This is a genomic window from Aeromonas sp. 600886, from assembly GCF_049174935.1.
In the GTDB taxonomy this organism is placed as follows: domain Bacteria; phylum Pseudomonadota; class Gammaproteobacteria; order Enterobacterales; family Aeromonadaceae; genus Aeromonas; species Aeromonas veronii_A.
The window spans coordinates 112,012-157,490 of record NZ_JAAKUB010000009.1; the positions used below are offsets into that span (position 1 = coordinate 112,012).

Annotated in this window: 39 protein-coding genes, 1 tRNA gene and 1 riboswitch (1 of these 41 running past the window's edge); of the genes, 18 read left to right on the forward strand and 22 right to left on the reverse strand. The window is 60.6% G+C overall.

All coding sequences use genetic code 11. From position 1 onward, the window contains the following. The 4 genes from G5179_RS09415 to G5179_RS09430 all read right to left on the reverse strand — a co-directional run. Nucleotides 1-230: the 5' portion of a DUF1820 family protein gene (locus G5179_RS09415; protein WP_216952118.1), read on the reverse strand. The gene continues 94 nt to the left of window position 1, outside the view; 230 of the gene's 324 nt are visible here — the first part of the coding sequence; its start codon is at nucleotides 228-230; its stop codon lies off the left edge, out of view. A 124-nt stretch (nucleotides 231-354) separates the two neighbouring features. Then, a complete protein-coding gene (locus G5179_RS09420; protein WP_376889284.1) occupies nucleotides 355-1,254 on the reverse strand; it encodes a YjjW family glycine radical enzyme activase in 900 nt (299 codons plus the stop codon). Between the two features lie 10 nt (nucleotides 1,255-1,264). Next, entirely contained in the window at nucleotides 1,265-2,791 is a 1,527-nt protein-coding gene (locus G5179_RS09425) for a YjjI family glycine radical enzyme (RefSeq protein WP_421258256.1), read from the reverse strand. Nucleotides 2,792-2,955: 164 nt separating this feature from the next. Beyond that, entirely contained in the window at nucleotides 2,956-3,435 is a 480-nt protein-coding gene (locus tag G5179_RS09430) for a L,D-transpeptidase family protein (RefSeq protein ID WP_227341454.1), read from the reverse strand. Nucleotides 3,436-3,716: 281 nt separating this feature from the next. Here G5179_RS09430 and G5179_RS09435 point away from each other — a divergent pair, with 281 nt between their 5' ends. Next, the gene (locus G5179_RS09435; protein WP_421258257.1) at nucleotides 3,717-6,896 is read left to right on the forward strand and encodes a S41 family peptidase; all 3,180 of its coding nucleotides are present in this window, start codon (nucleotides 3,717-3,719) and stop codon (nucleotides 6,894-6,896) included. Nucleotides 6,897-6,911: 15 nt separating this feature from the next. On the opposite strand, the gene G5179_RS09440 is transcribed toward G5179_RS09435, so the two are convergent. Next, the gene (locus G5179_RS09440) at nucleotides 6,912-8,204 is read right to left on the reverse strand and encodes a ferric reductase-like transmembrane domain-containing protein (RefSeq protein ID WP_421258258.1); all 1,293 of its coding nucleotides are present in this window, start codon (nucleotides 8,202-8,204) and stop codon (nucleotides 6,912-6,914) included. Between the two features lie 307 nt (nucleotides 8,205-8,511). Here G5179_RS09440 and G5179_RS09445 point away from each other — a divergent pair, with 307 nt between their 5' ends. Continuing rightward, nucleotides 8,512-8,745, forward strand: a complete 234-nt coding sequence (locus tag G5179_RS09445; RefSeq protein WP_319919530.1) for a hypothetical protein — start codon at nucleotides 8,512-8,514, stop codon at nucleotides 8,743-8,745. Between the two features lie 99 nt (nucleotides 8,746-8,844). On the opposite strand, the gene G5179_RS09450 is transcribed toward G5179_RS09445, so the two are convergent. The 4 genes from G5179_RS09450 to G5179_RS09465 all read right to left on the reverse strand — a co-directional run bounded on the left by G5179_RS09450 (nucleotide 8,845) and on the right by G5179_RS09465 (nucleotide 15,036). After that, complete coding sequence (locus tag G5179_RS09450) at nucleotides 8,845-9,894, reverse strand: HlyD family secretion protein (protein WP_216952122.1); 1,050 nt, start codon at nucleotides 9,892-9,894, stop codon at nucleotides 8,845-8,847. Next, nucleotides 9,894-11,234 (reverse strand): glycosyltransferase family 2 protein, encoded by a 1,341-nt coding sequence (locus G5179_RS09455; protein ID WP_323912496.1) that lies wholly within the window; start codon nucleotides 11,232-11,234, stop codon nucleotides 9,894-9,896. The genes G5179_RS09450 and G5179_RS09455 overlap by 1 nt, the downstream gene beginning before the upstream one ends. Beyond that, complete coding sequence (locus G5179_RS09460) at nucleotides 11,227-12,570, reverse strand: diguanylate cyclase domain-containing protein (protein WP_227341458.1); 1,344 nt, start codon at nucleotides 12,568-12,570, stop codon at nucleotides 11,227-11,229. The genes G5179_RS09455 and G5179_RS09460 overlap by 8 nt, the downstream gene beginning before the upstream one ends. Nucleotides 12,571-13,191: 621 nt before the next feature. Beyond that, a complete protein-coding gene (locus tag G5179_RS09465; protein WP_421258259.1) occupies nucleotides 13,192-15,036 on the reverse strand; it encodes a M3 family metallopeptidase in 1,845 nt (614 codons plus the stop codon). Nucleotides 15,037-15,309: 273 nt separating this feature from the next. Here G5179_RS09465 and G5179_RS09470 point away from each other — a divergent pair, with 273 nt between their 5' ends. Together G5179_RS09470 and gbpA are read left to right on the forward strand one after the other, a co-directional pair. Then, nucleotides 15,310-16,992 (forward strand): methyl-accepting chemotaxis protein, encoded by a 1,683-nt coding sequence (locus tag G5179_RS09470; RefSeq protein WP_216952126.1) that lies wholly within the window; start codon nucleotides 15,310-15,312, stop codon nucleotides 16,990-16,992. A gap of 265 nt (nucleotides 16,993-17,257) precedes the next feature. Further along, nucleotides 17,258-17,343: riboswitch (cyclic di-GMP riboswitch) on the forward strand. 65 nt (nucleotides 17,344-17,408) lie between these two features. After that, complete coding sequence (gene gbpA / locus G5179_RS09475) at nucleotides 17,409-18,830, forward strand: N-acetylglucosamine-binding protein GbpA (RefSeq protein ID WP_421258260.1); 1,422 nt, start codon at nucleotides 17,409-17,411, stop codon at nucleotides 18,828-18,830. Nucleotides 18,831-18,888: 58 nt separating this feature from the next. On the opposite strand, the gene cbl is transcribed toward gbpA, so the two are convergent. The 6 genes from cbl to G5179_RS09505 all read right to left on the reverse strand — a co-directional run bounded on the left by cbl (nucleotide 18,889) and on the right by G5179_RS09505 (nucleotide 24,682). Then, entirely contained in the window at nucleotides 18,889-19,836 is a 948-nt protein-coding gene (cbl, locus tag G5179_RS09480; RefSeq protein WP_120414722.1) for an HTH-type transcriptional regulator Cbl, read from the reverse strand. A gap of 123 nt (nucleotides 19,837-19,959) precedes the next feature. Beyond that, nucleotides 19,960-21,027, reverse strand: coding sequence for a sulfate/molybdate ABC transporter ATP-binding protein (locus G5179_RS09485; RefSeq protein ID WP_064338844.1), 1,068 nt, complete (start codon nucleotides 21,025-21,027; stop codon nucleotides 19,960-19,962). Nucleotides 21,028-21,050: 23 nt separating this feature from the next. Further along, nucleotides 21,051-21,941 carry a sulfate ABC transporter permease subunit CysW gene (gene cysW / locus G5179_RS09490; protein ID WP_064337393.1) on the reverse strand — a complete coding sequence of 297 codons (891 nt, stop codon included), beginning with the start codon at nucleotides 21,939-21,941 and terminating at the stop codon, nucleotides 21,051-21,053. Then, nucleotides 21,938-22,777, reverse strand: coding sequence for a sulfate ABC transporter permease subunit CysT (cysT, locus tag G5179_RS09495; protein ID WP_421236091.1), 840 nt, complete (start codon nucleotides 22,775-22,777; stop codon nucleotides 21,938-21,940). The genes cysW and cysT overlap by 4 nt, the downstream gene beginning before the upstream one ends. Before the next feature lie 271 nt (nucleotides 22,778-23,048). Then, on the reverse strand, nucleotides 23,049-23,624 hold the full coding sequence (locus G5179_RS09500; protein WP_058056497.1) for an RBBP9/YdeN family alpha/beta hydrolase: 576 nt from the start codon (nucleotides 23,622-23,624) through the stop codon (nucleotides 23,049-23,051). A 56-nt stretch (nucleotides 23,625-23,680) separates the two neighbouring features. After that, nucleotides 23,681-24,682: a sulfate ABC transporter substrate-binding protein gene (locus tag G5179_RS09505; RefSeq protein ID WP_421258261.1), complete on the reverse strand. Its 1,002-nt coding sequence runs from the start codon at nucleotides 24,680-24,682 to the stop codon at nucleotides 23,681-23,683. Nucleotides 24,683-24,899: 217 nt separating this feature from the next. Here G5179_RS09505 and G5179_RS09510 point away from each other — a divergent pair, with 217 nt between their 5' ends. The 4 genes from G5179_RS09510 (at nucleotide 24,900) to G5179_RS09525 (ending at nucleotide 27,501) form a co-directional block, all read left to right on the forward strand. Beyond that, nucleotides 24,900-26,162, forward strand: a complete 1,263-nt coding sequence (locus G5179_RS09510; RefSeq protein WP_421258262.1) for an MgtC/SapB family protein — start codon at nucleotides 24,900-24,902, stop codon at nucleotides 26,160-26,162. Nucleotides 26,163-26,248: 86 nt separating this feature from the next. Continuing rightward, nucleotides 26,249-26,839 (forward strand): sugar O-acetyltransferase, encoded by a 591-nt coding sequence (locus tag G5179_RS09515; RefSeq protein ID WP_421258263.1) that lies wholly within the window; start codon nucleotides 26,249-26,251, stop codon nucleotides 26,837-26,839. Further along, complete coding sequence (locus G5179_RS09520; RefSeq protein ID WP_111901039.1) at nucleotides 26,836-27,174, forward strand: DUF1294 domain-containing protein; 339 nt, start codon at nucleotides 26,836-26,838, stop codon at nucleotides 27,172-27,174. Before G5179_RS09515 ends, G5179_RS09520 begins: the two co-directional genes overlap by 4 nt. Nucleotides 27,175-27,288: 114 nt before the next feature. Further along, on the forward strand, nucleotides 27,289-27,501 hold the full coding sequence (locus G5179_RS09525) for a hypothetical protein (protein WP_041209029.1): 213 nt from the start codon (nucleotides 27,289-27,291) through the stop codon (nucleotides 27,499-27,501). A gap of 83 nt (nucleotides 27,502-27,584) precedes the next feature. Here the strand turns inward: G5179_RS09525 and yrfG are convergent, their stop codons facing one another. Next, nucleotides 27,585-28,265 carry a GMP/IMP nucleotidase gene (yrfG, locus tag G5179_RS09530; protein ID WP_421258264.1) on the reverse strand — a complete coding sequence of 227 codons (681 nt, stop codon included), beginning with the start codon at nucleotides 28,263-28,265 and terminating at the stop codon, nucleotides 27,585-27,587. Nucleotides 28,266-28,409: 144 nt separating this feature from the next. Between yrfG and nudE the strand changes: the two genes are divergently transcribed. The 3 genes from nudE (at nucleotide 28,410) to G5179_RS09545 (ending at nucleotide 31,577) form a co-directional block, all read left to right on the forward strand. Continuing rightward, nucleotides 28,410-29,018, forward strand: a complete 609-nt coding sequence (gene nudE, locus G5179_RS09535; protein WP_005340262.1) for an ADP compounds hydrolase NudE — start codon at nucleotides 28,410-28,412, stop codon at nucleotides 29,016-29,018. Nucleotides 29,019-29,055: 37 nt separating this feature from the next. Next, entirely contained in the window at nucleotides 29,056-29,868 is an 813-nt protein-coding gene (cysQ, locus tag G5179_RS09540; protein WP_421255268.1) for a 3'(2'),5'-bisphosphate nucleotidase CysQ, read from the forward strand. Between the two features lie 437 nt (nucleotides 29,869-30,305). Further along, on the forward strand, nucleotides 30,306-31,577 hold the full coding sequence (locus tag G5179_RS09545; protein WP_041209026.1) for an aromatic amino acid transport family protein: 1,272 nt from the start codon (nucleotides 30,306-30,308) through the stop codon (nucleotides 31,575-31,577). Nucleotides 31,578-31,649: 72 nt separating this feature from the next. Here the strand turns inward: G5179_RS09545 and G5179_RS09550 are convergent, their stop codons facing one another. The 3 genes from G5179_RS09550 to metJ form a co-directional block, all read right to left on the reverse strand. Beyond that, entirely contained in the window at nucleotides 31,650-31,988 is a 339-nt protein-coding gene (locus G5179_RS09550; RefSeq protein WP_108541080.1) for a tRNA-binding protein, read from the reverse strand. 72 nt (nucleotides 31,989-32,060) lie between these two features. After that, a complete protein-coding gene (locus G5179_RS09555) occupies nucleotides 32,061-32,795 on the reverse strand; it encodes a helix-turn-helix domain-containing protein (protein WP_421258265.1) in 735 nt (244 codons plus the stop codon). Nucleotides 32,796-32,836: 41 nt separating this feature from the next. Then, nucleotides 32,837-33,160: a met regulon transcriptional regulator MetJ gene (gene metJ, locus G5179_RS09560; RefSeq protein WP_005340251.1), complete on the reverse strand. Its 324-nt coding sequence runs from the start codon at nucleotides 33,158-33,160 to the stop codon at nucleotides 32,837-32,839. A gap of 205 nt (nucleotides 33,161-33,365) precedes the next feature. Here metJ and metB point away from each other — a divergent pair, with 205 nt between their 5' ends. Both metB and G5179_RS09570 read left to right on the forward strand, forming a co-directional pair. Continuing rightward, a complete protein-coding gene (gene metB, locus G5179_RS09565; RefSeq protein WP_421258266.1) occupies nucleotides 33,366-34,526 on the forward strand; it encodes a cystathionine gamma-synthase in 1,161 nt (386 codons plus the stop codon). Between the two features lie 11 nt (nucleotides 34,527-34,537). Further along, nucleotides 34,538-36,994, forward strand: a complete 2,457-nt coding sequence (locus G5179_RS09570) for a bifunctional aspartate kinase/homoserine dehydrogenase II (RefSeq protein WP_139461914.1) — start codon at nucleotides 34,538-34,540, stop codon at nucleotides 36,992-36,994. A 93-nt stretch (nucleotides 36,995-37,087) separates the two neighbouring features. Here the strand turns inward: G5179_RS09570 and G5179_RS09575 are convergent, their stop codons facing one another. Both G5179_RS09575 and G5179_RS09580 read right to left on the reverse strand, forming a co-directional pair. Beyond that, nucleotides 37,088-38,353 (reverse strand): inorganic phosphate transporter, encoded by a 1,266-nt coding sequence (locus G5179_RS09575; protein WP_005343043.1) that lies wholly within the window; start codon nucleotides 38,351-38,353, stop codon nucleotides 37,088-37,090. A gap of 25 nt (nucleotides 38,354-38,378) precedes the next feature. Next, entirely contained in the window at nucleotides 38,379-39,059 is a 681-nt protein-coding gene (locus G5179_RS09580; RefSeq protein ID WP_005340244.1) for a TIGR00153 family protein, read from the reverse strand. Between the two features lie 169 nt (nucleotides 39,060-39,228). Between G5179_RS09580 and G5179_RS09585 the strand changes: the two genes are divergently transcribed. After that, the gene (locus G5179_RS09585; RefSeq protein ID WP_421258267.1) at nucleotides 39,229-40,197 is read left to right on the forward strand and encodes an inorganic triphosphatase; all 969 of its coding nucleotides are present in this window, start codon (nucleotides 39,229-39,231) and stop codon (nucleotides 40,195-40,197) included. A 67-nt stretch (nucleotides 40,198-40,264) separates the two neighbouring features. Here G5179_RS09585 and dapA read toward each other — a convergent pair whose 3' ends face one another. Beyond that, entirely contained in the window at nucleotides 40,265-41,137 is an 873-nt protein-coding gene (gene dapA / locus G5179_RS09590; protein ID WP_043820620.1) for a 4-hydroxy-tetrahydrodipicolinate synthase, read from the reverse strand. Between the two features lie 280 nt (nucleotides 41,138-41,417). On the opposite strand from dapA, the gene rsmC reads away from it, so the two are divergent. The 4 genes from rsmC (at nucleotide 41,418) to G5179_RS09610 (ending at nucleotide 45,479) form a co-directional block, all read left to right on the forward strand. Further along, a complete protein-coding gene (rsmC, locus tag G5179_RS09595) occupies nucleotides 41,418-42,446 on the forward strand; it encodes a 16S rRNA (guanine(1207)-N(2))-methyltransferase RsmC (protein WP_421258268.1) in 1,029 nt (342 codons plus the stop codon). A gap of 151 nt (nucleotides 42,447-42,597) precedes the next feature. Further along, on the forward strand, nucleotides 42,598-43,815 hold the full coding sequence (gene glgC, locus G5179_RS09600; RefSeq protein ID WP_216952148.1) for a glucose-1-phosphate adenylyltransferase: 1,218 nt from the start codon (nucleotides 42,598-42,600) through the stop codon (nucleotides 43,813-43,815). Then, the gene (gene glgA, locus G5179_RS09605; protein WP_058058561.1) at nucleotides 43,805-45,265 is read left to right on the forward strand and encodes a glycogen synthase GlgA; all 1,461 of its coding nucleotides are present in this window, start codon (nucleotides 43,805-43,807) and stop codon (nucleotides 45,263-45,265) included. The genes glgC and glgA overlap by 11 nt, the downstream gene beginning before the upstream one ends. Before the next feature lie 128 nt (nucleotides 45,266-45,393). Then, nucleotides 45,394-45,479: transfer RNA gene (locus tag G5179_RS09610), tRNA-Leu, on the forward strand.

Below are 45,479 nucleotides of genomic sequence, written 5' to 3' on the forward strand. Positions count from 1 at the left end.
ATGCGTAACACCTGATGCATGGGGATAAGGGTGTGACGCACATCGGCAAATTCGCTCTTGAGCTTTTCATGGCTGGGATCGACGATAAGCGCCGTGTGGTTGTCCCAGACAAAATCGGCGATCTCGATAAATCCAAACAGTTGGCCCTGATTCACCTGGCGCACATAAACCTCATAGCGCTCGTTGTGGCAAATAAACTGAACCCGATATAACGCCTTGCTTTCACTCATGATTTATCTGTGATGGAGGAGGGACGGATGGGCAATATCATAACGAGCCCCAAGGCCCCCTCCAATAGACAGAAGTCACAGTTGTGTGCTTTTACTACACAGCAAGGGAATCGATCAGACCTCTTTAGATCAGCGGTGGCAAGGTCACCGCCCCCACTCCCGCAGCACGCAACCGACTCGCCAGCCACTCCAGCTCGCTGCGGGTCGCCTCTGGCCAAAACCTCGCCTCCCCCCGTACCCCGTGGTGGCGAAAGCCATTGAGGCGAATGGGCACAGGCCCCAGCTGCTGCAAGAAGGCGGCGAGATCCGCGTCCAGCTCACCATTCGCATCCAGAAAATCGCTCTTGCCCGGCACGTGGAGCAGCCGCAGTTCGGTCAGCTTGCTGTGACTTGCCAGCAGTTGCAGCGATGCCAGCACCCGTTCGCGGCTGTAACCGGTCAGCGAGAGGTGTACCGAGTCACGCCACCCCTTGAGATCGAGCATGGCACCATCGAGCACCGGCAATAGCCGCAGCCAACCGCTCTCGGCCAGCGAGCCGTTGCTGTCTAGCAGGCAAGTGAGATGGGCCAGATCCGGCGCGGCCTTGATGGCGGTAAAGAGCGCAACCACGAAGGGGAGCTGAGTAGTCGCCTCACCGCCTGAGACGGTAATCCCGCTCAGCAATGGGCCGTAGCGGCGCAGCAGGGCCAGCACCTCGGCCACCGTCATGCTGGCGGTCTTGGGATTGGCACTGCGCGGGCAGACATCCAGACAGGCGTCGCAGTCGGTACAGAGCGCCGCCTGCCAGCGCACTCTGTGCTCGCCAGAGTGACCCTCATCCAGAGAGAGGGCACCGCTCGGGCAGACCGCAAGGCAGTCGCCGCAATCGTCGCACAGCCCTATGGTGTGCGGGTTATGGCAGCCGGGGCAGCGAAAGTTGCACCCCTGCAGAAACAACACCAGCCGGTTGCCCGGCCCGTCGACACAGGAGAACGACAGCACCCTGCTCACCAGAGCGCTGCGTGTTGGCAAGACATCAGCCATCGGTGCGAACTCAATACTCGCCGATGGTCGATTCGTGGGCGACTACCCGCGGAGCCCGCTGACGAATGGCGGTCACTTCACTCGCCTCGGCACCGAGACAGGTGGTCTGCAAGCGCGATCCCTCCTCTGCGAAGCGAGCCACGTCGCTCTTGCGGATCATGTAGCCGGTCACCCGCACCAGATCGCTGTCGGCCACGTTGGCGGTGAACTCGCGCATACCGATAGCGAGCGCTCCCTTGCAGAGCTGCAGCAGTGCCTGCGGGTTCTGGCGGATGGTGGGATCCAGCGTGAGGATCTCGCTGATCCCCGAATGGTAATAAGTGTGGTGCGGCGCCAGCGCCAGCACATGGCTGGCCGGATCCGGCTCCTGCCCGTAGGGGATGCGCACCCCGGGGGTGACTGCCACATCGATGCTGAGGCCACCTTGCGAGTGCAGCAGGGCGCGACCACCCCAGGCATGGGTTTGCGGCGTCGCAGTGACATATTCCGAGAGCTGGGCCGAGATGCGATAGCCAAGCTGGTTCGCCTCCTCGCCGTGACCATAGCGATCCGGCAGATTCTCTTTATCCATCAGGATATTGACCGCTTCCGCCATGCCGTAGATGCCGAACATGGGGACGAAGCGATCCTCATCCAGCAGCCCCTCTTTCACCAGGAAGCTGTTGAAGAAGCCGGACTCCTGATGCAAGAAAGCGGCCCGCGCTTCGATCAACTGGGAGGCCAGACGGCAGTAGTGGGGCAGCAGGCAGCCGAGGAAGTCATCGATCCCCTGGCACTGCTCGGCGACCCGCTTGAGGGAGATGCGCACCAGGGTATTGGCGCCACCGGCCTGCGGCAAGGCGTTGTAACAGCTGACGATGCCAAAACCACGCTGGTCAAAGGTATCGCGATGGATCGGGTAGTTGGCGATGTGCGGCTTGCTGCACTCGGCGATGTTCTTCACCGCCTGCAGCAGCAGGCTGTCCGGGGTCTGCTCCGGATCGTGGAAGAAGGTGAGGTTCGGCGCCACCTGCTTGAGCTCGTTGTCGATGCGCAGGATCAGGCGGCAGATGCGGTTGTCATCAGGCCCGATGTTGACGTGCATGAAGGCGTCCGGCAGCACCCGATCCAGATAGACCCAGAACCCCTTCAGCTTGCGATAGAGGCTCTCGTCATCCAGTTCCCCGACAAACGGCAACAGCAGATGGTCGAGCCGTCCCAGCCAGACCGGCATGCCGGTGACGGAGGGGACATGGTGATAGAGGATGCGCAGGGCGTTGAGCGCCTCGTCGAAATCCTGCGGCGCCGTCAGCTCCAGCCAGGCAGAGCCCTGAGTCAGGAATTTTTCATAGTCCGGCAGCACATAACGCGGCTTGTAGGGGGCATGCCCTTCGAACATGTCGCAGATAAATCCCAGCTCCATCGCCTCGGCGACTGCGGCAGGCAGGTCGGGGTAGGGCAACGCATTCTCGGCGGCCAGCGCCAGTGCGTGGCTCTTCTGAGCAGCGGAGAGATGGGGATCGCGCACGATGCGCTGACAGGTTTCGGTCAAAGACATGGGACACTCCTTCACGGACAGAGCACATATCCTCACCATTTGCAGGCTTTTTTTGAAGTGACATTCACAACAATGCGAATGTCTCAAAAAGACATCCGTTAAAGGGGATCACAACCAGAACACAACGGGGGCCTTGTCTGCCGACAAGGCCCCCGTTGTGCGGATCAGGGCTCGATGATGATGGGCGTACCCGGGTCAATGGCATTCCAGAGCTCATCCATCTCGTGGTTAAGTACCGCAATACAACCGTTGGTCCAGTTGGAGGGCTGTACCCGACGGTTACCCATCCGGTTAAGCTGACCATGGATCATGATCATGCCACCCGGGTTCACCCCCAACTCATTGGCGCGCTTGATATCGTCCAGATTCGGGTAGTTGATATGTATCGCTTTATAAAAGCCGGAGTTGCTCTTCTTGTAATCCAGGGTGTAGCGCCCCTCCGGGGTACGTTGATCCCCTTCCCGCTGCTTGTGCCCCTTGGGAGCCGGGCCCAGTGCAACCCAGTAGCGCTTCAGTTCCTTGCCATCCTTCATCAGGGTGAGGCTGTAGGTAGACTTCTTGACCACCACCAAATCGGCTTTTTCGGTAAAGGCAAAACTCAGCGCGGGCCACAGCCCCAGCACACACAACAATACGGCTCTCATTCCATCCCTCGACAAGCCTCTGGCAGGGCTTTTTATGGTTGTCACATCATCTGAATAGGCTCGCCCGTTGGCGAGCGAGCGCCATGATATTGGATCGCCATCAATACTCAATAGACCCAATAAAACATATCTTGGCTGCGAACGGTGAATGGTCCATGAACGACCTGCGCAAACATGACTAATTGACAATAAAAACAAAAACATAGCTTACACTTTCTGGCTAGCCATGATGCCGCAGTTCGGTAAATATGTAACAATTGAACCTGATTCAGGATGACATCATGCCTCTGCACTTCTTGCCGAACTCTTCGCTGACCCGCCTGCTGCTGGTCAGCGCACTGCTCTGGCTACCCGCCAGTGTCGCCGCCGATGCACTCTGGCTGCGCGAGCCCGCCCTCTCCCCCGATGGCAAGCAGCTTGCTTTCACCTGGCAGGGGCGCATTTTTGTCGCCAGTGCCGGGGGTGGCCCCGCCACGGCGCTCACCGGCAGCGACTACCTGAGCCAGCGGCCAATCTGGTCGCCGGATGGCAAACAGCTCGCCTTTGCCGCCAATCTCTACGGCAACGAGGATGTGTTCGTGGTGCCTGCCAATGGCGGCGAGATGGTGCGCCTCACCCGCGATTCGCGCACCGATCTGCCGCAAGCCTTCAGCGCCGATGGCAAACGACTGCTGCTGAGCAGCCAGCGCCTAGGTGCGCCCGATGCCGACCATTTTATCGCGGAAGGCTACCAATGGGGCGAGCTCTACTGGACCCCGATCACCGGCGGCACCTTGCAGGCCGATCTGCCGCTGCCTGCAACTCTCGCCCGCCCCCACGGGGAGCGGCTCGCCTATCAGATGCCCGCGGCGGATCAACCCTTTCGCAAGCATCAGCACTCGTTTGCGGTGCCCCGTCTCTGGTTGTTTGATGGCAAGCAGCACAAGCAGCTGACCGAAGATCGAGTGGCGGCCACCGATCCGGTCTGGAGCGACAAGGGAGATACCCTCTTTTACCTGAGCGAGCGCAGCGGCGATTTCAACGTCTGGCGTCGGGATCTCGCCAGCGGCAAGGAGCAACAGCTGACCCACTATCAGGGCCATCCGGTGCGGGGGCTCAGCGCCTCTCGCAATGGCGATCTGGTCTGGTCATGGCTGGGTGAACTCTATCGCCTCGATGCCGGTAGCAGCGAGCCACGCAAGCTGACCCTCACCCCGCAAGTGGCGAGCACGCCGGATGAGGCGAGCGAGACCCTGACCCTGGCAGACGAAGCGCTGGTCAGCGAAGAGGCGGACGAGCAGATCCTGGTGAGCGAGGGCAACCTGTTTGCCGTCGACCCCGAGCGGGAGCGGGTGCGCCAGCTGACCCGAGATCCGAGCGAGCAGTCCAGCCCCCTCTTCGCCGAGCAGGGCCGCGCCCTCATCTATCTGTCGGAGCAGCAGGGGCACGCTGCCCTCTATCGCCTGCGCAAGGGGGATCCGGATCTGCTGTTCAGCGATCCCGGCACTCTGACCGAGAGCCTGCTGCTGGCGATTCCCGGCAAGGGGATCAGCCGTCCGGTGCTCTCCCCCGACGGCAAGCAGCTCGCCTTCGTGGTAGATGGCCAGGCCATCCACCTGCTGGATCTGGCGAGCAACAAGCAGCGGGAGCTGGTGCCTGCCAGCTTCAACCCGTCTCGCCACGAGGTGCATCTCGCCTTTGCCCCCGACTCCCGCCATCTGGCGCTCACCTTCCGCCCCGATGCGGCAGAGCAGGAGATCGCGGTGATCGACACGGCCAATCCCAAGGCAAAACCGGTCAATGTCAGCCTCAACGGCTATCAGGATGGGCAACCGGGCTGGAGTCAGGATGGCGCCATCCTCTACTGGCAATCGACCCGATTTGGCGCACTGGGGCCCGATGGCGAGCCCCTCGTCACCAACCTGCTCGGCATTTACAGCAGCCGCGCCGCCAGAGCCGATGCCATTGCCGAGCTGGAGCCGCCGAAAGGGGGATACGGCTTTGAGAGCGATCGTCTCAACCATCGAGAAGCGCTGCTGCTGCAACCCACCGGTACCCTGCTCGCCAGCCGCATCATCGGCGACCAGCTGATCTATCTGGTGGAGGAGATGGGGGTCAACAGCGAGAGCGAGATCAAGGGCTACAGCCAGGATCTGCGCAAAGGCAAAACCAGCGAACTGTTTGGCGAGCAGCCCGGCCCAGCGCTGGCAAGCCTCAACCAGCAGGGCACCCTGGCTACCCTGGTGCGGGATGGGGAGATCACCCGGATCCACCTCGACTCCGGCGAGGCCACCAGCGCCCCCTTCGCCTTGCAGCCCACCAGCCGCTGGCAGGAACGCATGACCGCCGCCTTCGATCAGATCGCCCGCCTAACCCGGGACGAGTTCTATCTGGACGATATGAACGGGGTGAACTGGGATAGCTATGTCGCCGCTTACCGCCGCCTGCTGCCGGGCATCGGCAACCCGCGGGACTTTGGCAACCTGCTGGCGGAGCTGGCTGGCGAGCTCAATGTCTCCCACACCTGGGGCAGCGGCCCCGCCCCCTTCCCGCGCATGGCGGACGAGACCGCCAGCCTGGGCGGCTACTGGCAGAATAGCGAGCAGGGGGTGATGCTCACCGCCCTGCTCTCTGGCGGCCCGCTGGATCAGGAGAGCGATATCGCCTCGGGCGCCCGCCTGCTCGCCATCAACGGCATCCCGATTGCCAATCTGACCGAGCTGGATCGGGCCCTCAACCATCAGGCTGGCGCCCGGCTAGCCCTCACCTTCCAGCAGGAGGGCAATAAGCAAACTGACGAGGTGGTGCTCACCGCCATCGACAAGCAGCAGGAGTACCAGTTGCAACAGGATCGCTGGATTGAGAAACGGCGGGAGCTGGTGGCCAGGCTGAGCGGAGGACGGGTCGGCTACGTCTATCTGCCGGCAATGAATAGCGAGGTCTACGATGCGGTGGTGGCGGATGCCCTCGGCAGACAGCGCAATCGCGATGCGCTGATCGTCGATGTCCGCTTCAACAGCGGCGGCTATCTCGCCAATACCCTGGTGGAGTTTTTGACCGGCAGCGGCAGCGCCAAGGGGATGGCCAGCAGCTGGCCCCGTCAGGGCAAGGGGGAAACCGATGCCGCCACTCGCCAGTGGACCAAGCCTTCGGTGGTGCTGGTCAACGCTGGCAGCTACTCGGAAGGCTCCGCCTTCCCCGAGTACTACCGCACCCTCAAGGTCGGCCCCATCGTCGGCGATCCGGTGCCCGGCACCGGCACCATGGTCTACAGCCACGACTCCCGGCTGATCCCGGGCCTCTCCTACGGCATTCCGACCCTGGGGCTGCGCAAACCGGACGGTACCTTCTACGAGAATCAGGAGCTGATCCCGGATCTGCAGGTGCCCCTCACTCCGGCTGACATGGTGGCTGGACGCGACCCGCAACTGGAGGCGGCAGTACAAGCCGCCCTAAAGCAGTTGCCAGCCAGCGCCAAATAACGGCCCCCATCAAGCTCAACGAAAGCGAAACAGCTCGCGATGCAGATGCCCGTCCGGCAACAGCCGGGTCAGGGCATCTGCCATCCCCTCCGGCCCGCAAAACCACACCTGCTCGGGCGCATCCTGCGCGATGCGAGCCAGATCCAGCCGCCCGGCCGCCTTGTCCAGATGCAGCTGATAGCACACACCGGTGCGATGACAGAGCTCGGCCAACCATCGGTGGTAGACAGCCCCCGCCAGATCCGGCGCGCACTGGATCAGGGTGATCCCCTCGCCGCGCTCCCCACGGGCAGCCAGCCCCTCCAACCAGGCGACAAATGGCGTGATACCTATCCCGGCCCCCAGCCAGAGGGCTCTACCTCCCCCTTGTGGCGCAACAAAGGCGCCATAGGGGCCGGTCACCACCACCCCATCCCCGATGCGCGCCTCTGCCACCAGCTGACGGGTATGATCCCCGAGCGCCCGTACCGCGATCACTAGCTGGCGCCGATCCGCCGACACCCGCACCAGGGTAAAGGGGTGCGGCCCCTCTTTGGCGTCAAATTCGAAAAAGGCAAACTGACCCGGGCGGTAATGGGCGAGCGGCCTCTCCAACTGCATGGTCAGCTCGCAGGTGTGATCCGCCAACGCCCGCACCGCAATGACCCGGCCGGGATGGCGATCCCGCGCCCCCACTTGTCCCAGCAGGGAGTAGAGGGCCCCGATAGCACCGATCCCGCCGATCAACCAGATCGATACCCCAACAGGCGTCATGGCTCCCACCTGAGGCAGCAGGCAGAGCCCGTGTCCCCACCCCGCCAGATAGATGAGCGGGGCCAGCCGGTGGATCAGCCGAAAACGGCCATAACTCACCAGCGCCAGCAAGCTCACTACCACCAACGCGATCAGTAGATAGAAACTCCACTCACCAAGGGTATTGCCAAGGGCATGGAGCGAGATGTCATTACCTGCGCCAGCTCCAGCTGCACTGGCCCCACGCCGGGCGGGACGACTCAGCCAACCCGCCGAGACCGCCCACTTGGGCGCCTCCACCAGCAGCCAGTGGGCGGTCAGCGCCAATGCACCACCGATAGCCGTCTGGCGGTGCAATCGCAACATCCGGTCCAGACCGCCACACCACACCTCCAGCTGCGGCAGGCGCAATGCCAGCAACAACGAAATCGCCATATAGGTCATCCCCAGCAGGCCGGTCAGTAACAACATCTCATGGCGCCAGGGCCACACCCCGTTGGCATCCCCCGCATAACCGAGCCACCAGACTCCGACCGCCAGCAGCGGCAACAGCCACCACATCCATTTGTTCGTCATAACATGCTCCCTGGTTCCATCGCGGCAGGGCCTCATCGCCCTGCTGATGGCTCCATTGCACACCCGTCCGGTCACAAGACTTTGCCAGAGGGGGAAGCTTGTGTGGCAATGTGTGACAAACGGCAACAGCAGAGGGGCCCGCTGGCCCCTCTGGTCACCCTTGCTGACTGGCCCTCTCTTCATGGGGAATAGCGCAAAATCCACCTCTGCCGTGATTGACGACCTGCCTGCAAAAGGAATCAAATGGGGATGACACATATCTGCGGCGGAAAACCTGCCGCCCACTCCCCCGGACCAGGAGCCCCCCTTGCTTTCATCCACCGAACAACGCTACTGCCCGAGTTGTCAGCGCGAGACCAACCATGTCGTGGTGCTGGTCGACAAATCCTTTGGCCAGCAGCTGACACCGGCGCAAAAGCGCAAAGCGTTTATCAAGGACTTCATTACCGGCTGGGCCGCCGGCCCCTTTCTGGCCAACATGGATCGCTTTGAACGACATGCCATCTGCGAGCATTGCGGAAATAAAGTCATTGATGAATGAAAAAGGGAGGGGCAATTGCGGGCTTCAATACACCAGCCACCTTTTATGGCCGAAACCCAAAAGAAGGCGTTGCGATTCAGGATCACAACGCCATAGACATCAATCAAACAACACTGTCACCGGCAACCCTTCCACTTGCAGGTTCGGGGGTAATTTTTCATCCAGCGAGAGTGCGACCTTGAGGGTTGCTTTCTCCCCTTCAAACGGTGCGGCTAACTGAGCCGGCAACTTGTCCGCCAGCTCGACCTGTCTGGCGACCCTGGCAGCCAGACGCTCGCCGCTGGGCAGCTTGACGACAGCCTTGTGTCCAGGAGCCATTGAAGAGAGATATTTGGGCTGCACATAGGCTATCACCAGCGGGTCTTCTCGCTTCGAGATAAGTGCAAGAGGAGCCCCCGAGAATACCCAATCCCCCTCCTGTACCAGCACATCTGAAACCTTGCCAGTCGCCGGAGCTCTTGGCTGTTGATGGTACGCCATCGCTTCCATCTCGGTCAGCTCCTGATCGAGCAAGTGACGAGCACTGGCTAGCGGTCCGGTCAGTTGGTCCTCACTGATTTGCAGTTCCTGCGCTATCTTCTCTGCCCTTGCCTTCTGCAGAGCTATGCGTGACTGAGTCCAATTCAGCAGGGCCGTTGCGTACTCTGCACTGGATACCAGCTTCTCTTTTTTATAACCGGCATACTCCTGATAGATGACCTCCTGCTCCCGGCTCCCCCGTTCGGCAATACCAATCTGTTCGTCCAGATTGCGCAAGATAGCCTGTTCAGCCTCAGCCTTGCTCAATTCGATGGCCGCTCTGCGCGCTTTTCGTTCCGCCATGTTGGCCTTGAGGGTTGGAGATTCGAACTGCATCAGGGCATCGCCTTGTGACACCCCCTGGCCGGGAGCCGTGTAGATGTGTCGAATAAAGCCATCCCCATTGGCAACAACCAGTTGCGGCTCGGTGGTAATGATGGCTGGCGCCTGGGTCAGCCACCACTCGCGCCCCAGATACCACAGCAGAATAATAACGGGACTGAATGCCAGTAACAGGATGAGATACCAGCGAGCCTTGAAGGCGACACGCTTGGCGGGGGCATACAATACCCGGATCCCTTCATCCGACGTGGCATCCTGCTTCTTGGGGGGATTGAATGTGACTTTCATCAGAATTTATTTCCTCGTTTTAATACCCACCAGGGGGCCATGCTGCTCTCTTCATGACCGCGCCGGAACATCTCATTCAACAGTGCGATGGCGCACCACAAGCGCATCAGCAAGGTGTACACCGGGTAAAGACACAACCATGGCAGCAGACGTAGATCTGCCTCCGGGCGTTCAGATATAGCCAGCAAAAACACGGCGAAATTAACCAGGGTAAGAAACAGGTAAACCAGATAGAGACAGATCATCAACGCAGCGACAAACTGCCCCGGATAGCTAAGCACCAACCACCAGCTATAACCCATGACCAGCAGGGGCAGCACCACGTTTTGCGCCACCCCGTAGATCAAGGTAAACAAAAAGGTCTTCCAGCCCAGAATACGCGGCGTCAGGGAGAGCTTGTGCTTGCGCAGATAGAGAAACAGCAGATCTCCATCCCAGCGTAAACGCTGCTTGGCAAGCGTGATCACGTCTGCGGGCGCATCGGTGTGACCGATGGCACGAGGGGCGAACCCTATCTTTAAAGCCGGATGGCGTTTGAGGTAATGCTTAATACGGACCGTCAGATCCAGATCTTCTGCGGTATGGGTATCCCACCCACCAATCTGGCGCAAAAAATCACGACGAAACGCACCGAAGGCTCCCGAGATATTGTTGATGAGGTTCCACTCGCTCAGTCCCGTCTTGCCCCCCTGCATGGAGATCATGTACTCAATGCTCTGCATCCGGGTCAGTACGCCATCGTTCAGATTTCGCACCCTTAATGCCCCTCCCACAGCAGGCACATCAGGATCATCGAAACAAGCCACGATCTCATCGATCATGTTGTTGTCAAAGGAGGTATCTCCATCCGCGTTCATCACTATCTCGCCAGTCGCAGCGGAGAGACCGGCATTGAGAGTGGAGACCCGGCCTCCCCTCTGCCATTTCGGTAGCAGGACCAAACTTCTGTTCTCGCACCCCTCGAATTCACGAACACAATTGAGCGCAGCCTGATAGGTATGCGCGTTGGCCTTGGCGCCATCAATCACAGCAATGATTTCCATTTGACCGCGATAAAGCTGTTCCTTGAGCGTCAATATGGTGGAGCGGATCGCCTCCCCTTCCCCATAACAGGTGATGATGCAAGACACTTTGGGACAGCGCCGAGATCGCGGCAGTTCAGATGCCATGGGAAGCTGGCGCGCATACCATTTCAGGATCCCGGTCAACGTCAGCGCCATCAGTGGCACCTCCATCAACAGCAACATGGGCAACAGCAACAGAATCATCCGGGGAGAAAACTGGAGGCTACCCAGTATCTCTATCAGGATGTAGTGCACCGTATTCATCCACTCATGCATCCGGGCTATCTCCATCCAGCCACTGGCCGAGCCATACCGCTGTATCGTCGCCCAACAGGGCGGGCAAAGGTTGTACTTTCACCGCCAGCGTCAGAGCATCCAGTCCCTCGATGAGATTCAATGCCTGAATGCGCTCCTGCAGAATGCGCCAGTCGTCGGCATCCGTATGCGGCAACAGCAATAACAATCGGTCATCGGCATACTGGCAAACGACATCGGTATCACGGAATAGAGCTTGCAAACGGCTGAGCAGAGCGGCCAGTCGCTGCTGAGTCTTTAGCATGCCCAACTCGGCACGCAACTCAGCCAGATGCTCAACCCGGATAGCCAGCAAGGTATGGCAGCCACCATGGCGTTGCAGCAAGCTATTGTTCCATTGCAGCAACCAGGGGAAGTGCTCCATGGCCATAGGGGTACCCCAGGTCAACGGCAGATGCAGTTGTTGAGTTCCTTCCCGTGCGATGTGGCGGGCCAGCTTGCCGATGCGATATTCATAGATGGGCGCAACCACCAGATCATCGGGTTTGTGCGCCTGGCCACATTCATGGCAACGCGCCTGGACGGCAGCCTCCATAAAACGGGCATGGCATGACAAACAACGGAATTTCTCAAGGGGCCTGTCATAGTCAACACCGATGTGACGCAGAGTCGTGACGCACTTGGGACAACGCAGCACACCCTGTCGCATGAATGCATCCTGATCATCCACGTGCCCGCAGGTGAAGCAGTGCACAGCTGGCTTGGCCTGGATGGCGATATGAGCGCATTCGGGACACACATCGACAAAATTGAGATGTGCCGAGTTGCAACTGTGACAAAGACGTACCCGGTCCACCAGCTGCTCACTCTGCAATAAACGCTCTGCAACCAGCTGCGGGAGGGCATCCCCTGCTTCGCTGCCCAGCAGGCAATCCAGCAGGGGATAGCTGTACCCCTGACGGCAACCAGCCTGCCAACGTGGCAACAAGCGAAAATGGGAGCGAGGCCAGCTGTACCAAGCCAGCTTTTCCATGTCATCCGGATGCTCTCGAGGGGTCAACAACGCCAACCGTTCAAGCATGTCAGAGGCCCGTTCATCCAGCTGTGTCAGGAGACCGTCGGCCAACATGGGAGAGAGCGGGCTCTTCACAACACAAAATACCGGCTGCAAATAACGTATCGGGTCACGCCGCACAGCCTGCAATACCCTGTCCTGCTCATCTGCAGGCAGGTTGAGCAGTAATACCGGCTGCTGCAATGGATCCCAGCAGGACAGATCGAGAAGTGGCAAGGCAACACGATCCACCGAGCCTCCCAGCAGCGCAATCTGACCGGGGTGTTCACTCGTGCTCATCATGGGGAAATAACCTCTTTCCATTCACTGACAAATAGATACCAAGCCAATAAAACGGACCCGCCTGTTGCCATGCATCGGCAGACTCAGGCAATGTCGCGAGATGCGCATTGCCCTGCACGGACAGCACAACAGCAGTGTCAACGTTATCGACGGATAGCATGAAGCAGGCGAACGCGCAGAAAGAGTTGAGAGCTGACGCCATTTTCATGTGCGGCTCAGCCATCTCGGGGGGAAGAGATCTGAAGCTTTCCGAGCCCGACTCACATCGGGGGTGGCAAGGTGGGCGATTTTGCAGTTGTGGACAATTTAGTCAACCCGGAAAGATGAGAATAAATAGCAGATAGTTGAATGGATCAATCTTTATGCACAAAGATGACTACAAAAAGCACTATTAACAGAAAAGACAAAAGAGCGTAACTCAGTGAATCTACTATCTTGCAGCCTGCAATTCCTATTCATGTTCATATGAATACATATCTGATGGCAAAATGCGGACCCAATCGGCAAGGCGACAAACTATGTCGCGCACCTGCCAATAATATGGCAGCGTCTGCCACGGTTACGACAACGAATAACCATGAAAAGCACAGCTCCCGGCCTGATCACCGGGAGCTGTGCGGATTATTCGGCTGAAACCGGTTTGTAATGGTTGACGATCCACGCCTCGAAGTCGGCCAGCATGCGGGTTTCCGACTCGTTGTTGTCGGCGATAAGCTCGGCGCCGTGGACCACCCGGATATGGGCATCGAGCGGGCTTTCCTCGCCAGCCGCGGGGCGCTGCTGGGCTGCGGCCATGCAGGCTTGCGCCTGTTGCCACGCCTCAGCGGCGCTCAGGTTGCACGCCTCGGCCAGCGGCACGGCACTGAAGCCTTCACCAGTCAGGCTGCGCAGGGTCTCATCATGAGTCATGCCGTTGCCCGGCCCCCAGTAGTGGGCGGCCAGATCCGGCCCGATGCGCGGGTTGTCGGTGAGGTAGCCATCGCGCTTGAGGAAGTAAGCGCGGGTCTGCTCCACCGCCATCAGCGCCAGCAGGTAGCCGTGATAGGCGCAGGCCGACTCCTGATTAAGGAGGTGCGGAATGGCCAGCAGCGGGCGCGGGCTCTCGACACCGAGGATCTTGCGCTCCCACTTGCGGGCCAGCGCCAGCACAGCCTCGGGAGTACGTTCAGCCTCATCCATGGCGTAGAGATCCCGCTCGAAGTAGGCCACCAGCGCGATCTGACGTTCGTTAAAAGCGCGAAACGGCTGACGGGCGGCGATCATCTCCTTGATAAGCGCATCGGGGATCGCCTCTCCTGCCGCATTTCTGGCGTAGCGTTTGAGCCAGTCGGCATCGTCCAGCAGGCTGTCGCAGAACATCGACTGGGTCTCGGCATAAGCCATAGAGGTGGGCGGAAACTCCTGTGAGAAGCAGGGGGCATTGCCGGTGACATTGGCAAAATGCGCGGCGTGGCCCCCCTCGTGGAACAGGGTGTTGAGCCCGCTCCAGCCGCTGCCCACCTGCGCCGGATCGGCCAGGCTGGTGAAATTGACCACCGCAGGTATCCACTCCCCCTGCTGGAAGAAGCTCGGCACCGGGCCGTGGCAGAAGCCGTTCTCGTATTTCCCCTCCCGGGTCAGCAAGTCCAGGGTGAGGGTCGCCCCGCGATACTGGATGCCGAGACGACGGAAGCTCTCGACCCAATCCTTCAGCGCCCGCGAGAAGGGCACATAAGGATCGAGCTGGCGGGTTACATCACCACTGATGGCGTAGCGCAGGTTATGGGGCATCAGGGCCGCCTCCCCCTTGGCCGCTTTCAGCTCGGCAAGGCTTTGCTGCAGCCGGGCGTCGGTGCGGGAAATGAAGTCGTCGAGGATGGCGAACAACTGCTCCGGGCTCATCTGCTCGTTCTTGCGCACCTTGTAATCGAAGTAGTCGCGATAGCCCATGGCGCTGGCAAAGCGGTTGCGCAGCGCCACCACCTCGAGAAAGCCGTTGCCGACCACCCACTGCTCCAGGGTGTGGAACATGGCGAGCGCGCTCTGGCGCACCGCCTCGCTCGGGCTGGCGGCAAGGGAGGTACTGGCGGCGGGTAGGCTACCAGCCACCTGCTGGCCATGCTCATCCAGCAGGGTCAGTTTCAGCCCCTTGCGGCGGGCGAACAGCGCCGCCTCGGCAGCCACCAGCTCATCCATCAGGGCGGCAGCGGCGGGATCTTCAATCACATTGCACTCGAAGAAGGCGATCCAGCCTTGCAGACCGCGCTTGATATCATCCTCGTCGGCCTGCGCCAGCATCTCCCGCAATTCGGGCAGACGGGCCGGATTGGCGCAAAAAGCCTTGTAGGCCTGCTCGGCCGCGGTAAAACCGGCCTGATCGTCGCTGGTACCCATATAGGTGGACCAGAACAGATCCTCCTTGCGCCTGTGTACCTGCAGATAGTCGGCGTTGAGCTGGTTGAAGTAATTCCTGGCAATGGAACTCATAAATTCCCTCTTGTTATGGGGTCACCCGCAGCGGGGCCCACTCCTTTTTTAGTGAAATGCCAAATGATTCACACTCTTTGGCAAAAATTGCGCAGGGATGCGCCTGAACACGCTACCAAAAAATGGGGAGTGCTGTCTGCTGGCTATACTGTTGTCAAAACGCTCATTTAAGGGCGCGCGACCACTGGTTAATAGTAAATAAGTTGTTACATCAAGCAATTGGCTGCCGCAGTAACGAGCCATAGAAAATCAACAGGGAATGAGGGTTTCGTCATGTTCAAGCTCGGTGATATCACCGTGAGCCGCAAATTGTTTTTGCTGCTCACGTTGGCGTTTGTCGGTTTTGTCTCGCTGCTGTTCATCTCGGCCAACGCGCTCCAGCGCAATCTGATGAGTGAGCGAGAGGCGCGGCTCAATGCGGTATTAAGCCAGGCCATGAGCCAGATCCAGTTTCTGGCCAGCACCCTGCCTATGGAGCAGGCGCAGCAAGAGGCACGCAAGCTGCTGACCAATATGCGCTTTGACGACAACAACTATCTGTTCGTGATCAATGAGAACCGCCAGATGCTGGTGCACCCCATCCGGCCGGAGCTGGTCGGCCAGACCATGGGGGAAGGAACAGGTGCCACCGCCGGGCAGTTCTGGCTGCAGATGGTCGATATTGCCAAGGGAGGCAAACAGGGCACCCTGCAATATGTCTGGAGCGGCCCATCGGGCGAAACTGCTGACAAGCTCTCCATGGTGTCAGGCTATCAACCCTGGGGCTGGATCCTCGGTTCCGGCATGCTGCTGCAGGATATCCAGCAGACCATCTGGGCCCAGTACATGAAGATGGGTAGCGCCACCGCCATTGTGACCCTGCTGATGGGGCTGCTGGGCTGGCGCATCACCCGCTCCATCGTCTCCCCCCTCAACCAGATCAACAACGCCATGCAACGGGTCGCCCAGGGGGATCTGGTGGTGAGCATCCCGGTACATGGCAAGGATGAGCTGGGCATGGTCGCCCGCTGTACCAATCAGAGTCTCGATGCCATTCGTCACGCCCTGCTGGAGGCCAGTCTGGGTGCCCGCAACGTGGCCGATGCAGCCCTGCGCATCGCCGCCTCCGCCGAGCAAACCAATCAGGCGGTGAGCAGCCAGCGGGATCAGCTGGCCCAGCTCGCCACAGCCATGAATGAGATGAGCGCCACCATCTCCGATGTGGCCGGGCATGCCGAAAATACCGCGCGGGATACCCAGGAAGCGACCGGAGAAGCTGGCCTCGGCAACCGTGACGTTCACGCCAGTGTGCACGGCATCAAGGCGCTGGCTACCGAGGTGGAGCAGGCCACCCTGCAGGTCAACCAGCTCAAAGAGGGGGTCATGCAGATCGGTGAAGTGACCGCCGTCATCAGCTCCATCTCGGATCAGACCAATCTGCTGGCTCTCAACGCCGCCATAGAGGCCGCCCGTGCTGGCGAGCAGGGGCGTGGCTTTGCCGTAGTCGCCGATGAAGTGCGCCAGCTGGCCAGTCGTACCCGCCAGTCCACCGAAGAGATCCAGAGCACCATCGCCCAGTTGCAGCAACGGGCCGTCACTGCTGCCAATGCCATGGATGCCAGCCGAAAACTGGCCGAAAGCAGCGTCAACCAGTCACAACAAGCGGGTCAGGATCTCACTCTGATCGTCAACCATATCCAGCATGTGAGCGACATGGCGACCCAGATCGCTACCGCCGCCGAACAGCAGAGCATGGTGGCCGAGGATATGAATCGCAACGTCAGCGGCATCAACGACTCGGCGCTCGAGATGTCCCAGTCCGCCTCGCAACTGGCGCAGGAGAGCGAACTGCTGGCCGGTCTCTCCCGCAGCCTGGATGAGCGGCTTGCGGTGTTCAAACTGGGCAAGGAGTCCAGCAAGACTCCTATGATGCCAACTCTACATCACTCCAATAGCGAGCAGCGCGCCCGCCATTGATGGCGTCAATCCGTGTCGCCTTGTCACTCGACCTGCCAGCTCGGCTGGCAGGTTTTTTTAAGCCGAAAAACGCGCAGCAAGCATGCATCTTATCGGCATATTCAACGGCATTCGACGCCATTCATAAACAAGAGAACAATTTAAAAACAGCCAGTTAGAACGTTTTTTGTGCCACCGGATTATGCATTTAAACATTCAACTTCAAATAATTAATCAATGCGGTGCACAATGCTGATGGCCGAACATTTGGCCCATCACTAACCATCTAGTCATTTGGCAAACTGACCGAAAGGTCGGGACGCAAAGCCTCCGGTCTACAGACGTTTTGTCCAGGATAGCGGGGTTGCCACACGCAAGTGTGCATCGGGGAACTCCCTGGCCAACTGACTGCCCACATCTATCGAACAGAGGAATGTATGGCAGCAAAAATCCAACTCAATCACATCGCGGCGGTGCTGGCCCTGCTTGCCAGCGGCAGCGCCCTGGCTCATGGCTACATCAACCAGCCAGAGAGTCGCAACTACCTGTGCAAAACCGGTGGCAATAGCCAGTGTGGCGGCGTGCAGTGGGAACCCCAGAGCGTGGAGGGCCCTTCCGGCTTCCCGCAAACCGGCCCGCAGGATGGACAAATCGCCTCGGCGGGCAGCCCGCGCTGGAGCGAGCTGAACATCCAGACCAGCGACCGCTGGACCAAGCGTGAAGTACAGCCCGGCCCCTTCGCCATTAGCTGGACCTTCACTGCCAACCACGTCACCCGCAACTGGCGCTACTACCTCACCAAGCAGGACTGGAACCCCAACCAGCCGCTCACCCGTGCCTCGTTTGACCTTAATCCCTTCTGCGTCATCGATGGCAACATGGTACAGCCGCCCAAGCAGGTGACCCACAACTGTATCCTGCCGGAGCGCACCGGTTATCAGGTGATCCTCGGCGTGTGGGAAGTGGGCGACACCAGCAACAGCTTCTACAACATCATCGATGCCAAGTTCAAAGATGGTAGCCAGCCGCCGCTGGAGTGGAGCCAGGCAGGCACCATCTACCCCTCCATCGACCTCGCGGTGGGTGACAAGGCGATGACCCGAGTATTCGATGCCAACGGCGAGCGCCCCGATCTGCAGACCGTACTGACCATCACCACCGCCGAGCAGGGCCAGAAGAACAGCTGGGCTCATGCCCTCGCCAGCAAGATCAACGCCGAACAGAGCCTGATCCGCGCCGGTCAGCAAGGAGCCGATGGCCAGTTCAATCCGGTCTACGGTATGAACCCCGTCTATCTGCATCGAGACAGCAAACTGGATCGAGTCGAGATTGACCTGCAACAGCTGCAGCCGCCGGTAGTGGACAGCATCAGCGTCAGCGGTCTGGCCAGCGACTATGTGCTGGACAACGGCAAGGCAACCCTCGATTTCACCGTCACCGCACAGGGCGATCTGGCCGTCACCAACACCCTCTATGACCACGGCGGCGTCGCCAAGGGTGAAAGTAGTGCCGACATCAAGGACAGCAGCCACACCTTTACCATGGCGCTGGAAGGGCTCAAGGCAGGTCATCACCAGCTGGTGATCAAGGCCACCCCGAAAGCGGGCGGCGAGACCATCCAGCAGACCATGGATCTGATGTTCAAGGAGCAGAGCAGCGGCGAATACGACTTCGTCTTCCCGAACTCGCTCAAATCCTATGCTGCCGGCACCAAGGTGCAGCAGCCGAAAAATGGCAAGGTCTATCAGTGCAAGCCCTTCCCCTACAGCGGCTACTGCCAGCAGTGGACCACCACAGCCACCCAGTACGAGCCGGGCATTGGCTCCCACTGGCAGATGGCGTGGGATGAAGTGAAGTAACTCGCCACCGGATAGCAGAAGGGGAGCCATTGGCTCCCCTTCTGTCGTCTCTTCCGATTCAAATCTGGAAGTCGAGGGCGGGTTCGCTGCCCATGGCGCGGGCCTGAATATCCGCCAGCGCCAGCTCGGGGTTGCAGAGCTGGATAAACTGCCAGGCAAAGTTGTGCTGGAACTGCCCCTGCTTGAGGCCAATCCAGGCGGTGTGAGGGGCAAACAGATGGCTGCCATCAAGCTGCACCAGCCCCTGATCCCGCTGTGCGTCGAACGCCATGTCGGCCAGTATGCCGACCCCCATCTCCAGCTCGACATAGGTCTTGATGACATCGGAGTCCTGCGCCGTCAGCAGGATCTGCGGCTCGATGCCAGCCGCAGCAAACGCCTCATCCACCCGCACCCGCCCGGTCAACCCGGCTTGATAGGTGACGATGGGCCAGTTGGCCAGCGCCGCCAGCGTCAGATCCCGCTCGCCAGTAAGCGGATGTTGCTCGGGCACCACGATATTGTGGTGCCAGCGGTAGTAGGGGAATGCCACCACCCCTTCGCTTTTGTCGAGCTGCTCGCTGCTGATGCCGATATCCACCTCGCCGGTCTGCACCAGCCGCACTATCTCCTCCGGGCTCCCCTGACGAAGCTCCAACTGCACCAGCGGGAACTGCTCGCGAAACGCCTTCACCACCCGCGGCAGGGCATAGCGGGCCTGGGTATGGGTGGTCGCCACCAGTAAACGTCCCGAGTCGCGGTTGGCAAAGGTGCTGGCCAGTTTGCGGATGTTGTTGGCGTCATTGAGAATGCGTTCGGCAATCACCAACAACTCCTTGCCAGGCTCGGTCATACCGAGCAGCCGCTTGCCGTAGCGGATAAAGAGCTCGATACCGAGCTCCTCTTCCAGCTCGCGGATATGGCGACTCACCCCGGATTGCGAGGTAAAAAGGGCGTTGGCCACCTCGGTCAGGTTGTAATCCCGCCGCGCTGCCTCCCGGATAATACGTAACTGCTGAAAATTCACCTTGTCGCCTCCTGCGAAGAGTGGGCGACACAATCTGCTCGCCCCTCTCGGTTTTGTTATTTGGCCGGGATCATGCCCGGCTGACAGCCTGAACCGGGCGGCCACACCGCCCGCAACACAACATCAAATCTGGTAATCGGGATAGAACTGTGCCTGTCTGGCCACCAGCCGTACCCCCTGTCCCGGAGCAAACTGCTTGGCCGCCTCCTTGCTCAGCTCCGCCTCGTAGTGGGCCCCTTTGGTCTCGCCATCGCCACGCAGCTCCACCCGAATGCGTGGCCCCATGGGCAGCAGGCGGGTAATGGTGGCGCGGATCCCGCCCGGCGCATCGGCTGGCAAAATCTCCAGTTCATGGGGACGGACATAGGCGATGGCGGCACTGCCGTGAGCAAGATGAGAAGCCGACGGCCCGCCGAGCAGCTGCTCGCCGATGCCGAATCCCTGCTCCGCCACCCGACCGCGGAACTGATTCACACTGCCGAGGAAGCTGTGGACGAAGGAGCTGGCGGGCTGGTCGTAGACCTCGGCCGGGGTGCCGATCTGCTCGACCCGGCCGGCGTTCATCAGCACCACCCGATCCGCTACCTCCAAGGCTTCTTCCTGATCGTGAGTCACGAACAGGCTGGTGACATGCAGCTCGTCGTGCAGCTCGCGCAGCCAGCGGCGCAGCTCCTTGCGCACCTGCGCATCGAGGGCGCCGAAGGGCTCGTCCAAGAGCAGAACCTTGGGCTGCACCGCCAGCGCGCGGGCCAGCGCGACCCGCTGACGCTGGCCGCCGGAGAGCTGGGTCGGATAGCGCTCGGCCACGTGGCTGAGCTGCACCAGATCCAGCAGCTCCTTGACCCGGGCACGAATGGCCGCCTCGGCCGGGCGCTCGCTGCGCGGTTTGACCCGCAGGCCAAACGCCACGTTTTCGAATACCGTCATATGGCGAAACAGGGCGTAGTGCTGGAACACGAAGCCGACGTTGCGCTCGCGCACATGGAGATCCGAGGCGTCCTCACCACGAATGATGACGTGGCCACTGTCGGCTTGCTCCAGCCCGGCGATGATCCGCAGCAGGGTGGTCTTGCCGCAACCGGAGGGGCCGAGCAGCGCCACCAGCTCACCGTCGTGAAAGTCGAGGTTGATGTCTGCCAGCGCCGCGTACTGATTGAAATACTTGTTGAGTTGTTGAACCTGAATGCTCATGGCTGCCTCTTTAAAACGGTGATTCAGTGAGATTTGGTGGGCTGGGCACGCAGCCGGGCCAACAGGGTTTCACCCAGCAGGGTGAAGATCCCGAACAGAGCCAAGAGGCTTGCCACTGCAAAGGCGGCGCCGGTCTGGTACTCGTTGTAGAGGATCTCGATATGCAGCGGCAGGGTATTGGTCTGGCCGCGAATATGACCGGAAACCACCGACACCGCGCCAAACTCCCCGACCGCACGGGCGGTACAGAGCAGCAGGCCATACATCAGGCTCCAGCGAATGCCGGGCAGGGTGACGCGCCAGAACATCTGCAGGCCGCTCGCCCCCAGCATGATGGCCGCCTCTTCCTCTTCCGGGCCGCGCGCCTCCATCTGGGGCAGCAGCTCGCGCACCACGAAGGGCACGGTGATGAAGGTGGTAGCCAGGATGATCCCCGGGGTGGCGAAAATGATCTTGATGTCGTGCTCGCTCAGCCAGTCACCAAACCAGCCGCGGCTACCGAACATCAACACCAGCATCAGACCGGCGATCACCGGCGACACCGAGAAGGGCAGATCGATGATGGTGATGAGCAGTTGCCGACCGGGAAAGCGGAAACGGGCGATGGCCCAGGCTGCCGCGATCCCGAACAGCAGATTGAGGGGAACGGCGCAGAGGGTCACCAGTGCGGTGAGACCGAGGGCGCTCAGGGCATCCGGCTCGCTGATGGCGTGCCAGAAAAAAGCTAGCCCCGGGCTCAGCGCCTGAATAAAGACGGTGGCCAGCGGCAGCAACAGCAGAGCGGCAAACCAGCCCAACCCGACCGTGATCAGCAGCCACTTGACCCACTGGGGTTCACGGATCACGACCGGTGCCTTGCGAGCAGGAGTCGCCTCCACAGAGGCCGCCTCAATGGCGATAGCAGATGAACTCATATCCGGCTCCCTCCGATGCGAGACCAGCTCCAGGCCTGCAACTTGTTGATTAGCAGTAACAAAATGAACGAAATCAGCAGCATCACCACTGCGATGGCGGAGGCACCGGCGTAGTCATACTCCTCCAGGTGGCTCATGATCATCAGCGGCGCGATTTCCGAGACCATCGGCAGGTTGCCGGCGATGAAGATGACGGAGCCGTACTCCCCCACCCCGCGGGCAAACGCCAGCGCAAAACCGGTGAGCAGGGCAGGCACCAGGGTCGGCCAGAGCACCCGCAGAAAGGTCTGCCAGCGATCTGCGCCGAGGCTGGCGGCCGCCTCCTCTTGCTCAGTTTCAGCCTCCCGCAGCACCGGCTGCAGGGTGCGCACCACAAACGGCAATCCGATAAAGGTGAGTGCGATGACCACCCCGATAGGGTTGTAGGCGAACTGGATGCCGAGCGGCGCCAGCAACTGGCCGATCCAGCCGTTGGGAGCGAAGATGGCGCACAGGGCGATGCCGGAAACGGCGGTCGGCATGGCAAACGGCAGGTCGATCAGCGCATCCACCAGACGACGACCGGGGAAGGTGTAGCGCACCAGGATCCAGGCCAGGATCAGGCCAAACAGGCTGTTGAGCAGCGCCGCGACAAAGGCCGCACCGAAGCTCAGGCGAAAGGAGGCGAGCACCCGGGGTGAACCGATCACCTGCCAGAACTCGGCGGCGGTCAGGTTGTTGACCGCAAACAGCACCAGGGCCGAGAGCGGCAACAGCACCAGCAGGCCCAGATAGAGCAGGCTGAACCCCAGGGTGGGGCCAAAACCGGGCAGGACAGAATAAGAACCAAATCGCATAACACATCCATCTGTTATGAAGAATTTTCGATATGGTGATTCTGCGCACTCCCCTCATCGGCAACAAACATCAATTGCGACTTTGCTAATCACTTTTTTGTCTAACCGCAGAGTCACAAGGCTCTTGGCGCACTCCAAATAAAAAAAGGTCTTTTATATAAATAAAAGACCTAAGAAATGGAGCAATACGGAGCGGAGCATTCAAAGAACGGGGGCATGGAGTAGCCAGCGAACAGCGCGCTCGCCAACCCTCCAACCACTTCACAGATACCTAGCGAAAGCCCAATACGACCGGCTGGGGCGATGCGATCTTGACCGGTGCCACTACCAGCTCACCACGGCGGTAGAGTGCCCCCAGCAAATGCAGCCCCTGATGCCAGTCCCCATGACCTGACTGGGCATTGATATGGCCCGCCTCACCGGCATCGAACAGCGGCACCTGCCACTGACGGCTCCAGTATTCGGCCCGTTCAAAGCTCATCCAGGGATCATTGCGGCTGGCCACCAGCTGGGCCGACACCTGCAGCGGCCCGGCCAAGGCCTCATCCGCAATGCCAAAACGGGCGGGATCGGCGGGCGCCACCAGAAAGATCGAGGCCACCTTCTCCGGCTGCAAGCGGGCCGCCGCGATGGCGGTCAGGGCGCCGAAAGAGTGGGCCACCAGATGGACCCGGCTGCGGCGACGTTTCAACTTGCTCGCCAGCTTGGCACTCCAGACCCTGAGGTCCGGCTTGTCCCACGGCAGCCCGGTCATCCGCTGCCATTGGGGAAAATGATCGTGCCAGCGGCTCTGCCAGTGATCCGGCCCACTGTTGTGCAGACCGGGAACCAGGAGGATCTTGTTCATCTTGGTGCTCCTATCGGCTGGCACAGGGGCCAGTTCAGTGATGGATAACGAAGCTATCAACGACCCGGCTGATAGATCTGGTCAAACAAACCACCCTGGGCGAAGTGTTTCTTCTGGGCTTTCTCCCAATCCCCTTCCAGATCCTTGACGGTAAAGAAGGCAAGCTGTGGGAACTGGGCTGCCGTCTCCTTCAGGATCGCCGGGTTGCTGGGGCGATAGTGATGTTTGGCGACGATATGCTGCCCCTCGTCAGAGTAGAGATAATCGAGATAGGCCTTGGCCACCGCTTCGGTACCGTGCTTCCTGGCCACCTTGTCCACCACCGCGACCGGCGGCTCCGCCAGAATGGAGACTGAAGGCACCACCAGCTCGAACTTGTCGCTGGCACCCGCCTGACCAAGCACCAGCAGGGCTTCGTTCTCCCACGCCAGCAGCACGTCACCGAGACCGCGCTCGGTAAAGCTGGTGGTGGCACCGCGGGCGCCTGAGTCCAGCACCTTCACGTTCTTGAATAGATCGCCAACAAACTGCTTGGCCCCCTCTTCACTGCCGCTCTTCTTCAGGGCATACCCCCAGGCGGCCAGATAGTTCCAGCGTGCCCCGCCGGAGGTCTTGGGGTTGGGAGTCACGATGGCGACATCCTTGCGCACCAGATCATCCCAATCCTTGATCTGCTTGGGATTGCCCTTGCGCACCAGGAAGACAATGGTGGAGGTATAGGGCGAGGCGTTGTTGCCGAGTCGGCTCTGCCAGTCGACAGCGGTCAGCCCCGCCTTGGCGATGGCGTTGACATCGTAGGCGAGCGCCAGCGATACCACGTCGGCCTCCAGTCCATCCACCACGGCGCGGGCCTGTTTGCCGGAACCACCGTGAGACTGGCTCACCACCACGTCGTCACCGGTTTTGGCCTTCCACTCCTTGGCAAAGGCGGCGTTGTACTCCTGAAACAGCTCGCGGGTCGGATCGTAAGAGACATTGAGCAGGCGGATCTCGGCGGCATTGGCCTGACCAAATGCCAGCAGAGAGAGCAGGGTCAGGGCGGTCATTCGCAGTTTCATGGTGATTCTCCATATCTTGTTGGGTTGAGAACAGCATGCCGTGGAGTTGTTATGCCCAGAAGAAAGAAATAACTCTTTGCTTATCTCTTTTTCTCATATCAACTCAGCCACCCGCACCGGGAGCCGGACGCAGACTCTGTGAGCCATGCCCCTCTGCCTGCTTACGTCCTGTGCCATCATGGGAACAAGGCAGGCAGATGACGAAAAGGAAGTCGTTATGTGGATCAATGCAGAACCGGTCAACGGAGCCCTGGTCTCGCTGGCCATCGGCCTTATCATCGGGCTGGAGCGGGGCTGGCAGGTGCGCCAGCTGGGGGATAACCAGCGCATCGCCGGGATGCGGACCTACGGCCTCATCGGCCTGCTCGGCGGGGTATGCGGTTTGCTGCTGCCCACTCTGGGCCCCTGGCTACCGCTGCTCGGCCTGCTGGCGGTGGTGATCGGCTGCGGCCTCTCGGTCTGGCTGGCCCAACGCTGGCAGGGGGAGTTTGGCCTCACCAGCTCGGTGGCCATGCTGCTCACCTATTTGCTGGGGCTGATGTCGGTGCTGCTCAGCCCGAGCGAGGCGGTGGCCTGCGCCGTGCTGGCCGCCCTGCTGATGGGGCTCAAGGGCAAGATCCAGCAGGGGATGCTGTTTCTGAGCGAAACCGAATTCCACGCCACCCTGCGTTTTCTGCTTATCTCGCTGGTGCTGCTGCCGGTGCTACCCAACGAGGAGATGGGCCCCCTTGATGCCTTCAACCCCTTCAAGATCTGGCTGATGGTGGTGGTTATCGCCGGCATCTCGTTTTGTGGCCACTTCGCGGTACGCCTGCTCGGCACTCGCGCCGGGCTGGTGCTCACCAGCATACTGGCGGGACTGGCCTCCTCCACCGCCCTCACCCTGCAGTTCGCCCGCCTCAACAAGGAGCAGGGCGGGCTGGAGCGACTACTGGCTACCGGCATCCTGCTGGCAGGGGCCACCATGTGGCTGCGGCTGCTGGTGCTGGTGCTGCTCATTCACAGCGAACTGGCGATGCGCCTCGCCGCCCCGCTCGTGCTGCTGGCTACCACGGTGTACGGCTTTGCCTTCTGGTTCTGGCGCCAGCGCGAGGAGCTGACCGACGGCCCGGTAAAACCGGAAACCAGCAACCCGCTCGATCTCGCCACCGCCATCAAGTTCGGCCTGCTGCTGGCACTGATCGGCTTTATGGCCACCCTGCTGCAAGACAGGGTGGGCAACTCGGGGGTCTATCTGCTGGCGCTGGTCTCGGGGATCACCGACGTGGACGCCATCACCTTGTCGCTCTCCCAGCTCTCCCACAAGGAGCTGGCGCTGGAGGTGGCCGCCCGCGGCATCCTGCTCGCCGGGCTGGTCAACTCGCTGGTGAAGGGGCTGCTGGCCCTTGGCATTGGCGGTCGCAGTCTCGGGCTGCGGGTGCTGCTCCCCTACTTCGTCTCGGCCCTGCTGATCCTGCCCCTCGTCTGGCCCGCAGGTTGACGGGGATCACCTGCAACAAGTGACAGACTGACGGCGCCCCAGACAGTCACGTATACTGCCCCCTCTTGCAGCATGAGGAGGTAGCAATGGCGAGCGACTGGGACAAGGTACTGGCTGGCGGGGCACTGGACAGCCAGAGCGAGGAGATTGCGAACGACCGGATCCGCGGTCAGGCGCTGCTGGCCCGGCTCAATGGTTCATCGGCGGGCGATGGCCCTCTGCGCCAGCAAATTTGCCGCGAGCTGTTCGGCCACTGCCCCGACTCCTGCTGGATCAGCACGCCCTTCACCTGCGAATTCGGCCGCAACATTCATATCGGCGATAAGACCTTCTTCAACTTCAACGTCACCATTCTCGACGTGGGCGAGGTACACATCGGCAGCCATGTGCTGCTGGCCCCCAACGTGCAGATCTACACCGCCACCCACACCATGAACTATCTGGAACGACGCAACTGGACCGCCTACAACAAGCCGGTGCGGATCGGCGATGACTGCTGGATCGGCGGCGGCGCCATCATCTGCCCCGGCGTCACCATAGGGCCGCGCTCCATCATAGGTGCCGGTGCAGTGGTCACCCGCGACATCCCGGCCGACTCGGTGGCAGTGGGCAATCCGGCCAGGGTGATCCGCACCCTCAAGCAGGATGAGGAGCGCTGCTGGGAGCTGGCCCAATGATGGCGCTGGCGCTGCTGCCACTGGGCGCCGCCCTCTGGCTCGGCCTCGGCGAGCAGCAGTGGTGGCCACTGGCCGCACTGCTGACCATGAGTCTGCTGACGCTGGCAGCCTACGCCTGGGACAAGCGGCAGGCGGTGCGGGGCGAGTGGCGCATTCCCGAATCGAGGCTCCATCTGCTGGAGCTGTGCGGTGGCTGGCCGGGGGCACTGGTGGCCCGCCAGTGGCTGCGTCACAAGACCCAGAAGCGCAGCTACCGGCTGGTCTTCTGGTTTATCGTGCTGCTGCACCTCACCCTGTGGGCGCTCTGGGTCGGTCGGCCACTCTGGCAGCAATAGCTGTCTGCGTCACAAAGGGACAATGGGCCCCATTGCGGCCGCCCGACGGCTGTGAGAAAACAGAGCAGATCTCATCAGCGTTTTCGCCGTCTATAGACGACAAGGAGTCGTGACATGACCATGTGGACAGGCATAGTCCTGATCGTATTTATCAGCGTATTGTTCGGATATCTCGGCAAGCGGGCCCGCTACCAGATGGGGGATGCCCGCATCACCGACCGCCTCGGCAGGCAGGATATGATCATCAGAGAGTTGCAGGAGCGGATCGCCAATCTGGAGGCGATTGTCATCGAGGAAGAGAAACGGCGACCGTTCCGGGAGCTGTGATTTTTTCACCGCCAGGTTTCAGATACTGAGAGGGCTGCACGATGCAGCCCTCTCTCGTTTGAACAGATTCCGTTTAAACAGATTCAGATGGCCAGCGGCAGCAACTCGGCATAGTCGCGGATCGCCGGAAAAGCGGCAATGCTCTGCTCCGGCTTGCAGCTATCCGGATTCTGGATCGCCAGCTGATAGCCGATGCCATAGTCGGCGGCAGCCCGCAGGATCCGCTCGCTATCATCCACAAACAGGGTGCGGGCCGGATCGAACGCCAGCCGCTCGGCCAGTGCCTGCCAGCAGTGTTGGCTCTCCTTCGACCAGCCCAGCTCATGGGTACTCACCATCAGATCCAGATGGTTGCTTAGTCCGAGCTGCGCATCCTTCACCGACAGACTGGCGGGGTGGGCATTGGTGAAAAGCACCAGCTGCTTGCCCGCGGCACGCAGCTCGGCCAGAAAGGGGATGGCGTGGGGACGCCACTGGATCTTCGCCAGCAGCTCCTGCTTGATGGCACGAATATCGAGCCCCAGGGTCTCGCTCCAGTAATCCACGCAGTACCAGTTGAGGGTGCCGTTGACGGCGTGATAGTGGACGTCGATCTGCGCTTTGGCTTCATCCAGCGGCAGACCGAGCCGCTCGGCGTAACGCTCCGGCACCAGCTGCTGCCAGAGGTGGTTGTCAAAATGCAGATCGATCAGGGTGCCATCCATATCGAGCAAGACGGTATCTATCTGGTGCCAGGGCAAGGTGGTGGAGCAGGAGTGTGGCATCGGGCCTCTTGATCGCTGATCTCGGAAAACGGGGCGGCAGTATAACGGATTTTTCCTCCCCCTTTGCCCTCCCTGGCCCGTGGTGTTCGGTGTGAGAGTCGTTTACTCTTGAAGCACGATTTTTTAACGAGCAGCCAGCGTCCGATGAGCGACCCCCACAAGAGCAAACCCGAGCACATCTCAGCCGACCAACTGGATCACCCCAAGAGCAAGCCGGAGATCCTCAAAGCCGATATCGTCGCCGAGAGCCGACTGTTCAAGGTGGAATCGCTACACCTCAAGTTCTCCAATGGCGAAGAGCGGGTCTACGAGCGGATGCGCGGCGGCAATCGTGGCGCCGTCATGGTGGTGCCGCTGTTCGATGCCCACACCCTGCTGCTGGTGCGCGAGTATGCCGCAGGCACCCACTCCTACGAGCTGGGCTTTCCCAAAGGGCTGATCGACCCGGGCGAAGATGCCTTCGAGGCGGGCAACCGGGAGCTGATGGAGGAGGCGGGCTTTGGCGCCAACAGCCTGACCCTGCTCAAGCAGGTGTCGCTGGCCCCCGGCTACTTCTCCAGCCGGATGGATATTTTGCTGGCCCGGGATCTCTTCCCCGAGCAGCGGATCGGCGACGAGCCTGAGCCCCTTGAGGTGATCCCCTGGCCACTCAACCGGATCGACGAATTGCTGGCGCGACCCGACTTCACCGAGTCGCGCAGCATCAGTGCCCTGCTTTTGGCCCAGAAGTGGCTGGCGGAGCAGGCAGAGTAGCCCGCAGACGGGCAGTTAACAGACAGAGGATAACGAGATGCAGGAGTTGTTGGCCTGGGTGCCGGGGGTCAAGGAGATTGCCCGCGAAGCCGGAAGGATCCTTCACGACATCTATCACGGCGGTCAGTTCGAGCGTCAGCTGAAGGAGGATACGACCCCGGTCACCAGTGCCGATCTTGCTGCCGATGCCTACCTCAAACAGGCACTGTCGGCGCTCACTCCCCACGTTCCCGTGCTGACCGAAGAGGCGGCCGACATCCCCTTCAGCCAGCGATCCAACTGGCGGCAGTACTGGCTGGTGGATCCTCTCGACGGTACAGGTGAGTTCATCGCGGGTAGCGGCGACTTCGCCACCCTGATCGCCCTGGTGCGGGACAATGTGCCGGTGCTCGGGGTCATCTACGCCCCCGAGTCCAACGTGCTCTACTGGGCGGTGCGCGGCTACGGCGCCTTCAAGGAGGTGAATGGCGAGGTACTGCCCATCAGCGCCATGCATCACGAGCATGACCAGCCCGACTCACTGGTGGTGGCCATCAGCCGCCGCCAGAAGCTGGAAAACCTCACCCGCCGTCTCAACCCGGCCATCAACTACGAGCTGATCCCGCTCGGCTCCAGCTCCCTCAAATCCTGTCTGGTGGCGGAAGGGGCGGCCGATTGCTACGTGCGGCTCGGCCCCACCGGCGAGTGGGACACCGCCGCCGCCCAGTGCATCGTCGAGGCGGCCGGTGGCCGTATCCTCAGCCTGGCGTTGCAGCCACTCAGTTACAACGAAACCGAGTCGCTGGAGAACCCTGACTTTATCGTGATGGGGGATCCGGATCTCGCCTGGGGCAACATTCTGGCCCACTAGGCGGATAGCGATGTCATCACACCAGACAAGCAGGCGGCCCGATGGCCGCCTGCTTTTTCAGGGAAGTTGCCCCGGGTGATGGCCGGTGTGATCCGCTGGTCAAGGTGCTCTTGAACAGCGTGATACGCTGGCAAAGCGGCAAAATGATAGTGAAACATCACAATCGGTCGGCGAGATATGGTGCGATTTTTCACGTAATCCTGAAAACACCTGATTAGCCAAAATAAAAAAATGATAGTAGATCAAATTTTGGTTTTATATTTCACAAAAATAACCAATATCAGTTTTGTTCCATTCTGTGAACCAGATTCCATTCCCAATCTCGCTGGCTAAACCCCGCAATGGCAGTGATATGTTTCAGTCTCGCTTTTTGAGAATTAAATCCCGATAAACCACAATAAACTCAGATTAAAACACTAACAAAAAGTGAATTAGTAATGAGTTTATCTGTAGAGGCTACCAAGGAGCTATCCGGTTCCTGCTCCACCACGTCCAGCACCACCCGCTGGCGCCGTCACGACACCCACTGGGTCATCAGTCTGTTTGGCACCGCCGTTGGCGCCGGTATCCTGTTCCTGCCCATCAATCTGGGTCTGGGCGGGATCTGGCCTCTCGTCATCGTCGCGGTACTGGCAGGCCCCATGACCTTCCTGGCCCACCGCGGGCTGGCACGCTTCGTGCTCTCCTCGTCACGCCCCCACGCCGACTTCACCGAAGTGGCGGAGGAGCATTTCGGCAAGATGGCCGGGCGCCTCATCTCGGCGCTCTACTTCCTCTCCATCTTCCCAATCCTGCTCATCTACGGGGTCGGGCTGACCAACACGGTGGAGAGCTTTATGGTCAACCAGCTCGGCATGGCGACCCCGGATCGGGTGATGCTCTCCGGCGTGCTGGTATTCGCCATGATCGCCGTGATGCTGGCGGGTGAGAAAGCGATGCTGCGCGCCTTCGCCTTTATGGTCTATCCGCTGGCGGCCATTCTGGCGGCGCTCTCCTGCTACCTGATCCCTCAGTGGCAATGGCCGGAAGTGACCGCGTTTGAAGGGGTCAGCTTCCTCAACACCGTCTGGCTGGCGCTGCCGGTCACCGTGTTCGCCTTCAGCCACGCCGCCGCCATCTCCGGTTTTGCCAACGTGCAGCGCCGTGAATATGGCGAGCAGGCGGAAGCCAAGAGCGGCCTGATCCTGCGCAACACCACAGTAATGCTGGTGGGCTTCGTGCTGTTCTTCGTCTTCTCCTGCGTGCTGAGCCTCTCGCCAGCCCAGCTGGCCGAAGCCAAGGCCCAGAACGTCTCTGTGCTCTCCTATCTCGCCAACATCACCGACAACCCGGTGATCGTGACTCTGGGGCCGCTCATCGCCTTTATCGCTATCAGCTCCTCCTTCCTCGGCCACTTCCTCGGTGCCCGCGAAAGCCTGAAAAGCCTGATCGCCAAGCCCACCGGCCTGCCGCTGGCCAAGGCGGACAAGGTCGGCATCGCCCTGATGTTCTTCTCTATCTGGGGCGCCGCCGTCATCAACCCGGGCATTCTGGGGCTGATGGAGACCCTCTCCGGCCCGGTCATCGCCATGATCCTGTTCATCATGCCGGTGATTGCAATCTACAAGGTGGAGGCGCTGGCCCGCTTCCGTCACGGCTGGACCAACGGCTTTATCCTGCTGACCGGTTCGCTGGCGGTATCGGCGCTGATCTTCAGCCTGTTGAAGTAACGACTCGCAGCAGAAAACAAAAAAGAGAGGCGACCCCGGGGTCGCCTCTCTTGTCTCTGTTCGGGTATGAACTCAGCCCAGCTTGGCGCCGTTCTCCACCGCCTGCTCGGGAATAGCCATCACTACGGCGCCATCCGGCCGATAGAAACCGGTCAGCAGAAACTCCGACTGAAACGGGCCAATCTGTTTGGTCGGGAAGTTGACTACGGCGATGATCTGGCGGCCCACCAGCTGCTCTGGCTGGTAGAGGGCGGTGATCTGGGCACTGCTCTTGCGAACCCCCAGTTCAGGGCCAAAATCCGCCCACACCTTGTAGGCCGGTTTGCGCGCTTCGGGGAACGGCTCGACCCGCACCAGGGTGCCCACCCTCAGCTCCACCATCTCGAAATCCTGCCAGCTAATCGTCTCCATTTCGGCTCCTGTTTATCGTGCACCTTGCATGACCCGCAGCATGGCCCAAAGAGAGCATCCCGTCTTCGGCGATCAGCCGTTTCGTTGCGGCAGGCGGCCGTTTTGCTGACGCCAGAGGGATGGAGTGAGCCCGCTCTCGGCCAGGAAGCGCTCGCTGAAGGCCCCCTGATTCTGGTAACCGCAGCGGCTGGCAATCTCGCCAACAGGCAGTTGCGTACCGGCAATCAGGGTGCGCGCCAGTGCCATGCGCCGACTGCGAATGTAGTGGGAGACACTCACCCCCAACTGCTGGCGAAAGGCGAGCTTGAACTGGCTCTGGCCAAGACAGGCGATGGCGGCGAGTTGCTGATTGGTCAGCGGGGCGGCAAGGTTGGCCTCGATATGGCGCTGCACCTTGAGGATGCGAGCGGCAAGACGCGGAGTGGCAGTGCTCTGCATCCCCTGCCCTTCCGCCAGCAGGGAGAGCCACACCTGCTCCATGCCCGCCACCTGCCGCCCCTCGGCCACCATGCGGTGCAGAAACGCGAGGTAGTGGCGCTGGGGCTCATCCAGCTCGATAAAGGGGTGAGCTGCCAGATCTCCGGGCAGCCAGTCGCTCTCCTGCACCAAAAACGAAAGCGCAGGATCGGCGGCGTAGTCGTGCCGCTCGCCGGGAGCGATGATGCAGGCAGAACCGGGGACAAGCCTGTGCCCCCGGCCCTGCACCTCGATCTCGAGGGGGCCGTCGAGGGGGATCACCAACTGGGCAAAGTCGTGACTATGGCTGCAAACGTGGTGGTGATAGTGGCGCAGGCTGAAGCGGGACATGGCAGATAGCAATGACGCGGCCAGGGCCGCGTCATTGGGGGTTATTCCTTGTCGAAATCTTCGATCTCTTTGCCCAGCGCCTCCATGATGGCGCGCGCTTCGGCCGGGACGCTGTCCGGTTGATCCTTGCGCAAATCTTCGTCGCAAGGGAGTGGCTGGCCGGTGAAAGCGTGCAGGAAGGCTTCACAGAGCAGCTCGCTGTTGGTCGCATGACGCAGGTTGTTCACCTGACGGCGGGTGCGCTCATCGGTCAACACTTTCAACACCTTGAGCGGGATCGAGACGGTAATCTTCTTGACCTGTTCGCTCTTCTTACCGTGTTCCGCGTAGGGGCTGACGTAGTCGCCGTTCCACTCTGTTCCCATGACTCACCTGTTCTCATTTAGCCGTGAGCGCGGATTTTAACCCTTAAGGAAATTAATGGCAATCCAACAGCAAAGCCATTTAGACGTCTGGAAGTGTTGACGGCTTTTTTTAGCTGGCGTAGTGTGGTTGACCATGAGCCCGCAATGGCGGGATGGCGCGTGGCAGCAAGATGCCGGCGTGTGAAGAGACATCAAGGAGAGTGATATGACCCACAAGGCCACCCTGGCGGTTCGCACCGGGATTGAGACAGACCAGCAACACGGTGCCGTGGTGCCCCCCATTTACCTCTCCAGCAACTACACCTTTGCCGACTTTGGCGAGCCCCGTCAATACGATTATGCCCGCTCCGGCAATCCGACCCGCACCAATCTGGCGGACGCGCTGGCGGCGTTGGAAGGGGGAGCTGGCGCCGTGGTTACCGGCACCGGCATGGGCGCTATCCATCTGGTCACCACTGCCCTGCTCAAGGCGGGGGATCTGCTGATCGCCCCTCACGACTGCTACGGCGGCACCTGGCGTCTGTTTGAGTATCTGGCGGCCAAGGGCCACTACCGGGTGCAGTTTGTCGATCAGGGTGACGAGGCCGCTCTGGCCGCCGCGCTGGCGCAAAAGCCTGCGCTGGTATGGGTGGAGACCCCCTCCAACCCGTTGCTGCGGGTGGTGGATATCCGCGCCATTGCCAGCGCCGCCCACGAGGTGGGTGCGCAGGTGGTGGTGGACAACACCTTCCTCTCCCCCCTGCTGCAACAACCGCTGGCCCTCGGTGCCGACGTGGTGGTGCACTCCACCACCAAGTACATCAACGGTCACTCAGACGTGGTGGGCGGAGTGGCGATTGCCAAGGAGGCAGCACTGGCCGAGTCGCTGGTGTGGTGGGCCAACTGTCTGGGGCTCACCTCCGGGGCGTTCGACTCCTACCTCACCCTGCGCGGCCTGCGCACTCTGGCCCCCAGATTGCGCACCCATCAGGAGAACACCGACCGCATCCTCGCCTTCCTGCAACAGCAGCCGCTGGTGAAACGTATCTATCACCCCAGTCTGCCGAGCCATCCGGGCCACGATATTGCGCGCCGTCAACAGTCCGGCTTCGGCGCCATGCTAAGTTTTGAACTCGATTGCAGCGAGGCAGGCATTCGCGCCTTCCTCGCGGCCCTCACCCTCTTCTCGGTGGCCGAGTCCCTCGGCGGGGTGGAGAGTCTGGTGGCCCATCCGGCCAGCATGACCCACAGGGCCATGACCCCGGCGGCGCAGCAGGCAGCAGGCATCAGCGCCCAACTGCTGCGGTTGTCGGTCGGTATTGAACACGGTGAAGACCTGGTGGCCGATCTGGCTCAGGCTTTTGAACAAGCGCAGCAGGCAGAATAGGTAGCGAAGTAATGGAACAGCAGCAACAAGGAGAGATCGCGGTGGCCACAGAAGCAGGATTGAAGCGACGTCACGTCCACAAATTTGGTGGCAGCAGTCTGGCGGATCCGGTCTGTTATCGCCGGGTCGCCAGTATCGTTGAACAACAGGTGGGCGGGGATGAACTGATCGTGGTCTCCGCCGCCGGCAAGACCACCAACCGACTGATCCAGCTGGTGGAGCTGGCCGAAGCGGGGGACGAAGCCGCCGGTGAAGCCATCTCCGCCCTGCAGGCCTATCAGCAGAGCCTGATCGACGGCTTGCTGGAGGGTGAACTGCAGCTCGATCTGAGCAAGCAGCTGGCCGACGACATGCAACTAATAGCCAAAACGCTGGAGGGACAGTTTGACCGCTTCGCCCGCAACGGCCTGCTCGCCTTTGGCGAAGTGTGGTCGGCGCGCCTGCTGGCGGCCCTGCTCACCAGCCGAGGCGACAAGGCTATCTGGCTCGATGCCCGCAGTTTCCTGCGCGCCGAGGATGGCGCTCTGGTCAAGGTGGATACCGCCCTCTCCAGCGAGCTGCTCAAGGCGCGGCTGGCCGAACATGCCGGTCGCATCGTGGTGACCGGCTTTATCGCCGCCGACATGGAGGGGCGCTCCCTGCTGCTCGGTCGCAACGGATCCGACTACAGCGCCAGCCTGTTGGCGCTGCTGGCGGACGGCGAATCCACCACCATCTGGAGCGACGTGGCCGGGGTCTACAGCGCCGACCCGCGTCGGGTGAAAGAAGCGCGTCTGCTGGAGCGCCTGAGCCTCGCCGAAGCCAACGAGCTGGCCCGTCTTGGCTCCTCGGTATTGCACTCGCGCACCCTGCAACCTGTGGCCGACAGCCGCCAGCGCCTCACTTTGCGCTGCAGCTACAACCCGGATGAGGGCTGCACCCATATCCTGCGCCGCGCCCCCCGCTCCGGCGGCGCCCGCATCGTCTCCTCGGTGGATCAGATCGCCCTCATCGAGCTGAAGGTGCTGCCGCAGACCAACTATGAACAGACGGTGGCCACCATCGAGGCCCATCTGGCCCGTCACCGCCTCAACCCGCTCACCCTGCAGCGCCAGCCGGATCGCCGGATCCTGCGCCTCGCCTACACCCTCGAGGTGGCACAAGGCGCCTTCGAGCTGCTGCGCGACTTCCAGCTGCAAGGGAGCTTCACTGGCCTCATCCAGAAAGAGGGATACAGTCTGGTAGCGCTGGTCGGCGCCGGTGTCACCGACAACGCGGAGCAGTGTCACCGCTTCTATCAGCTGCTGGCAGATCAACCACTGGAGTTCGTACAGGTGGCCCGAGATGGCCTGAGTCTGGTGGCCGTGCTGCGTCAGGTAGTGCTGGAGCCGCTGCTCATCGCCCTCCACAGCGCCCTCTTCAGCCGCCCGACCCGGGTTGGACTGGTGGTGTTCGGCAAGGGCAATATCGGCGGCCACTGGCTGAGCCTCTATGCCCGCGAAAAGGCACGGCTGGAACATGAACTCAATCTGGCGCTCACCCTCTACGGGGTGTTCAGCTCGGAAGGGGGCCTGCTGGATGAAGAGGGACTCAACCCCCTCAAGGTACAGGACAACTTCAATCCCAAGCCGCTGATCTGGCCGGAGTTGCTCTCCCAGCTTGAGCAGCACGGCTTCGACGCGCTGATTGCGCTGGACATGACCGCCAGCGAAACGGTGAGCCGCTACTATCCGGATTTTGCCCAGCTCGGCATTCACATCATCGCCGCCAACAAGTTTGCCGGTGCCGCAGACAGCGAGTTCTATCAGCGCATCAAGCAGACCTGCCGTGACCATCAGGTGCAGTGGCGCTACAACGCCACCGTGGGCGCCGGGCTGCCGATCCAGTCCAGCATCCAGATGCTGCGCCAGAGCGGCGACCGCATTCAGGGGGTCTCCGGCATCTTCTCCGGCACCCTCTCCTGGCTGTTCCAGCAGTATGACGGCACCCGCCCCTTCTCCGAGCTGGTGGACGAGGCGTGGCAGCACGGTCTGACCGAACCGGATCCCCGCGAAGATCTCTCAGGTCAGGATGTGCGGCGCAAGCTGCTTATTCTGGCACGGGAAGCGGGCTTCGAGCTCGACTCCGCCGATATCGAGCTGGAGAATCTGGTGCCCGTTACGCTGCGCAAGGTGACCGCCGATCAGTTTATGGACAGACTGAAAGAGCTGGATGGCCCGATCCAGACCGCCTTCGAAGGGGCCAAGCGCCTCGGCAAGGTGCTGCGCTACGTGGCCCGCTTCGAGCATGACGGCAAGGCGCGGGTCGGACTGGAGGCGCTGGAGCCCCACCACCCGTTTGCGAACCTCTTGCCGTGCGACAACATCTTCGCCATCGAGAGCGACAGCTACCGCACCAACCCGCTGGTGATCCAGGGGCCGGGGGCGGGTCGGGAAGTGACCGCCGCCGCTATCCAGTACGATCTGTGGCAGATCTGCGCCAGCCTCTAAGGCAGATTGCAAAGGGAGCAGCACCTCAGCTCCCGCGCACAATAAAAAAAGCCCGAGTCGATGACTCGGGCTTTTTGCTGAATGCCGCTTCGATTAGGAGAAGCAGGCCTGCAGCACGTAGAAGATGGCGATAGCCAGAATGGCACCTGCAGGCAGGGTGATGATCCAGGAGACCACGATGTTGCGCAGTACCCCCAGATTCAGCGCCGCAATACCGCGCGCCAGACCGACACCCATCACAGCACCGACCAGGGTCTGGGTGGTGGAGATGGGCAGACCGGTACCGGAGGCAATCACCACGGTCGCGGCAGTCGCCAGCTGGGCAGCAAAACCACGGCTCGGGGTCAGGTGAGTGATGCCGGTACCGACCGTCGCCATCACCTTCTCGCCCATAGTCGCCAGACCGATCACGATACCGATACCGCCGAGGGGTAGGATCCACCAGGCAATGGCTGCCTGACTGGAAATCTCGCCACCGGAAGCCACGATCGAGGCCACCGCAGAGAGCGGGCCAATGGCGTTGGCCACATCGTTGGAGCCGTGGGCAAAGGCCATGGCACAGGCAGTGATCACCATCAGGATGCCGAACACCTTCTCCACGTTGGCGAAGTGCATCTTGCTGTCATCCTGCGGGTTGTACTTCTGGCCGCGAATGTAGATCCAGCCGGCAAACGCCACTGCGATGGAGATGGCAATCGAAAGCAGAATGCCCTCGCCATCGCTCAGGTGCAGACCGACGTGGGTCAGCCCCTTCTTGATGGTCACCAGACAGATCACCAGCGCAGTCAGGAACATGTAGAACGGCACATAGCGCTTGGCGTTGTTCAGGGGATCATCGGTGTTGAAGATAAGCTTCTGCACGCTGATGAACATGAAGTAGGCGATGACACCGGAGATGGCCGGGGTGATGACCCAGGAGCCGACGATGCCGCCAAACTTGCTCCACTGCACCGCTTCCGGGCCAATGCTCACCACAGCGAAACCGACGATGGCGCCGATGATGGAGTGAGTGGTCGAGACAGGCCAGCCGAAGTAGGAGGCGAGGATCAACCAGGCGCCTGCCGCCAGCAGGGAGGCGATCATGCCGAGCACCAGCAGATCCGGGCTATCGACAAACGCATTGCTGTCGATGATGCCGTTACGGATGGTGGCCGTCACTTCGCCACCGGCCAGATAGGCACCGGCAAATTCGAAGATCATGGCAATGATGATCGCCTGACGAATGGTCAGGGATTTGGTGCCGACCGATGTGCCCATGGCATTGGCCACGTCATTCGCGCCAATGCCCCAAGCCATCAAAAAGCCGAACAAGGCCGCCACGAGCACCAGAGTGGTGCCGTAATTCGCGATAATGTCCATTAGTAGTGTTTACCCAGTCAGTCGATTACGAACGAGCCAGCATCAGTTCCAGACGGGCGCCTACGCGCTCAGCCTGATCTGCCAGGTCACCTACCCATTCGAGGATCTTGTAAAGGAACATCACATCGATCGGATTGTAATTGTGCTCAACCGCTTGCAGCTGTTGGCGCAGTCCGATCTGCATGGTGTCTGTATCGTCCTCGATCAGATCCAGCTGGTGGATCATCTCGGCAACCATTTCCACTTCCCGTCCTTTGAAGCCGGTCTCGAGCAGCTCGTCGAGCTCCCCGATCGCTTTCTCGGCCTGAGCGGTCGCATCAATACAACGTTTGAGGTAAGCCATGAAATCCGTCCGCATTTCAGCGGGGAACTCCATGCGACGGCCAAGCATGCGGCCGGAGATATCCTTGGCACGGTTGGCAATCTTGTCTTGCTGGGTCAACAGCTCCAGCAGGTCGGTACGTGCAACCGGCAGGAACAGGCCGCGAGGCAGTTTCAGACGGATTTCACGCTTGAGGGTATCTGCCTCTTTTTCCAGCTGGGCGATCTGCTGCCGGATCTTCTCGGCATCTTCCCAACGGTCTTCGGCAACGGCGTCAAAGAAAGGAACCAACTGCTGGGAGCACTGGTGAACCTTGACGATATGCTTCTGCAGCGGCTTGATGGGGGACTTGGCAAAAAGCCCCAAAATAGTATTTACTGGCATGGCCAAACCTGTGTCGGTGAAAAAACACTCGATACGATTTTATGAGGCGCGCATGGTAACCGAACTGCGCCCTCAATTAAACCGCGAATTAATCTAGTCGTCTCGCGGGCATTATATCCCCGCGACCCGAATCCTGCCCCCCAAAGTTGTCTGCCAGCCCGGAATGACTATGCAAACTGAGATCGAGATAAAGTTTTTTGTCGCCCGCGACATTCAAGCCGAGTTATCCAACCTGCTGAATTCTCTTGAGATTAAAGAATCGTCACAACAGCAGCTAGGCAACGTCTATTTCGATACGCCGACCCAGGCTCTACGCCAACTGGATATGGGGTTGCGCATTCGCCGCTGCGACGCCTTCGCCGAACAGACCATCAAATGCCGCGGCCAGGTGGTGGGCGGCCTGCACGCCAGACCCGAGTACAACGCTCCCGTGAGCGGCGATCTGCCGACTCTCTCGGCCTTTCCCGATGAGATTTGGCCGACCCTGACCGAGCGTGATCACATTCAGCAGCAGCTGGTCGCCCAGTTTCGTACCGACTTCCTGCGCCGCCATTGTCTGATCGCCTTCGAGGGGGCCGAGATTGAGCTGGCCTGGGATCAGGGAGAGATAGTCGGCAGTCAGGGCAGCACCACCATCAACGAGCTGGAACTGGAGCTCAAATCAGGTGCTACCGCGGCGCTGTTTGCACTGGCCCAACGCCTCGCCAGGATCGGCGGGCTGCGCCTCGGCGCCCAATCCAAGGCCCAGCGCGGCTATCGACTGGCTGGTCTTGGCAAACCGCTGGCCCTGCAGGCGCTGGTCGAACATGAAGGTATGGATGGCATAACGGGGGTAAGCGAGGGGCTGCGCCACTGGCAGCATCACGAGCAGCTCTGGCTGGAGCATCCTCAGGATAAAGGCATTCAACAGCGGGCACTCGCAGCCCTGTGCCAAGGGATCGATCTGGTCGCCCGCAGTGCGGCCACGCTGCCACAACCAACGCCCTGGCTGCCAGCATTGTCCAGCCTGCACGCCCATCTGCAAGCCCAATCGGGCAAGCAAAACGAGTGGCCTGCAGAGCTGGCCGAGCTCTTCCTCTATCCGGCATATGTCGAGTTGCAACTGGCCATCGCCGCCTGGCTGCATCACGCAGCCTGAGTGGGGCGATGTCGTAAATACAAAAGCCAAAAACAAAACGGGTGAGCCTTGGCTCACCCGTTTTGCATTACAGCAGGTTGAGCTGCTGCATGGCGCTGCGAATGCGCTCGCGAGTCGCCTCCGACAGTGGCATCACTGGTAGACGGCACTCCTCGCTGCAGAAACCGAGCAGAGAGGCTGCATACTTGGCACCAGCCGGGCTCGGCTCGGCAAACATCGCCTGATGGAGCGGAATGAGCTTGTCTTGCAGCTCACGCGCCTCTTGCCACTTGCCCGCCAGCGTGAGGTTCTGCACCTCGGCCACCAGCTTGGGCGCCACGTTGGCGGTCACCGAGATACAGCCCTGACCGCCGCCGATGTTGTAAGCAACCGCAGTGGCATCTTCACCGGAGAGCCAAGCGAAGGGCTTTTTGATCAGCTGGCGCTCGGTCCAGGGGCGCGCCAGATCGCCGGTGGCATCTTTCACCCCGGCAATGCGCGGCAGCTCGGCCAGACGGGCCAGGGTCGCGGGTTGCACGTCAACGATGGCGCGCGGCGGGATGTTGTAGACAATGATCGGCTTGGCGGTGGCATCGTGTACCGCCTTGAAGTGGTGGTAGAGCCCCTCCTGATTGGGGCGGTTGTAGTAACCGGCCACATGCAGAGTGGCATCAGCCCCCACCCGCTCGGCATGGAGGGTGTACTCGATGGCTTCGACCGGATTGTTGGAGCCCGCTCCGGCAATCACCGGAATACGGCCAGCGACCTGTTTGACCACCAGCTCCACCACCCGGCAGTGCTCGTCGTGGGTCAGGGTCGGGCTCTCCCCCGTGGTACCCACCGGCACAATGCCGTGAGTACCCTGCTCGATATGCCACTCCACCAGACGCAGCAGCGCCTCTTCATCCAGCTTTCCCTGTCGAAACGGGGTGATCAACGCAACGATTGAACCTTGAAACATGGGATCTCCTTCTCCTAAATGACGCGCATATGGCAATAAAAAACCCCGGTACGATGTGCGCAACCGGGGTTTGAAGCTTCTCAGGGATGAGAGGTTACGCGCGAACGTCGGCAGGCCCGAATTTCAGGCTTTTTTTGTGCTTTCGTTTCGACCCGTTGAACCGCATTTCGTCATCTCTGGTCAAAAAATGGTGTCTGGGCATATTTCGGGAACACGGCATAAATGTCAAGGCGAAAGGGGCTATGTATAATGGCCGCCCCAAATTGCGTGGAGAGACCCGATGAGCAGCCCTATCAGTGCCGTCAGCCAGATGCTGGAACGAAACCAAGCCCTCTTTGTCGGCAAGCGGCTACTTGTCTGTGGCGCCCTGGAGGATGACTACCCCCGCCAGCTGGCGAGCCTGGCCCGGACCCTGACCGTCTTTACCACCGATTACTGCTACTACCGCAGCCAGCAGGCCGCCCTCGGCGAGGCGATCCTGTTTGACCACCAGCTAGGTGGTGCCCCCCGCTTCGATGCCCTGTTGCTGCTGATGCCCAAGGCCAAGGCCGAGGCACAATATCTGCTGGCCATGATGACCCCCTTGCTGGAAGCGGGTGCCGATCTGTTCCTGGCCGGTGAAAACCGCGGCGGCATCAATGGCGCCGACAAGCTGCTGGCCCCCTATGGCGAAAAGCCGATAAAGCGCGATTCGGCGCGCCGCTGCTCGCTCTATCACGGTGAGCTGAGCAAGCCGGTTGAACCTTTCAATCTGGATAGCTGGTTTGGCCGCTATCAGTGCAAGGCGGATGATACCGAGCTGACCGTGCTGGCGCTGCCCGGCGTCTTCAGCGCCGCCGAGCTGGATCTCGGCACCCAGATGCTGCTGGCCGCCGTGCCACCGATGAAGGGCGAGCTGCTCGATTTTGGCTGCGGCGCCGGGGTAATTGGGTCTGTGCTGGCCAAGCGCAATCCGGATCTGCGGGTCAACATGGTGGATATCAGCGCGCTGGCGCTCGAATCGAGCCGCCGCACCCTGGCGATCAACGGTCTGCAGGGCAAGGTCACCGCTTCCGATGTCTATTCGGATGTCTCCACCCGTTTCCAGCACATCGTCTCCAACCCGCCATTCCATGCGGGTCTCAAAACCTTCTATGCGGCGACCGAGCAGTTCCTGGCCAAGGCGCCGGAATTTTTGCTGCCAAATGGTTCGCTGACCATTGTTGCCAACGCCTTCTTGCGCTATCAGCCTATACTGGAGACACACTTCAAACGGACTGAAGTGATCAGCAGTGATGCCAAATTCAAGGTCTATCTGAGCAAAGTGTAATTAAGTGTAAGCAGTACAAGAAAACAGCTAGAGAGCCCCATACGGGATCTGGTAAGGTACTAAGAGCACGATAAAAACCACCCCTTTAGGGGTGTTTTTATACCGAGCTTTGAAAACCTTTTCATGTTGTTCATTCAGGGAGAGAAATACGATGGCTGGCATTTTGACCATGATCTTGGCTGGTGGCGAAGGTACTCGCCTGCAGCCTCTGACCACCACCCGCAGCAAGCCTTCCGTCCCCTTCGGTGGCAGCTACCGGCTGATCGATTTTGTCCTCAACAACTTCGTCAACGCAGACTTTCTACGCATCTATGTACTAACCCAATTCAAATCCCAGTCCCTCTATCTGCACATGAAGAAGGGGTGGAATATCGTCGGTATCACCGACCGCTTTATCGATCCCATCCCGGCCCAGATGCGGATGGGCAAACGCTGGTATGACGGCACCGCCGATGCCATCTACCAGAACCTCGGCTTTATCGAGCGGGCCGAACCGGATCACGTCTGCATCTTCGGCTCCGACCACATCTACAAGATGGATGTGAGCCAGATGGTCACTTTCCACAAACAAAAAAATGCTGCCATGACAGTCGCGGCCCTGCGCATGCCCATCGAAGAGGCGAGCGCCTTCGGGGTGATCGAGGTAGATACCGAAGGACGGATGATCGGCTTTCAGGAGAAACCGAAGCAGCCCAAGCACATTCCCGGCGATCCGACCCAGGCGCTGGTCTCCATGGGCAACTACATCTTCGAGACCGATGCCCTCTGCCGTGAGTTGAAGCGGGATGCCGCCGAGGAGAACTCCAGCCACGACTTTGGCAAGGATGTGATCCCGAGCCTCTACCCGCGCGCCCCCGTCTATGTCTATGACTACAGCACCAACGTCATCCCCGGCGAGAAACCGCACGTCTACTGGCGGGATGTGGGCACTCTCGACTCTTATTGGCAAGCGCACATGGACCTGGTGGCCGACAATCCCCCCTTCTCCCTCTATAACCGCAAGTGGCCACTGCACACCCACTATCCGGCGCTGCCACCAGCTACCTTCATCGACAGCGACGAGTGCAAGGTGAAGATAGCCAACTCGCTGATCTCCGCCGGTTGTTTCATTCAGGGCAGCCAGATCCAGCGCTCCATCCTCGGTTTCCGCTGCAATATTGGCCCCTGCAGCCACATCAGTGAGTCCGTGCTGCTGGGGGATATCAAGATTGGTGAGGGGTGCTCCATCCGGCGCGCGATCATAGATAAAAACGTTGAAATTGCGCCCGGCACCGTTATCGGTGAAAATCTCGACCACGATAGAGAGCGATTTACCGTATCCGAAGGCGGTATCGTGGTGGTACCTAAGGGAGCAAGAGTTGGCTATTAACCCACTGAAAATCCTGTTTGTTGCCTCGGAGGTTGAGGGGCTGGTCAAGACCGGGGGCCTGGCCGATGTCGCCAGAGCCCTGCCGATGTACCTGGCCCAGAAGGGGCATGATGTCAGGATCATGCTCCCCTTCTACAAGACGATAAAGCGACGGGATGAGGCCAGACTGGTCGCTTCTCGCTGGTTGCCAACCCACCCCGGGCTGCCGGATATCGGTTATCGTATCTACCAGATGGAGCTGGATGGCGTCTGCGTCTATCTGCTCGATTGCCCGCAATATTTCGATCGTCCCCAGCTCTACGCCGAGAACAATCAGGCCTATCCGGATAATGGCGAGCGCTTTGCCTTCTTCTCGGCCGCGGCCCTCCATGCCTGCGAGCAACTCGGCTTTGCGCCGGACATCGCCCACTGCAACGACTGGCACACCGGCCTGCTGCCGCTGCTGCTGAAAACCCGTCATGCCCACAACCCCTTCTTCCAGCAGACCCGCAGCGTGATCAGCATTCACAACGCGGCGTTTCAGGGGGTGTTTGGCCGCGAGCAGTTCTGGGCCATGCCCGAGATCGCCGACTACGAACGCCGCATCAACTACGACTACGGCCACGTCAATCTGCTCAAATGCGGGGTGCTCTACGCCGACAAGATCAATGCGGTCAGTCCCAACTATGCCCAGGAGCTGTTGACTCACCTCGGCGCCCACGGCATGGCGCATATCTTCCAGCAGCGGGCGGCAGATCTCTGCGGCATCCTCAACGGCTGCGACTACAAGGACTGGGATCCTGAGTTCGACGAATTCCTGCCTGCGACCTACAGCATCGACAACATGGCTGGCAAACAGATCTGCAAAGAGAGCCTGCAGCAGGAGGCGGGGCTGGCCGTGGCGGACTTGCCCATCTACGGCATGGTTTGCCGCCTGACCGAGCAGAAGGGCGTTCCCCTGCTGCTCCCTGCGCTGGAGAAATTCCTCCACCATCAGGTACAAGTGGTGATCGTCGGCTCTGGCGATCCTGCGCTCGCCACGCAACTGCAAACCATGGCCCGGGATTATCCGGGCAAGCTCGCCTTCATCAACACCTATGACGATCGGCTGGCTCATCTGGTCGAAGCCGGTGCCGACTTCTTCCTGATGCCCTCTCTGTTCGAGCCTTGCGGCCTCAACCAGATGTACAGTCTCGCCTATGGCACCCTGCCACTGGTGCGCGCCGTGGGGGGTCTGAAAGATACCGTGGTGGATTGGGATGCGGATCCCGAGCATGCTACCGGCTTCTGCTTCAACGATCCGACTGCCGCCATCCTGCTCGATACCATGCGCCGCAGCCTGCTCTATTTCCTGCAGGACAAGGAGCGTTTTGCCAAGGTGCAGCGCAATGCCATGAGCACCCGTTTCAACTGGCCTGACTCGGTCACCCAGTATGAACGGATGTATCAGAACGCATTGGGCCGTTACTGAATGCCAGACGTCGGCTAATTGCTGAAGTTTTGTACCCTTGGCGCCACTTTGGGCGTCAACAGCGAAAAAAGTCCCCTTTGGCTGTTGACGCTCCCCCAAAACTCTATAGAATCCCCCTCCGCAGTGATGCGAAGGTGGCGGAATTGGTAGACGCGCTAGCTTCAGGTGTTAGTGTCCCACGGATGTGAGGGTTCGAGTCCCTCTCTTCGCACCA

Excerpts from the sequence above, each read along its gene's own strand:
- G5179_RS09485 (WP_064338844.1), bottom strand. The coding sequence starts at position 21,027 with ATGAGCATTCAGGTTCAACAACTCAACAAGTATTTCAATCAGTACGCG.
- G5179_RS09440 (WP_421258258.1), bottom strand. The coding sequence starts at position 8,204 with ATGACGAACAAATGGATGTGGTGGCTGTTGCCGCTGCTGGCGGTCGGA.
- G5179_RS09430 (WP_227341454.1), bottom strand. The coding sequence starts at position 3,435 with ATGAGAGCCGTATTGTTGTGTGTGCTGGGGCTGTGGCCCGCGCTGAGT.
- G5179_RS09435 (WP_421258257.1), top strand. The coding sequence starts at position 3,717 with ATGCCTCTGCACTTCTTGCCGAACTCTTCGCTGACCCGCCTGCTGCTG.
- G5179_RS09510 (WP_421258262.1), top strand. The coding sequence starts at position 24,900 with ATGTGGATCAATGCAGAACCGGTCAACGGAGCCCTGGTCTCGCTGGCC.
- G5179_RS09515 (WP_421258263.1), top strand. The coding sequence starts at position 26,249 with ATGGCGAGCGACTGGGACAAGGTACTGGCTGGCGGGGCACTGGACAGC.
- G5179_RS09555 (WP_421258265.1), bottom strand. The coding sequence starts at position 32,795 with ATGTCCCGCTTCAGCCTGCGCCACTATCACCACCACGTTTGCAGCCAT.
- yrfG (WP_421258264.1), bottom strand. The coding sequence starts at position 28,265 with ATGCCACACTCCTGCTCCACCACCTTGCCCTGGCACCAGATAGATACC.
- dapA (WP_043820620.1), bottom strand. The coding sequence starts at position 41,137 with ATGTTTCAAGGTTCAATCGTTGCGTTGATCACCCCGTTTCGACAGGGA.
- cysQ (WP_421255268.1), top strand. The coding sequence starts at position 29,056 with ATGCAGGAGTTGTTGGCCTGGGTGCCGGGGGTCAAGGAGATTGCCCGC.
- G5179_RS09505 (WP_421258261.1), bottom strand. The coding sequence starts at position 24,682 with ATGAAACTGCGAATGACCGCCCTGACCCTGCTCTCTCTGCTGGCATTT.
- G5179_RS09575 (WP_005343043.1), bottom strand. The coding sequence starts at position 38,353 with ATGGACATTATCGCGAATTACGGCACCACTCTGGTGCTCGTGGCGGCC.
- metJ (WP_005340251.1), bottom strand. The coding sequence starts at position 33,160 with ATGGGAACAGAGTGGAACGGCGACTACGTCAGCCCCTACGCGGAACAC.
- G5179_RS09580 (WP_005340244.1), bottom strand. The coding sequence starts at position 39,059 with ATGCCAGTAAATACTATTTTGGGGCTTTTTGCCAAGTCCCCCATCAAG.
- G5179_RS09570 (WP_139461914.1), top strand. The coding sequence starts at position 34,538 with ATGGAACAGCAGCAACAAGGAGAGATCGCGGTGGCCACAGAAGCAGGA.
- G5179_RS09585 (WP_421258267.1), top strand. The coding sequence starts at position 39,229 with ATGCAAACTGAGATCGAGATAAAGTTTTTTGTCGCCCGCGACATTCAA.
- gbpA (WP_421258260.1), top strand. The coding sequence starts at position 17,409 with ATGGCAGCAAAAATCCAACTCAATCACATCGCGGCGGTGCTGGCCCTG.
- G5179_RS09450 (WP_216952122.1), bottom strand. The coding sequence starts at position 9,894 with ATGAAAGTCACATTCAATCCCCCCAAGAAGCAGGATGCCACGTCGGAT.
- G5179_RS09425 (WP_421258256.1), bottom strand. The coding sequence starts at position 2,791 with ATGTCTTTGACCGAAACCTGTCAGCGCATCGTGCGCGATCCCCATCTC.
- cysT (WP_421236091.1), bottom strand. The coding sequence starts at position 22,777 with ATGCGATTTGGTTCTTATTCTGTCCTGCCCGGTTTTGGCCCCACCCTG.
- G5179_RS09455 (WP_323912496.1), bottom strand. The coding sequence starts at position 11,234 with ATGCATGAGTGGATGAATACGGTGCACTACATCCTGATAGAGATACTG.
- metB (WP_421258266.1), top strand. The coding sequence starts at position 33,366 with ATGACCCACAAGGCCACCCTGGCGGTTCGCACCGGGATTGAGACAGAC.
- G5179_RS09500 (WP_058056497.1), bottom strand. The coding sequence starts at position 23,624 with ATGAACAAGATCCTCCTGGTTCCCGGTCTGCACAACAGTGGGCCGGAT.
- G5179_RS09470 (WP_216952126.1), top strand. The coding sequence starts at position 15,310 with ATGTTCAAGCTCGGTGATATCACCGTGAGCCGCAAATTGTTTTTGCTG.
- rsmC (WP_421258268.1), top strand. The coding sequence starts at position 41,418 with ATGAGCAGCCCTATCAGTGCCGTCAGCCAGATGCTGGAACGAAACCAA.
- G5179_RS09550 (WP_108541080.1), bottom strand. The coding sequence starts at position 31,988 with ATGGAGACGATTAGCTGGCAGGATTTCGAGATGGTGGAGCTGAGGGTG.
- G5179_RS09545 (WP_041209026.1), top strand. The coding sequence starts at position 30,306 with ATGAGTTTATCTGTAGAGGCTACCAAGGAGCTATCCGGTTCCTGCTCC.
- cysW (WP_064337393.1), bottom strand. The coding sequence starts at position 21,941 with ATGAGTTCATCTGCTATCGCCATTGAGGCGGCCTCTGTGGAGGCGACT.
- G5179_RS09460 (WP_227341458.1), bottom strand. The coding sequence starts at position 12,570 with ATGATGAGCACGAGTGAACACCCCGGTCAGATTGCGCTGCTGGGAGGC.
- G5179_RS09525 (WP_041209029.1), top strand. The coding sequence starts at position 27,289 with ATGACCATGTGGACAGGCATAGTCCTGATCGTATTTATCAGCGTATTG.
- G5179_RS09420 (WP_376889284.1), bottom strand. The coding sequence starts at position 1,254 with ATGGCTGATGTCTTGCCAACACGCAGCGCTCTGGTGAGCAGGGTGCTG.
- G5179_RS09520 (WP_111901039.1), top strand. The coding sequence starts at position 26,836 with ATGATGGCGCTGGCGCTGCTGCCACTGGGCGCCGCCCTCTGGCTCGGC.
- G5179_RS09465 (WP_421258259.1), bottom strand. The coding sequence starts at position 15,036 with ATGAGTTCCATTGCCAGGAATTACTTCAACCAGCTCAACGCCGACTAT.
- glgC (WP_216952148.1), top strand. The coding sequence starts at position 42,598 with ATGGCTGGCATTTTGACCATGATCTTGGCTGGTGGCGAAGGTACTCGC.
- nudE (WP_005340262.1), top strand. The coding sequence starts at position 28,410 with ATGAGCGACCCCCACAAGAGCAAACCCGAGCACATCTCAGCCGACCAA.